Annotated in this window: 48 protein-coding genes, 1 tRNA gene and 1 pseudogene; 20 read left to right on the forward strand and 30 right to left on the reverse strand. The window is 71.6% G+C overall.

Annotation, left to right across the window (positions count from 1 at the left end; all coding sequences use genetic code 11):
• The 4 genes and pseudogenes from ABZ860_RS15580 to ABZ860_RS15595 form a co-directional block, all read right to left on the reverse strand.
• Window positions 1–992: pseudogene (locus ABZ860_RS15580) on the reverse strand (hypothetical protein); the annotation flags it as partial.
• Between the two features lie 781 nt (window positions 993–1773).
• Window positions 1774–3321, reverse strand: coding sequence for a hypothetical protein (locus tag ABZ860_RS15585; RefSeq protein ID WP_357220299.1), 1548 nt, complete (start codon window positions 3319–3321; stop codon window positions 1774–1776).
• Between the two features lie 1763 nt (window positions 3322–5084).
• Window positions 5085–6902, reverse strand: coding sequence for a hypothetical protein (locus ABZ860_RS15590; protein WP_357220301.1), 1818 nt, complete (start codon window positions 6900–6902; stop codon window positions 5085–5087).
• 503 nt (window positions 6903–7405) lie between these two features.
• Complete coding sequence (locus ABZ860_RS15595; protein ID WP_357220303.1) at window positions 7406–7930, reverse strand: MarR family transcriptional regulator; 525 nt, start codon at window positions 7928–7930, stop codon at window positions 7406–7408.
• Window positions 7931–8011: 81 nt separating this feature from the next.
• Here ABZ860_RS15595 and ABZ860_RS15600 point away from each other — a divergent pair, with 81 nt between their 5' ends.
• Both ABZ860_RS15600 and ABZ860_RS15605 read left to right on the forward strand, forming a co-directional pair.
• The gene (locus tag ABZ860_RS15600; RefSeq protein WP_357220305.1) at window positions 8012–8770 is read left to right on the forward strand and encodes a trans-aconitate 2-methyltransferase; all 759 of its coding nucleotides are present in this window, start codon (window positions 8012–8014) and stop codon (window positions 8768–8770) included.
• Between the two features lie 38 nt (window positions 8771–8808).
• Window positions 8809–10338: a CYTH and CHAD domain-containing protein gene (locus ABZ860_RS15605; protein ID WP_357220307.1), complete on the forward strand. Its 1530-nt coding sequence runs from the start codon at window positions 8809–8811 to the stop codon at window positions 10336–10338.
• 66 nt (window positions 10339–10404) lie between these two features.
• Here the strand turns inward: ABZ860_RS15605 and ABZ860_RS15610 are convergent, their stop codons facing one another.
• From ABZ860_RS15610 to ABZ860_RS15625, 4 genes are all read right to left on the reverse strand, one after another.
• Window positions 10405–11286, reverse strand: coding sequence for an NUDIX hydrolase (locus ABZ860_RS15610; protein ID WP_357220308.1), 882 nt, complete (start codon window positions 11284–11286; stop codon window positions 10405–10407).
• 23 nt (window positions 11287–11309) lie between these two features.
• Entirely contained in the window at window positions 11310–13406 is a 2097-nt protein-coding gene (locus tag ABZ860_RS15615; protein ID WP_357220310.1) for an RNA degradosome polyphosphate kinase, read from the reverse strand.
• 263 nt (window positions 13407–13669) lie between these two features.
• Window positions 13670–14686, reverse strand: a complete 1017-nt coding sequence (locus ABZ860_RS15620; RefSeq protein ID WP_357220778.1) for a TetR family transcriptional regulator — start codon at window positions 14684–14686, stop codon at window positions 13670–13672.
• 367 nt (window positions 14687–15053) lie between these two features.
• Window positions 15054–15992, reverse strand: coding sequence for an acyl-CoA desaturase (locus tag ABZ860_RS15625; protein ID WP_357220312.1), 939 nt, complete (start codon window positions 15990–15992; stop codon window positions 15054–15056).
• A gap of 446 nt (window positions 15993–16438) precedes the next feature.
• Here ABZ860_RS15625 and ABZ860_RS15630 point away from each other — a divergent pair.
• From ABZ860_RS15630 to ABZ860_RS15640, 3 genes are all read left to right on the forward strand, one after another.
• Window positions 16439–16509, forward strand: a tRNA-Gln gene (locus ABZ860_RS15630).
• A 182-nt stretch (window positions 16510–16691) separates the two neighbouring features.
• Window positions 16692–18161, forward strand: coding sequence for a bifunctional UDP-N-acetylglucosamine diphosphorylase/glucosamine-1-phosphate N-acetyltransferase GlmU (gene glmU / locus ABZ860_RS15635; protein ID WP_357220314.1), 1470 nt, complete (start codon window positions 16692–16694; stop codon window positions 18159–18161).
• Between the two features lie 243 nt (window positions 18162–18404).
• Entirely contained in the window at window positions 18405–19382 is a 978-nt protein-coding gene (locus ABZ860_RS15640) for a ribose-phosphate diphosphokinase (RefSeq protein WP_357220316.1), read from the forward strand.
• A 54-nt stretch (window positions 19383–19436) separates the two neighbouring features.
• Here ABZ860_RS15640 and trpS read toward each other — a convergent pair whose 3' ends face one another.
• Complete coding sequence (trpS, locus tag ABZ860_RS15645; protein ID WP_357220318.1) at window positions 19437–20513, reverse strand: tryptophan--tRNA ligase; 1077 nt, start codon at window positions 20511–20513, stop codon at window positions 19437–19439.
• 341 nt (window positions 20514–20854) lie between these two features.
• Here trpS and ABZ860_RS15650 point away from each other — a divergent pair, with 341 nt between their 5' ends.
• Entirely contained in the window at window positions 20855–21451 is a 597-nt protein-coding gene (locus tag ABZ860_RS15650) for a 50S ribosomal protein L25/general stress protein Ctc (RefSeq protein ID WP_357220321.1), read from the forward strand.
• Window positions 21452–21543: 92 nt separating this feature from the next.
• Window positions 21544–22155, forward strand: coding sequence for an aminoacyl-tRNA hydrolase (gene pth, locus ABZ860_RS15655; protein WP_357220323.1), 612 nt, complete (start codon window positions 21544–21546; stop codon window positions 22153–22155).
• On the opposite strand, the gene ABZ860_RS15660 is transcribed toward pth, so the two are convergent.
• Window positions 22130–22825 carry an exonuclease gene (locus tag ABZ860_RS15660; RefSeq protein WP_357220325.1) on the reverse strand — a complete coding sequence of 232 codons (696 nt, stop codon included), beginning with the start codon at window positions 22823–22825 and terminating at the stop codon, window positions 22130–22132. The two genes, pth and ABZ860_RS15660, sit on opposite strands and share 26 nt — an antisense overlap.
• A 141-nt stretch (window positions 22826–22966) precedes the next feature.
• Here ABZ860_RS15660 and ABZ860_RS15665 point away from each other — a divergent pair, with 141 nt between their 5' ends.
• The 4 genes from ABZ860_RS15665 to cysN are packed head-to-tail and all read left to right on the forward strand — an operon-like array spanning window position 22967 to window position 27329.
• A complete protein-coding gene (locus ABZ860_RS15665; RefSeq protein ID WP_357220780.1) occupies window positions 22967–24364 on the forward strand; it encodes a sugar transferase in 1398 nt (465 codons plus the stop codon).
• Between the two features lie 3 nt (window positions 24365–24367).
• Complete coding sequence (locus tag ABZ860_RS15670) at window positions 24368–25141, forward strand: inositol monophosphatase family protein (RefSeq protein WP_357220327.1); 774 nt, start codon at window positions 24368–24370, stop codon at window positions 25139–25141.
• Between the two features lie 11 nt (window positions 25142–25152).
• On the forward strand, window positions 25153–26067 hold the full coding sequence (gene cysD, locus ABZ860_RS15675; protein ID WP_357220329.1) for a sulfate adenylyltransferase subunit CysD: 915 nt from the start codon (window positions 25153–25155) through the stop codon (window positions 26065–26067).
• Complete coding sequence (cysN, locus tag ABZ860_RS15680) at window positions 26067–27329, forward strand: sulfate adenylyltransferase subunit CysN (protein ID WP_357220331.1); 1263 nt, start codon at window positions 26067–26069, stop codon at window positions 27327–27329. Before cysD ends, cysN begins: the two co-directional genes overlap by 1 nt.
• Window positions 27330–27461: 132 nt before the next feature.
• Here cysN and ABZ860_RS15685 read toward each other — a convergent pair whose 3' ends face one another.
• Genes ABZ860_RS15685 through ABZ860_RS15700 form a run of 4 tightly spaced genes read right to left on the reverse strand, consistent with a single transcriptional unit; the run spans window position 27462 to window position 30294 of the window.
• Window positions 27462–28679, reverse strand: coding sequence for an FAD-dependent oxidoreductase (locus tag ABZ860_RS15685; RefSeq protein WP_357220333.1), 1218 nt, complete (start codon window positions 28677–28679; stop codon window positions 27462–27464).
• 17 nt (window positions 28680–28696) lie between these two features.
• Window positions 28697–29296, reverse strand: a complete 600-nt coding sequence (folE, locus tag ABZ860_RS15690; RefSeq protein WP_357220335.1) for a GTP cyclohydrolase I FolE — start codon at window positions 29294–29296, stop codon at window positions 28697–28699.
• 1 nt (window position 29297) lies between these two features.
• Complete coding sequence (locus ABZ860_RS15695) at window positions 29298–29726, reverse strand: hypothetical protein (protein ID WP_357220337.1); 429 nt, start codon at window positions 29724–29726, stop codon at window positions 29298–29300.
• A 34-nt stretch (window positions 29727–29760) separates the two neighbouring features.
• Window positions 29761–30294, reverse strand: a complete 534-nt coding sequence (locus ABZ860_RS15700; RefSeq protein WP_357220339.1) for a DUF2231 domain-containing protein — start codon at window positions 30292–30294, stop codon at window positions 29761–29763.
• Between the two features lie 127 nt (window positions 30295–30421).
• Between ABZ860_RS15700 and ABZ860_RS15705 the strand changes: the two genes are divergently transcribed.
• The 4 genes from ABZ860_RS15705 to ABZ860_RS15720 all read left to right on the forward strand — a co-directional run bounded on the left by ABZ860_RS15705 (window position 30422) and on the right by ABZ860_RS15720 (window position 34062).
• Window positions 30422–31111, forward strand: a complete 690-nt coding sequence (locus tag ABZ860_RS15705; RefSeq protein ID WP_357220341.1) for a transcriptional regulator — start codon at window positions 30422–30424, stop codon at window positions 31109–31111.
• Window positions 31112–31268: 157 nt separating this feature from the next.
• Window positions 31269–32192 carry a sulfotransferase gene (locus ABZ860_RS15710; protein ID WP_357220343.1) on the forward strand — a complete coding sequence of 308 codons (924 nt, stop codon included), beginning with the start codon at window positions 31269–31271 and terminating at the stop codon, window positions 32190–32192.
• Window positions 32189–33133 carry a glycosyltransferase family 2 protein gene (locus ABZ860_RS15715; RefSeq protein WP_357220345.1) on the forward strand — a complete coding sequence of 315 codons (945 nt, stop codon included), beginning with the start codon at window positions 32189–32191 and terminating at the stop codon, window positions 33131–33133. The genes ABZ860_RS15710 and ABZ860_RS15715 overlap by 4 nt, the downstream gene beginning before the upstream one ends.
• 155 nt (window positions 33134–33288) lie before the next feature.
• Window positions 33289–34062, forward strand: a complete 774-nt coding sequence (locus tag ABZ860_RS15720; protein WP_357220347.1) for a WecB/TagA/CpsF family glycosyltransferase — start codon at window positions 33289–33291, stop codon at window positions 34060–34062.
• Here ABZ860_RS15720 and ABZ860_RS15725 read toward each other — a convergent pair.
• The 5 genes from ABZ860_RS15725 to ABZ860_RS15745 form a co-directional block, all read right to left on the reverse strand.
• A complete protein-coding gene (locus ABZ860_RS15725; protein ID WP_357220349.1) occupies window positions 34059–34433 on the reverse strand; it encodes a DoxX family protein in 375 nt (124 codons plus the stop codon). The two genes, ABZ860_RS15720 and ABZ860_RS15725, sit on opposite strands and share 4 nt — an antisense overlap.
• Window positions 34434–34616: 183 nt before the next feature.
• Entirely contained in the window at window positions 34617–38012 is a 3396-nt protein-coding gene (locus ABZ860_RS15730) for a phosphodiester glycosidase family protein (protein WP_357220351.1), read from the reverse strand.
• Between the two features lie 440 nt (window positions 38013–38452).
• The gene (locus ABZ860_RS15735) at window positions 38453–38794 is read right to left on the reverse strand and encodes a hypothetical protein (protein ID WP_357220353.1); all 342 of its coding nucleotides are present in this window, start codon (window positions 38792–38794) and stop codon (window positions 38453–38455) included.
• A gap of 160 nt (window positions 38795–38954) precedes the next feature.
• Window positions 38955–40199 carry an RNA polymerase sigma factor gene (locus ABZ860_RS15740; RefSeq protein WP_357220355.1) on the reverse strand — a complete coding sequence of 415 codons (1245 nt, stop codon included), beginning with the start codon at window positions 40197–40199 and terminating at the stop codon, window positions 38955–38957.
• Window positions 40196–40510: a YciI family protein gene (locus tag ABZ860_RS15745; protein ID WP_357220357.1), complete on the reverse strand. Its 315-nt coding sequence runs from the start codon at window positions 40508–40510 to the stop codon at window positions 40196–40198. Before ABZ860_RS15745 ends, ABZ860_RS15740 begins: the two co-directional genes overlap by 4 nt.
• A 236-nt stretch (window positions 40511–40746) precedes the next feature.
• On the opposite strand from ABZ860_RS15745, the gene ABZ860_RS15750 reads away from it, so the two are divergent.
• A complete protein-coding gene (locus tag ABZ860_RS15750) occupies window positions 40747–41979 on the forward strand; it encodes an MFS transporter (RefSeq protein WP_357220359.1) in 1233 nt (410 codons plus the stop codon).
• Between the two features lie 19 nt (window positions 41980–41998).
• Here the strand turns inward: ABZ860_RS15750 and ABZ860_RS15755 are convergent, their stop codons facing one another.
• The 3 genes from ABZ860_RS15755 to ABZ860_RS15765 form a co-directional block, all read right to left on the reverse strand.
• Window positions 41999–42856 (reverse strand): bifunctional 5,10-methylenetetrahydrofolate dehydrogenase/5,10-methenyltetrahydrofolate cyclohydrolase, encoded by an 858-nt coding sequence (locus ABZ860_RS15755; RefSeq protein ID WP_357220361.1) that lies wholly within the window; start codon window positions 42854–42856, stop codon window positions 41999–42001.
• Window positions 42853–43521 carry a cyclodeaminase/cyclohydrolase family protein gene (locus ABZ860_RS15760; protein ID WP_357220363.1) on the reverse strand — a complete coding sequence of 223 codons (669 nt, stop codon included), beginning with the start codon at window positions 43519–43521 and terminating at the stop codon, window positions 42853–42855. Before ABZ860_RS15760 ends, ABZ860_RS15755 begins: the two co-directional genes overlap by 4 nt.
• A gap of 116 nt (window positions 43522–43637) precedes the next feature.
• Window positions 43638–44591, reverse strand: a complete 954-nt coding sequence (locus ABZ860_RS15765; RefSeq protein WP_357220365.1) for an EamA family transporter — start codon at window positions 44589–44591, stop codon at window positions 43638–43640.
• 104 nt (window positions 44592–44695) lie between these two features.
• On the opposite strand from ABZ860_RS15765, the gene ABZ860_RS15770 reads away from it, so the two are divergent.
• Entirely contained in the window at window positions 44696–45196 is a 501-nt protein-coding gene (locus ABZ860_RS15770; protein ID WP_357220367.1) for a MarR family transcriptional regulator, read from the forward strand.
• A gap of 254 nt (window positions 45197–45450) precedes the next feature.
• On the opposite strand, the gene ABZ860_RS15775 is transcribed toward ABZ860_RS15770, so the two are convergent.
• Genes ABZ860_RS15775 through ABZ860_RS15800 form a run of 6 tightly spaced genes read right to left on the reverse strand, consistent with a single transcriptional unit; the run spans window position 45451 to window position 52198 of the window.
• Entirely contained in the window at window positions 45451–46368 is a 918-nt protein-coding gene (locus ABZ860_RS15775; protein WP_357220369.1) for a sulfotransferase domain-containing protein, read from the reverse strand.
• A complete protein-coding gene (locus ABZ860_RS15780) occupies window positions 46365–47693 on the reverse strand; it encodes a polysaccharide biosynthesis C-terminal domain-containing protein (RefSeq protein WP_357220371.1) in 1329 nt (442 codons plus the stop codon). Before ABZ860_RS15780 ends, ABZ860_RS15775 begins: the two co-directional genes overlap by 4 nt.
• Window positions 47681–48538, reverse strand: a complete 858-nt coding sequence (locus ABZ860_RS15785; protein WP_357220782.1) for a sulfotransferase domain-containing protein — start codon at window positions 48536–48538, stop codon at window positions 47681–47683. The genes ABZ860_RS15780 and ABZ860_RS15785 overlap by 13 nt, the downstream gene beginning before the upstream one ends.
• A 53-nt stretch (window positions 48539–48591) precedes the next feature.
• The gene (locus ABZ860_RS15790) at window positions 48592–49614 is read right to left on the reverse strand and encodes a hypothetical protein (protein ID WP_357220373.1); all 1023 of its coding nucleotides are present in this window, start codon (window positions 49612–49614) and stop codon (window positions 48592–48594) included.
• A complete protein-coding gene (locus ABZ860_RS15795; RefSeq protein WP_357220375.1) occupies window positions 49611–50981 on the reverse strand; it encodes a hypothetical protein in 1371 nt (456 codons plus the stop codon). The genes ABZ860_RS15790 and ABZ860_RS15795 overlap by 4 nt, the downstream gene beginning before the upstream one ends.
• On the reverse strand, window positions 50978–52198 hold the full coding sequence (locus ABZ860_RS15800; protein WP_357220377.1) for a Wzz/FepE/Etk N-terminal domain-containing protein: 1221 nt from the start codon (window positions 52196–52198) through the stop codon (window positions 50978–50980). The genes ABZ860_RS15795 and ABZ860_RS15800 overlap by 4 nt, the downstream gene beginning before the upstream one ends.
• Window positions 52199–52518: 320 nt before the next feature.
• On the opposite strand from ABZ860_RS15800, the gene ABZ860_RS15805 reads away from it, so the two are divergent.
• Complete coding sequence (locus ABZ860_RS15805; RefSeq protein ID WP_357220379.1) at window positions 52519–53547, forward strand: glycosyl hydrolase; 1029 nt, start codon at window positions 52519–52521, stop codon at window positions 53545–53547.
• A gap of 16 nt (window positions 53548–53563) precedes the next feature.
• Here the strand turns inward: ABZ860_RS15805 and cysC are convergent, their stop codons facing one another.
• Window positions 53564–54859: an adenylyl-sulfate kinase gene (cysC, locus tag ABZ860_RS15810; RefSeq protein ID WP_357220783.1), complete on the reverse strand. Its 1296-nt coding sequence runs from the start codon at window positions 54857–54859 to the stop codon at window positions 53564–53566.
• A gap of 64 nt (window positions 54860–54923) precedes the next feature.
• On the opposite strand from cysC, the gene ABZ860_RS15815 reads away from it, so the two are divergent.
• A complete protein-coding gene (locus ABZ860_RS15815; RefSeq protein ID WP_357220381.1) occupies window positions 54924–55442 on the forward strand; it encodes a SigE family RNA polymerase sigma factor in 519 nt (172 codons plus the stop codon).
• Entirely contained in the window at window positions 55439–56701 is a 1263-nt protein-coding gene (locus ABZ860_RS15820; protein WP_357220383.1) for a hypothetical protein, read from the forward strand. The genes ABZ860_RS15815 and ABZ860_RS15820 overlap by 4 nt, the downstream gene beginning before the upstream one ends.
• Window positions 56702–56719: 18 nt before the next feature.
• On the opposite strand, the gene ABZ860_RS15825 is transcribed toward ABZ860_RS15820, so the two are convergent.
• Window positions 56720–57451 (reverse strand): methyltransferase domain-containing protein, encoded by a 732-nt coding sequence (locus ABZ860_RS15825; RefSeq protein WP_357220386.1) that lies wholly within the window; start codon window positions 57449–57451, stop codon window positions 56720–56722.
• Between the last annotated feature and the right edge of the window lie 220 nt (window positions 57452–57671).

The raw sequence follows: 57671 nt of genomic DNA on the forward strand, positions 1-57671 counted from the left end.
AAGATGCCCGTGCCGATCTTCTGGTTGTAGGCCAGACCCTGACCACCGACGTTGGACCCGAGGGTGCCGACGTCCTTGAGGCCGATCGACAGCTTGAAGCCGACGACCCGCCAGCCCAGGAACCGCTTGCCCTCGGGAACCGTGATCCCCTCGGGGGCCTTCGGCGCCTCGGTGGGGGCAGCGCTCGGGGCGCCCTGCTTCCAGTCACCGTGGTGGTGGTTGTTGCCGCCGGGGTTCCAGTCGCCGAAGACCGGCTCGACCGCGAGCTTGGACCAGCCCGTGGTCTTGTCGTTCTCCAGCTGGGCCTTGTACTTGTAGGCGTCCCACTTGTTCGTGAAGATCTTCGACACGAAGCGGCCGTGGGTGCCACCCTCGGTGGGGACGACGCCGTTGTAGACCGTGACGAACGCGTAGTCGCGGTCGCCGTCCTCGTACACGCTGTAGTCGTAGTGCGTGTAAGCGGTCTTACCGACGTAGATGCCCCAGGGGGTCTTGCCCTCGTAGTAGCCGGGGATGAAGACCCACTTGTCCAGGGTGGTCGCGTTCGACTTGGTGTCGTAGACGCAGTGACCCGCGGTCGCCACCAGGTTCTTGTACTGGCCCTGGACCGAGGTGGCCGAGCACCAGTGCGGCTTGTGGTCGGCGCCGATGAAGAACACCTTGCCGGTGGTCTTCGGCAGGTTCACGTTCTTCAGCGTGCCGGTGGCGGCCTTCTGGTCGCCGCTGGAGCCCACGACGCCGGCCTTGTCGTCAGCGGAAACCCCGCCGGTCGACACGTGCTTGGTGGGGACCTGGGTCTCCACCGTGTACGGGGTGGCGTTGATCAGGTTGGCCTTGGCCTGGCCGTACCAGAACGCCGCGACCTGCTGGGCCGCGAGGTTGGTGTTGGCCAGGTTGACGGCCGGGACCTCGTCGGCGTGAGCCGGAGCAGCGATCGCCGCGGAGGCCAGCAGGCCGGCCGCGATCCCGCCCAGAGCGAGAGTGCGCTTCATAACTTTTCTCCTGGTCTGTCGTGAGGCGTCACCTGCGCCCCATCCGTCAGTGAGGAACGGGGAGAAAGCTATAGGAGCAAATGGGGTGGCGTAAGTAGGTTCGTGACCGTGCTCCGGGAGGGGAGTGCCGCACTCGGAAGGTGTGGATCAGGGGGTGGCGGACCGTTTTGGCTGATCGCCAAAGGTGCCGAACGGGCGTCCGCTGCGTTCCGTCTTGGACCGGTTCAGGGGCGACTGTGATGCAAATCACAGTTTCCGAGGAAACCGAAGCGGTGTGCTGTCCCGTCAAAGAGGTCGCAATCGGCATGGAGCGAAGACTGCCGACCATCTGGACAACTGTCCGCAAAATGGGACGTACGTCCGTGTTCGTAACCGTCGACCGATCGGCTGGGGGAGAGTCCGAACCCCGCCGAGCCACTGGGAAAGCTCCCGCGCCTCGATGGCCGGCACTGTAGTGCGTCCGTTGATCGTCACTGGTCGACCTTGATTCGTCGGATGACGGCTGACAGGTGATCGCGACAGAAAGCGTTGACCCGACCGTCATGGTTAATCGGTGCCAATGGCCCGGACTGGGATATTCGGGGCGACCGCGAATCTGCCCGGCGTCGTGCCCAGGAGCGCGGCGGCGCTGTCGACGACATGGGACGAAGCGGCCTGCCGAACCGCCGCTCGACCAGGAATCTCCGCTAGGGCGCACTGCGCCGGGTTGTGCGCGAAAACGGGAAAAGGGCCCGGCTGGAGGCCGGGCCCTTTCCTTGACTCTGCTTTACCGGGGGGAAGATCAGACGATCTTGCCGGACCAGTTGGCGGCAGCGGTCTTGTAGACGGCCAGCGTCTCACCGTCGAAGTACGGCGAAACGTTGGTGTCGATGCGCTTGTTGCCGTCGGTGTCGGAGACCGCGATGGTCACACCGTTGAGGTAGCCGAGCCGCTTGGTGTTGCTGTAGCGGTACAGCCACGCCGAACCGATGGAGCCCTCGCCGGTGAAGGAGGACTTGATGCCCACCAGCTCCTCGGCCTTCACGGACGGCGCAGCCGCCTTGAAGGTCTTGCCGTAGGCCCACTTCTGGGTCTTGCCGGAGAAGGCGTAGTTGCCGTCCGGGTGCGACCCGCTCGGGTAACCGAACTCGAAGATACCCGTGCCGATCTTCTGGTTGTAGGCCAGACCCTGACCACCGACGTTGGACCCGAGGGTACCGACGTCCTTGAGGCCGATCGACAGACCGAACCCGACGACCTTGTAGCCCTTGAAGACCTTCGCGGTGAAGGTCCGCTTGAAGTACCGGTACTCGGGCTGCGCGGGGGCGGCGCTCGCGGACGCGCTGGCGGCCGGGCTGGCAGCCGGGCTCGCGGCGGCGGCCGGGGCCGCAGCCTTCACGCGCCAGAAGAGGGTCGACCCGTCCCGGCTGACGTAGGAGTCCCTCCAGGAACGGTAGTCTTCCTTCTTGATCTCCACGGGAGCGGACGCGCTCGTGCCCTCGGCCCAGGGGCCGTTGCCCTTCAGGTCCTTGCCCGCGTTCCAAGCGGCGAAGTCGGCGACGCTGACGGCCGTCTCCTTGCCGTACTTCGGCGAGAGCTTGTTGATCTCGACGACCTGGAGCTTGGAGTAGCCCGTGGTCTTGTCGTTCTCGAGCTTCTTCTTCGCCCACTCGGCCGCCCACTTGGTGGGGTAGACCCGGGACTCGTACTTGCCGCCGCTGGTGCCACCCTCGGTGGGGATGACGCCGTTGTAGACCGTGACGAACGCGTAGTCGCGGTCGCCGTCCTCGTACACGCTGTAGTCGTAGTGCGTGTAAGCGGTCTTGCCGACGTAGATGCCCCAGGGGGTCTTGCCCTCGTAGTAGCCGGGGATGAAGACCCACTTGTCCAGGGTGGTCGCGTTCGACTTGGTGTCGTACACGCAGTGACCCGCGGTCGCCACCAGGTTCTTGTACTGGCCCTGCACGGCGGTCGCCGAGCACCAGTGCGGCTTGTCGTCGGCGCCGATGAAGAACACCTTGCCGGTGGTCTTCGGCAGGTTCACGTTCTTCAGGTTGCCGGTGGCAGCCTTCTGGTCACCGCTGGAGCCCACGACGCCGGCCTTGTCGCTGGCCGACACACCACCGGTCGACACGTGCTTGGTGGGGACCGTGGTCTCCACCGCGTACGGGGTGGCGCTGATCAGGTTGGCCTTGTGCTGGCCGTACCAGAACGCCGCGACCTGCTGGGCCGCGTAGTTCGTGTTGGCCAGGTTGACGGCCGGGACCTCGTCGGCGTGAGCCGGAGCAGCGATCGCCGCGGAGGCCAGCAGGCCGGCCGCGACCCCGCCCAGAGCGAGAGTGCGCTTCATAACTTTCTCCTGGTCTGTCGTGAGGCGTCACCTGCGCCCCATCCGTCAGTGAGGAACGGGAAGAAAGCTATACGACCAATTGGAGTGACGTAAGTGGAATTGGTTGGTTCGCGCATTGCCTCCAACTCCGGCGCCTTCAGCCGTTCCTGAAGGGAAGCTGAAAATCGGCTGATCATGGACTGTGCGGAGCGACGCCTGTCACGCTGCGCATCGGATCGATCACTACAAAATGTGACCCAAATCACAGGTTTGGACGAAACCAGATGCCTGGGGGATTGCGTCGGAGTGTGCCCTTTCGCCTGGACCGTGGTCCGTGTGACCGCCCCGGGGACGCGGAAAAATGATCAAGGGGGAGCGTGAATGTGCACGTCGATCCCACAGTGACCGAGGCGCGACCGCCCCCGGACCGCCGGGCGTCGCCTCGGCCTGCTCCGGTTCCGCCGTGCCGGACGCGTCGCGACGCGACGGCCGCCGTACGGCGAGAACCCTTCCTGAAGGGTTCCTGAGTCCTCCCGCGGAGGGGGGTTACCAAGCGGTAAGCGGCCTGATCGGATCTCCGGTGTTCATCGCGTCATTCGGAGCGGCCGAAAAGGGATGCGCGGGGTGCCGGTAGTGCCGCTTATGGAATGGCAATGCCGTTCGCGACGCGCATTCTCCGGGTGGCTGGACGGGTTTTCGAGGGCGGTTCCGGTCGCGATCGCCGTGGATTGTCCGCGGATGGCCGGTGGCGATTGTGCGTCCGTCTCGGAGAACGTGTGGCGACGAGCGTCGTTCGTGCTCCTGGCAGGTGCTGCCGACCGAGGTCGGAAGACTTTCCGCAGGTGGATAGGTACGTCGTCCATGCTCTGCTTCCCCGGGCGGATGTCCTCGCCGACGTCGGGCACCCACGGGTTGCCGTCCCTGAAGAAGAATCCCGGGAGCCGCCCGCATGCCTTACAGTCGATGAAGCAGTGCCATTCGAAAGATCCGCGAGAAAGCTTTCGGAAAAGCCGTGCTACTGACCCGTGACGCGTTTGCCCGGTGGCTTCTCTCCTTGTTTCTTCGAATGGGTCATGCAGTCGACTTTAACGCGTGGTCAGTGGTAATTGTTCTGATCAGTTGCATTGTTCGTGGCCTCGCCGGTCTTTATGCGAGGTGATTTCTCGCCGGGCCGTATCGGCGGCGTCACGAAGGCGGCCCTGACCCCGAGGAGGCGCGTTCCGTAATGCGGTTGTGGGGAGCTCGAGGCCGCATGCCGTACCCGCGAACTCGGCTGGAGTGATGAGGCGGTTGCCTCACAGCGGTCGCACGCCCGGAGGCCGGCCCTCTACGCGGCTCTGGCCCGCCGAGGGCGCTCCACGTGGCGATTACGGGCGGAACAGCGGCGCCACGGCGGCATCGTCGCGGTCGCGGGCAGACGGCCGGCGGCGTCGAACCGGTGCTCGGCCCGGGCAGGCTCGGTGGCCGGTAGCGGTCGCGCGCCCCTGGTCCCAGCTCACCTGGTCCCAGCTCGCCTGGTCCCAGCTCACCCGGTCCCAGCTCACCCGGTCCCAGCTCACCGGGGGCTCGTCGAGGGAACGGATCGGCGGCGGCTGCCGCCTGGCTCGACGGAGCCGATGACGCCGCCGCTGCGGCCCCGGCCCCTGGCGTCGAATCTCGCCGTTCCGGCGTCCTCGCGGGTGCCCTGCCGGAGGCGTAGCCGATCCGCACGGTGCTGCCTTTGGGCAAAAGGAAAGGGCCCGGCTGCGGACAGCCGGGCCCTCCTGACGTCAGGAGCCGGAGACTCAGACGATCTTGCCGGACCAGTTGGCCGCGGCGGTCTTGTAGACGGCCAGCGTCTCACCGTCGAAGTACGGCGAGATGCTGGTGTCGATGCGGCCGTTGCCGTCGGTGTCGGCGACACCGATGGTCACACCGTTCAGGTAACCGAGCCGCTTCGCGTTGCTGTAGCGGTACAGCCAGGACGAGCCGATGGCGCCCTCACCCGTGAAGGAGGACTTGACGCCCACGAGCTCCTCGCCCTTGACGGCCGCGGCGCTCGCCTTGAAGGTCTTGCCGTAGGCCCACTTGAGGGTCTTGCCGGTGAAGGCGTAGTTGCCGTCCGGGTGCGACCCGCTCGGGTAGCCGAACATGAAGATCGAGGTGCCGATCTTCTGGTTGTAGGCCAGGCCCTGACCACCCACGTTGGACCCGAGAGAGCCGACGTCCTTCAGGGTGATCTTCAGCGTGCCGTGCGGCCAGTGGTCGCCGCGCGTCTTCGCCCAGAACGTCCGCGCGTAGTACTTGTACTTCGCGCCGTGGTCGTCGTCGCAGTGGTCCTTGCCGCCGCCCCAGCGGTCGTCGCCCTTCGAGAAACCGCGGGGACCGTGGTCGTCGTCGCACCAGTCCGGCTTGCCCGTCGGCTTGCCGGTGGGAGTCGCGGTGACCGTGGCGGTCGCCGTGACGGTGGCGGTCGCGGTCGCCGTGACCGTGGCGGTCGCGGTGACGGTGGCGGTCGCCGTCGCGGTCGTCGTGACCGTGGTGGTCGGGTGCGGCTGCGGCTGCGTCGGGGGACGGAGGCTGTTCTGCTCGCCGCTCGGCGCGACCTTCGGCGTGAGCTTGTCGTCGTCCTTCGGACCCTTGCGGTCGTCGTCGCGGTCCCAGACCTTCTTGCGGAAGTACAGGGTCTTGCCGTCGCGGCTGACGTACCAGTCCGAGCGGCTGTGGTAGGCGCGCTCGCTGATCTCGTGGGTCTCGACGCCCGTGCCCCTGGCCCAGGGGCCGTTGCCGGTGAGGTCCCTGCCCCTGTTCAGGGCCTGGAACTGGCGAACGGAGACGGGCCCCACGTGCCAGCCGCGCTCGTCGTGGTCACGTCCGCCGCGGTACTTGCCGTCGCGGTCGTCCCACCTGCCGTGGCCGTCGTGGTCGTCCCACCTGCCGTGGCCGTCGTGGTCGTCCCACCTGCCGTGGTGGTCGTCGCGACCGTACCTGTCGTAGCTCACGTCCGTGACCTGGACACCGTTGTAGACCGTGACGAACGCGTAATCGCGGTCGCCGTCCTCGTACACGCTGTAGTCGTAGTGCGTGTAAGCGGTCTTGCCGACGTAGATGCCCCACGGGGTCTTGCCCTCGTAGTAGCCGGGGATGAAGACCCACTTGTCCAGGGTGGTCGCGTTCGACTTGGTGTCGTACACGCAGTGACCCGCGGTCGCCACCAGGTTCTTGTACTGCGACTGCACGGCGGTCGCCGAGCACCAGTGCGGCCTGTGGTCGGCGCCGATGAAGAACACCTTGCCGGTGGTCTTCGGCAGGTTCACGTTCTTCAGGCTGCCGGTGGCGGCCTTCTGGTCACCGCTGGAGCCCACGACGCCGGCCTTGTCGCTGGCCGACACACCACCGGTCGACACGTGCTTGGCGGCGATCTTGGTCTCCACGCCGTACGGCGTGGCGTTGATCAGGTTGGCCCGCGCCTCACCGAACCAGAACGCGGCGATTTCCTTCGCGGCGAAGTTCGTCTTGGCGAGGTTGATGGACGGGATCTGGTCGGCGTGAGCCGGGGCGGCGATCGCCGCGGAGGCCAGCAGGCCGGCCGCGACCCCGCCGAGAGCGAGAGTGCGCTTCAAGTGGATCTCCCTGGTCTGTCGTGAGGCGTCACTTGCGCCCCATGCGTCAGTGAAGGAACGGTGGGAAGTTATAACGAGAAAGCCTCTGAAAACAGAAATTTCAGAGTTTCCTCTCCGCGCCCGCAGGGTCTTCGCCTCGCGGCGGTGGTGGCGCCGCCGTGGTGGCGCGGGTCTCGTCTTCGCTGATCACAGACCATGCGCCCCTCGGGGGGCGGGACCCGGGCTGGACCGATCCAAGAGACCACTGTGACGAAAATCACACCTATATCGGCATATCCATGCCGATGGCGAATGAGTCAATATCTGGTTGACCATTCGTCTGATGCGCCGTCGAAAGCGCCAAAAGCGACAAATGGCAGATACGGGCAGGTCTTGCTCCTATGAGGGCGTTTGTCGGCCTCAAATCCCGGCGAAGGTCCGAGCGGTTTCCGTCTCCGTGGCGACGGCGATCGAGTCCCGGCTTTCGAGCCGGCCGGACCGGGGGTGCCAGGGGCTCCGCCGGATCAGTGGGCGGCCGCGTCGGAGGCGTCGAAGGGGACCAGAAGCGTGCGCAGCAGGGCGGCGAGGGCCTGCTGTTCGTGCTGTTCGAGACCCGCGAGCAGTTCGCGTTCGCGCCGCAGCAGGTCGGCGAAGGCGGCGTCGACGCGGTGCATCCCGGCGGGGGTCAGCCGCACCAGCACGCCGCGCCGGTCCTCCGGGTCGGGACGCCGGACGACCAGCCCGGCGGCGGCCAGCCTGTCGATGCGGTTCGTCATCGTGCCGGAGGTCACCAGGGTGGCGCGCAGCAGCGCCCCCGGGCTCAGCTCGTACGGCTCGCCCGCGCGGCGCAGGGCCGTCAGCACGTCGAACTCCCACGACTCCATGTCGTGCGACGCGAAGGCCGCGCGGCGCTCGCGCTCCAGGTGCCGGCTCAGCCGGGAGACCCGGCTCAGCACCTCGAGAGGCGTCACGTCCAGGTCCGGGCGCTCCTGCTTCCAGGCTGCGACCAGCCGGTCCACCTCGTCTTCGGCGGGCCTCGAGAAGGTCATGGGCCGAGTCTAGCTTCTCTTGACATCGAGATATCTCCCGCGATATCGATTTATCTCGACGTCAAGATAACGGAGGGTCGCATGGGTGCGGATATCTGGGATCCGGAGGTCTACGAGCGGTACGCGGCCGAGCGCGGCCGCCCCTTCCACGAGCTCGTGGCCCGGGTGAGCGCGAGGTCGCCCGAGTATGTCGTCGACCTCGGCTGCGGCACCGGCGAGCTCACGGCGACCCTGTGCGATCGCTGGCCCGGCGCTCAGGTGCACGGCGTCGACTCCTCGCCCGCGATGATCGCCAAGGCGCCGCCGGGGCCGACGTTCGAGGTGGCCGACGTCCGCGACTGGCGCCCGCCGCGCCCGGTCGACGTGATCGTCTCGAACGCGCTCCTGCAGTGGATCCCCGAGCACCCCGACCTGCTGCGCCGGTGGAGGAACCATCTGACCGAGGGCGGCTGGCTCGCCTTCCAGGTGCCCGGCAACTTCCACGCGCCAAGTCACGCCGTCGTGCGCGAGCTGTGCCGTACGACCTGGCGGGAGGAGCTGGGCGACGTGCCGCGGGGCGTGCCGGTCGGGGATCCCGCCGACTACGTGGACCTGCTCGCCGGTCTCGGATTCGCCGTGGACGCGTGGGAGACCACCTACATGCATGTCCTGCCGGGCGAGGACGCCGTCCTGCACTGGATCAAGGGCACGGCCCTGCGGCCCATGCTCGACCGGCTGCCGCCCGAGCGCCACGCCGACTTCCTCGCCGACTGCGCCCGGGCCCTGCGCGCCGCCTACCCGCCCAGGCCGTACGGCACGCCGTTCCCGTTCCGGCGGATCTTCGTGGCCGCGCATCTGTAGGGCGCCTCCGGTACGACCCGAAGGGTGTCAGCGCCCCGATGGTGAGCAGGAAATCGCTGTTCACCTTCGAGTGGCAGTATGACCGCCAACCGGGATATTCAGGGGGAACGGTGGCGCTGGAGATCGAGGACAAGTTCGACGTTCCTGAGGGCTTCACCCTGCCCGACCTCAGCGGTGTGCCGGGCTGCGAGGGGGTGTCCGAACCGCTCTCCCACCGGCTGACCGCGGTCTACTTCGACACCGCGGACCTGCGGCTGGCGGCCCGGGGCGTCACCCTGCGCCGCCGGCGCGGCGGGGACGACGAGGGCTGGCACCTCAAGCTGCCCAAGGCCAAGGGCGCCCGTCAGGAGATCACCCGGCCGCTCACCCGCAGCGCCAAGGTGGTGCCCGCCGAGCTGGCGAGCCTCGTCCTCGCGTACACACGGGGCGCCCCGCTCGTGCCGGTGGCCCAGCTGGAGACCCGCCGGGGAATCACCCGGCTGCTCGGTCCGGGCGGCGCCGTGCTCGTGGAGGTCGCCGACGACCGGGTGAAGGGCACGGTGCTCGGAGACGAGCCGGTGGTGCGGCGCTGGCGCGAGGTCGAGGCCGAGCTCAAGGAGGGCGAGCGCGACCTTCTCAAGAAGGTGGCCAAGCGCCTGCGCAAGGCGGGCGCCGCTCCCGCGGACAGCGCGAGCAAACTCGCGCGCGTCCTGGGAGACCGCATACCCGCGCCGCCGCCGAGGACCCGGCCCGAGCCCGGTTCGGCCGGAGAGGTCGTCGTCGCCTACCTCCGCACTCACGCCGACGCGCTGATCGCGCAGGACCCGCACGTGCGGCTGGCCGGGGAGGACGCCGTCCACAAGGCCAGGGTCGCCTGCCGCCGCCTGCGCAGCGCGCTCAAGGCGTTCAAGCGGATCGTCGCCGGCACCGAGGACCTCCAGGAGGAGCTCAAGTGGCTCGGCGAGGTGCTGGGCGAGGCCCGTGACCTGGAGGTCATCCGGGCCCGCTTCGCCGGCCGCCTCGACGGCCTCGACCCCCGCTTCGTCACCGCCGACGCGCGCCGGAGACTGGGCGACGACCTGCTGGCCAGGGAGCACGACGCGTACGAGCGCATCCGGCGCGCGCTCAGCGAGGACCGCTACTTCGCGCTGCTCGACGCCCTCGACGCGCTGGTCGCCGATCCGCCGCTGACGGCCACGGCGGCCAAGGACGCGGACAAGGCGCTGGCGAAGATCGTGGACAGGAACTGGCGGCGGGTGACCGACGCCTACGAAACGGCGCGGCGCATGGAGGAGGGCGAGGAGCGGGAGACGGCCATGCATGACGTGCGCAAGGCCGCCAAGCGCGCCCGATACACGGCGGAGGCCGCCGGCATGTCCGGCCCGGCCGAGCGCGCCACGCAGGTGCAGGAGGTGCTCGGACGGCACCAGGACGGCGTCGTCGCCCAGGGCGTGCTGCTGGAGGAGGCGGAAAGGGCCCGGCAGGCCGGGGAGGACACCTTCACCTACGGCGTGCTGGCGGGCGTCGAGAGTGCCGAGGCGGCCCGGGCCCAGGAGGAGTTCCCTGCCGTCTGGTCCCGCCTCGCCTGAGCGCGCCTCGATCAGGAGACGTGACCGACGCACTCCAGCCTCAGGCCGTATGCCCCGCTGCCGGTCTCAGGTCGCATAGCGCTCCAGGCTCACGGCACGCTCTCTGCCGCCGACCCGGTGGAGTACGGCGAAGCCGCCCTTGGCGAGGGTGTGGTCGGCGGTGCGCACACCGCGCAGCGCCTCGCCGGCCATCCCCAGCAGCTCGGGCAGGATCTTGCCGTGGCTGCACAGCACGGCCGGCTCGGGCACGGTCAGCAGGTCGCGCACGATCAGTTCCGCCTCGCACGGGTCGTAGCCGCTCTCCGACAGCGCCGTCCGCTCGCGCACCTCCAGCCCGTGCCGATCGGCGTACGGCGTGAGCGTCTGCGTGCAGCGCCTGCTGTGCGAGCTGACCAGCACGGCCGGGCGGTAGGCACTCAGCACCGTGGCCAGGACCTCGGCCTGGGCGCGGCCGCGCTCGTCCAGCGGACGCCGGTCGTCGTCGCCTTTCCACTCCTGCCGGGAGCCCGCCAGCGCGTGCCGCAGCAGGATCAGCGGCGTGGTCACGAGGGGAGCGGCGCCGAGCGCACGCAGCAGGCCGCGGTCCCACACGTAGGTGAGGCGCCGCCGTGCCTCCTCGATCGGCAGCCACACCACCTCGTCGACCTCGTCGCCATCGGCCGCGACCCGGTCGTCGAGAGCGTGGGCGAGCCAGTAGTCCACCCGCTTGAGCCGGCCGTCGCGCATGTAGTGCACGGGCGGGAGCGCCCGGCCGAGCACGACCCGCAGGCCGGTCTCCTCACGCACCTCGCGCAGGGCCCCGGCGATCACGTGCTCGCCGTGCTTGAGCTTCCCCTTGGGCAGGCTCCAGTCGTCGTACGCCGGGCGGTGGACGAGGGCGACCTCCGGGTCGTCCTCGTTCCCCCGCCAGACGACCGCCCCGGCCGCCCTGATCATGCCCTTGGCCATACCCCTGACCCTGCCCTCGGCCGTCATTCCGTCACGTCGTCCACGGTCCGCCAGCGCCTCGCGGCGATCAGGTGGTGCTGGAGATCGACCTCGCCCCGATGGCGCAGCCACTTGCCGTCGGAGTGCAGCGTCCAGGCGGTGGTGGTGTCCCGGAAGGCCAGGTCGAGCAAGTCGGACAGATATCTGCGCTGCTGCGGGCTGGTGACCTTGACCAGCGCCTCGACCCGCCGGTCCAGGTTGCGGCGCATCAGGTCGGCGCTGCCGATCCAGATCTCCGGCCGCCGCCCTCCGCCGAACTCGTACACCCGGGAGTGTTCGAGGAAACGGCCGAGCACACTGCGTACGCGGATGTTCTCCGACAGACCGGGCACGCCGGGGCGCAGGGTGCAGATGCCGCGAACCCACAGGTCCACCGGCACCCCCGCCTGGGAGGCGCGATACAGCGCGTCGATGATCGGCTCGTCCACCATCGAGTTGGTCTTGATCCGGATCCGGGCCTGGCGGCCCGCCCCGCGGTGGGCGATCTCCTGCTCGATCCGGGCGAGCAGGCCCCGGCGTAGCGAGTCGGGCGCGACCAGCAGCCGGCGATACTCGGACTGGTGGGAGTAGCCGGTCAGGTGGATGAACAGGTCGGTGACGTCCTCGCCCACCTGCGGGTCGGCGGTGAGCAGGCCGAAGTCCTCGTACTGCCGGGCCGTCTTCGGGTTGTAGTTGCCGGTGCCGATGTGGCAGTAGCGCCGCAGCTCGCCGCCCGCCTCCTGGCGGACCACCATCGCCAGCTTGCAGTGCGTCTTGAGGCCGAGCACGCCGTAGACCACGTGGCACCCGGCCGTCTCCAGCTTGCGCGCCCAGGAGATGTTCGCGTGCTCGTCGAACCTCGCCTTGATCTCCACCACGACCACGACCTGCTTGCCCGCCTCGGCCGCGTCGATCAGCGCGTCCACGATCGGCGAGTCGCCGCTGGTGCGATAGAGGGTCTGCTTGATCGCCAGCACGTCCGGGTCGGCCGCCGCCTCCTCCACGAACCGCTGCACGCTCGTCGCGAACGAGTCGTACGGGTGGTGGATGAGGATGTCGCGCTCTCGGAGGGTGGCGAACAGGTCGTCCTCGGCGCTGATCGCCTCCGCCGGGACGAACGGCCGGTAGTGGAGCTCCGGGCGGTCGAGGTCGGCGATGGCGTGCAGCCCGGTTAAGTCGAGCGGCCCGGGCAGGCGGTAGATCTCGTTGTCCGACACGCCGAGCTCGTCCACCAGCAGTTCCAGCACCTGGGGGGTGATGGTGTCCTCGACCTCCAGCCGCACCGGCGGCCCGAACCTGCGGCGCAGCAGCTCGCGTTCCAGCGCCTTCATCAGGTTCTCCGTGACGTCCTCGTCGACCTCCAGGTCCTCGTTCCTGGTCACCCGGAAGACGTGGTGCTGCACGATCTGCATGCCCTTGAACAGCTCGCCCAGGTGGGCCGCGATCACGTCCTCCAGGGGGACGAACCGGTTCGGCGAGGCGTTCACGAACCGGGGGAGCTGCGAGGGGACCTTCACCCGTGCGAACACCGTGTGGCCGTTCTCCGGGTTCCGCACGGTCACGGCCAGGTTCAGCGAAAGACCCGAGATGTACGGGAACGGGTGGGCGGGATCGACGGCCAGCGGCGTCAGGACCGGCCGGATCCGCTCACGGAAGAGCTTGCGCAGAGCCGTCCGCTCGTCCCTGGCGAGGTCGTCCCAGCGGACGATCGCGATGCCCTCCTCGGCGAGCTCCGGGCAGATGCGGTCGTGGAAGACCGCCGCGTGCCTGCGCGCGAGCTCGTCGGCGACCGTCGCGATCCGCGACAGCGCCTCGCTCGGCTTCAGCCCGCCCGCCGTCCGCAGCAGCAGGCCGGTCGCCATCCGCCGTTTGAGCCCGGCCACCCGTACGCGGAAGAACTCGTCCAGGTTGCTCGCGAAGATGGCGAGGAACCTGACGCGTTCGAGCAGCGGCACCGAGGAGTCCTCCGCCAGCTCCAGGACGCGCTCGTTGAACTGGAGCCAGCTCTCCTCCCGGTTGAGGAATCGATCGTTGGGCAGCGGGGCGTGCGCGGGGAGGTCGGCCTCCTCCGGCTCAGGGGCGGGGGAGCTTTGGGCGGACATATAACGAAATATGCCCCAACTCGTTGAACGGAACGTTAACTTCGCCGCAACGAAAGCGTCAGGCTGGTTCCGGAGAGCCGCGTTCTCCCTGATCGCGCGCCTGCCGCGCCTTCCATGCATTGGCGACCACCGCCGCCCCGAGCCCCGCCTCTCACGGGCGTCGCCGGACCATCGCGAGCCGCTTCTGACGGCGTCGCCGGACCGCCCCTAACGGCTTTCCACGGTGTCCCGGGCCGCGGGTCCGCGACCCGTCGGCGGGGCCGTCAGATCTCCCCGTGCTGCTGCCGGTCGAATCCCTTGGCCCGCTCGCGCTGCATGCGTTCCAGTTCCTTGGCGCGCTCGCGCTGGCGGCGTTCGAGCTCCTTGGCGCGTTCGCGCTGCTCGCGCTCCTGCGCTTTCTCCTGCTCGCGGCGGAGCTTCTCCTGCTCCTTCATCTGCCGCTCGAGCTCCTTGGCGCGTTCGCGCTGCTCGCGTTCTTTGACCTTCTCCAGCTCGCGCTGCTGGCGTTCGAGCTGCTTGGCGCGTTCGCGCTGTTCGCGCTCGCGTGCCTTCTCCTGCTCGCGGCGGAGCTTCTCCTGCTCCTTCGACTCGCGTTCGGCGGGTCTCGCCGTACGGGCCTCCGCGGCGGGGGACAGGATCAGGCCGCGCGTCGCGGCGGTGAGCGCGGGATTGGGATCGAGGCCGGTCAGGCCGTTCCAGGACAGGTTCACCAGGTGGGCGGCGACCTCCTCGCGGCGCGGCTGGCGCACCTCGAGCCACCACTGCCCGGTGAGGGCGGTCATCCCCACGAGCATCTGGGCGTACATCGGCGCGAGCTTGGGGTCGTAGCCGCGCTCCTTGAACTCGTCCGCCAGCACGTCCTCCACCTGGCTGGCGATGTCGCTGATCAGGCTGGCGAAGGTGCCCGTGCCCGAGGCGGCGTGGGAGTCGCGGACCAGGATGCGGAAGCCCTCGCTGCTCTCCTCGATGTACTGAAGGAGGGCGAGCGCGGCCCGCTCCAGCTTGATGCGGGCGTGGGAGGCTGACAGGGCCTGGGTGACCAGGCTGAGCAGGCGCTGCATCTCCCGGTCGATGACGACGGCGTAGATGCCCTCCTTGCCGCCGAAGTGCTCGTACACCACGGGCTTGGACACCTTGGCGCTGGCCGCGATCTCCTCGACCGAGGTGCCGTCGAAGCCCTTGTCCGCGAACAGGGCACGACCGACCTGGATCAGTTGCTCGCGTCGTTCCGCGCCGGTCATGCGTCTTCGGGATCGAGAGGACTCGCTCACGGGTTCCATCATGGCGGGTGCGGCGGGTCGGACCCGGCTTGGGCCGGTTCGCGTCGTCTTGGTGGACGTCGCCTTGGTCGACGTCGACATGGTGGACGTCGACATGGCGGAAGTGGACGTGGCCGAAGTCGCCGGACGCGCCGGTACGGCCACCGCCGAGGCGGGGGCCGTACGAGTGCCCGGGCCGGCGGGTGCCGGGAGGGCGGATGGTGCGGGCGCCGCCGGAGAAGAGGGCGCCGTCATGGGGGACGCCGTTACGGGGGACGCCGGTGTGAGGGACGTCGGTGTGAGGGACGTCGGTGTGAGGGACGTCGGTGTGAGGGACAGGGCCGCCGCGTTTCCCGGAGCGGCCCTGCCGTCAGCGCTGACCGAGTCGTCAGGCAAGTCGCTTCGCCGCCAGCCGCTCCGGGGTCGGCCACCGCACGTCGTAGGCCCATCCGGCCTTCTCGAACCAGCGGATCATGCCCGCGCTGAGGTCGATCTGGCCCTTGAGGGCGCCGTGGCGGGCGCAGGTGGGGTCGGAGTGGTGCAGGTTGTGCCACGACTCGCCGAACGACGGGATGGCCAGCCACCACACGTTGCGGGACTTGTCGCGCGACTCGAACACCTCCTCGCCGAACACGTGGCAGATGGAGTTGATCGACCAGGTCACGTGGTGCAGCAGCCCGATCCGGATCAGCGTGCCCCAGAAGAAGGCGGTCAGCGCGCCCTGCCACGACCAGGTGATGAGGCCGCCCAGGACGGGCGGGAGCAGCAGGGAGGTGATCGCCAGCGGCGGGAACCACCGGTGCAGCTTCATGATGTCCGGGTCCTTCAGCAGGTCCGGGGCGTACTTGGCGCGGTTGACGCGCTCGACCTCGAAGAGCCAGCCCACGTGCGCGTACAGCAGGCCCTTGCACATCGACTTGAAGCCCGGCCCGAACCGCCACGGCGAGTGCGGGTCGCCCTCCTTGTCGGAGAACTTGTGGTGCTTGCGGTGGGCGGCCACCCAGTCCAGCACCGACATCTCCAGCGAGAGGCTGCCGGCGATCCCGAGGGCGATCTTCAGAGGCCGGTTGGCCTTGAACGAGCCGTGGGTGAAATAGCGGTGGAACCCGACCGTGACCCCCAAGCCGGACACGACGTAGAACACGGCGGCGATCGCGATGTCCGTCCAGCCCAGGCCCCATCCCCAGGCGAACGGCACCGCGGCGATGACCGCGAGGATCGGAAGGCCGACGACGAGCGCGAAGACGACCAGATCGGCTTTGCTCTTGCCTTCAGGCTCGAACTCCGGCTTCGGCTGTGGTGAGGGACGTTCGGTCAGGACGGTCATGGGCTACCTCACGAGATGGGGAAGAATGTCTGGCTACGCCACCGTAACCTACGCCATCGTAAGTTAGGAATCCCTAAGAGCGAATGTGTGGAAGGTGACGCTCCGGGCCACATCTGGTGGCGAATCCACGCCTTGCACCAACGGTCGGCCATCTGGTAGTGCCTCGTGCTCACTTCCGGCCGCGTCGCCGATGGCGCGGCGTCCACGCCGACCTGCCCGCGATGACCTCCCGATAACATCCGGATTCGCCGTACTTCCCGCCATGTGCGGGCTTTGAGGCGGGCGGGTGAGCCCGGCCGCGTCGAGGAGGCGGGCGCCGAGCGCGCGGATGTGCGCTTGAGTCCCCCGCGCTGAATTTTGGGGGCGCGCGCCAGGGGGGCGGCTCTGTATCCTGAGTGCGGATTCCGGTGGCTGCCGGAATCCGGCAAAACGGCACTTCACGCCCTTCCCGGGTCGTCTAGGGGCAAGACTACAGATTTTGGTTCTGTCAACGGAGGTTCGAATCCTCCCCCGGGAGCCCCTTCATCCAGCCGTTCGAGCCCCAGGGGGGCTGGTTCCCTCCCGGGGTACGGCAGGTAAGCTCACCTTGTCGAGCGGGTGACCGTGCGGTTCCTGGGTAGTGGACGCGTGGGAAGCCGCACCCGATTCGTACAGTCACGATCCGTGTAGTAAGCCGCGACGCCGAGGGAGCCTCAGTCCGTGAGTGTGCCGCGCCCGGCAGCCGTGATCGTCCTCGCCGCCGGCGAGGGCACCCGGATGAAATCGAAAACCCCCAAAGTCCTCCACGAGGTCTGCGGCCGAGCGCTCGTCGACCACATGCTGGCCGCCGCGCGCGGCCTGTCGCCCGAGCGGCTGATCGTGGTCATCGGGCACGCGCGCGAGCAGGTCGGCGCCCATCTCGCGACGACCGCCGCGGACGCCCGCACGGTCGTCCAGGACAAGCAGAACGGCACCGGCCACGCCGTGCGCACCGCGCTCGAAGCCGAGGGCCCGATCGACGGCACCGTCCTGGTGACGTACGGCGACACGCCGCTGCTGCGCACCGAGACCCTGGCGGCCCTGCTCGAACGGCACGCCGCCGACGGCAACGCCGTCACGGTGCTGACCGCCGTCGTCCCCGACCCGACCGGCTACGGCCGGATCGTGCGTGCCGAGGACGGCGCGGTGCTGGAGATCGTCGAGGAGAAGGACGCGACCCGTGAGCAGCGCGCGATCGCCGAGATGAACTCGGGGGTGTACGCCTTCGACGGCGCGCTCCTGGCCGACGGCCTCAAGCGGATCGGCGCCGCCAACGCCCAGGGTGAGGAGTACCTGACCGACGTGCTGGCCATCCTCCGCGAGGACGGCCACCGGGTGGGCGCGCACGTGGCCGCCGACCACGCCGAGGTCGAGGGCGTCAACGACCGTGTCCAGCTCGCCTTCGTCCGGCGCGTGCTCAACGACCGCATCCTGCAGGCGCACATGCGCGCCGGGGTGACCGTCGTCGACCCGGCCGGCACGTGGGTCGACGCCGGGGTCGAGATGGAGCCCGACGTCGTGATCCACCCCGGCACCCAGCTCAAGGGCGCCACCAGGATCGGGGCGGGAGCCGAGGTCGGGCCGGGCAGCACGCTGACCGACACGGTCGTCGGTGAGGATGCCGTCGTGCGCAACACCGTCGCCGAGGGCGCGGAGATCGGTCCCGGCGCCACCGTGGGCCCCTTCGCCTACCTGCGCCCCGGCACCGTGCTCGGCGCCAAGGGCAAGATCGGCGCGTACGTCGAGACCAAGAACGCGCGGATCGGCGAGGGCTCCAAGGTTCCGCACCTGACGTACGTCGGCGACGCGACCATCGGGGTCGGCTCGAACATCGGCGCCGCCTCGGTCTTCGTCAACTACGACGGCGTCTCCAAGCACCACACGGTCGTGGGCGACCACGTGCGCGTGGGCAGCGACAACATGCTCGTCGCTCCGGTCACGATCGGGGACGGCGCCTACACGGCCGCCGGATCCGTGATCACGTCCGACGTGCCGCCCGGGGCGATGGCGGTCGCCCGCGGAAAGCAGCGCAACATCGAGGGCTGGGTGGCGCGCCGCCGCTCCGGCACCCAGTCCGCGGAGGCGGCCCGGCGGGCGATCGAGGCCCGCGACGAGGCCGCGGCGAACGGCGGAGACCCTGCCGGTGACTAGGGCCGGCGACTAGGACCACCTGCGGCCCGCCTCCCCGCGGGCCGTACGGGGACAGGAAAGAGTACGAGGCGCGGTCTGACCGCGTAGCGCCGAAGGGCCAGGCCAGGAGGACACCGTGACCGACCACATCGACCGGGAGAAGGGGTTTGCGGGCCCCGGGCGAGACGGGGGAACGGCGCCACGGCCGGCCCGGTCTCACCACGCCCGGTACGGCGAACAGGCTCGACACGCGAGGAGCGCGGCATGAGCGGCAAGAAGACGACCGGCGAGCGGAACCTGATGTTCTTCTCCGGCCGGTCCCACCCCGAGCTGGCCGACGAGGTCGCGAACGCCCTCGGCGTCGAGATCACGCCGACGGCGCTGCGAGACTTCGCCAACGGCGAGATCTACGTGCGCTACCTGGAGTCCGTGCGCGGCTGCGACGCCTTCGTGATGCAGAGCCACACCGCGCCGATCAACCAGTGGATCATGGAGCAGTTGATCATGGTGGACGCCCTCAAGCGGGCCTCCGCCAAGCGGGTCACCGTGATCATGCCGTTCTACGGCTACAGCCGGCAGGACAAGAAGGGCCGCGGCCGCGAGCCGATCACCGCCAGGCTGATGGCCGACCTGTTCAAGCAGGCGGGCGCCGACCGGATGATGTCCATCGACCTGCACACCTCGCAGATCCAGGGCTTCTTCGACGGTCCGGTGGACCACCTGTTCGCGCTGCCCGTCCTGATCAACTACCTGCGCGGCAAGCTCGACCCGGCCACCACCACGATCGTCTCTCCCGACACCGGCCGCGTACGGCTGGCCGAGCGCTGGTCCGACACCCTGGGCACGCCGGTGGCGTTCATCCACAAGCGGCGCGACCTCGACGTGGCCAACCAGGTGAAGGTGCACGAGGTGGTCGGCAAGGTGCGCGGCAGGACCTGCGTGCTGATCGACGACATGATCGACACGGGCGGCTCGATCTGCAAGGCGGCCGACGCGCTGTACGAGCACGGCGCGACCGACGTCGTCGTGGCCGCCACGCACGCCATCTTCTCCGACCCCGCCGTGGACCGGCTCAAGAACTCCCGCATCTCCGAGGTGGTCGTGACCAACACGCTGCCCATCCCGGAGGAGAAGAGGTTCGACAGCCTCACGGTCCTGTCGATCGCCCCGCTGATCGCCCGGGCCATCACCGAGGTCTTCACCGACGGCTCCGTCACCAGCCTCTTCGAAGGCGACAGCTGAGCGGTGCGGGCCCCCGGACTGGCCGGACGGCCGTCCGGGGGCCCGTTTCCGTAGTCAGTAGAGGGCCTTCATCGCCTCCCGCACCTCCGTGAGCGTGTCCTCGGCGATGGAATTGGCCCGCTCGTTGCCGTCGCGGAGCACCCGGCGGACGTGGGCGCGGTCCAGGGCCAGCTCGGCGCGCCGCGCCCGGATGGGCGCGAAGTGATCGTTGACCGCGTCGGTGACGACCGCCTTCAGCGCGGACGCTCCCCGGCCGCCGATCTCCTCGGCCACCTCGTGCGGGTCGCGGTCCAGGCACAGCGCGGCCAGGAGGACCAGGCTGGAGACCTCGGGCCGGGCCACCGGGTCGTACGTGATGCGGCGGTCCGCGTCGGTCCTGGCGCCGCGGATCATCCGGGCGGTCTCGTCGGCGGTCGCGGCCAGGGCGATGGCGTTGCCCCGGCTCTTGCTCATCTTGCCTCCGTCGGTGCCGAGCAGCAGCGGGGCCGCCGACAGCAGAGCCTCAGGCTCGGGGAACACCGGACCGTAGCGGCTGTTGAAGCGGCGTGCGACGATGCGGGCGACCTCCAGATGGGGCAGCTGGTCCTGGCCGACCGGCACGAGGCCGGCCTTGCAGAACAGGATGTCGGCGGCCTGGTGGACCGGATAGGTGAACATCAGCCCGCTGACCGCCGACTGGCTCGAGTGGGCGATCTCGTCCTTGACCGTGGGGTTGCGGCCCAGCTCAGCCACCGAGACCAGGCTGAGGAACGGCAGCAGCAGCTGGTTGAGCGCGGGGACCGCGCTGTGCGTGAAGATCGTGGCCCGGTCCGGGTCGACGCCCACCGCCAGGTAGTCGAGCACCAGGTCCTCCACGTGCTCCGCGAGCCGGTCGGCGACGTCGCGGTCGGTCAGGACCTGGTAGTCCGCGACGAGCACCATCATGTCCACGCCCAGGTTCTGGAGGCGGACGCGGTTGTGCAGGGTGCCGAAGTAGTGCCCCAGGTGCAGCCGCCCGGTCGGGCGGTCCCCGGTCAGCGCGCGGAACCGTCCGGGCCGCTCACGGATCTGTCTCTCCAGCTCGGCGCTGCGCCGTCGCGCGGCCGGCACCCCGAGGTCGTCGGACGTCGTGGTGTCGAGGGTCGTGCTCATGTGGTCTCTCCTTGGCAGCTGGTCCGCCGTCCCGACGGCGACCCTCGTCCAGGGAGCACGAAAAAGGGCCGTCCATCCGAACGGCCCGGTCGTACGCGTGTGTAATGGCCGCTCCTACGTGGAGCGCCACCAGCCCTGACACGACGTACGAATCACGCGGTCAGTGTAACGGCCGGACGAGCGACGGGGGAAGCGCTCACGGCGCGCCTCCGGCGCGACGCACGGGCGCGCCTCCGGCGCGACACACGGTAGGGTGGTGGGGTTGCGCTCGTAACGCCTTCCGCTAGGGCGGGTGAGGGGGAGCGCGCCAATCCGATCGAGTCATCCCTAGGAGATGTGCCGTGTCCGAAGTACGCATCGCCGCCGAGCTTCGCAACGAGTTCGGCAAGGGCGCCGCCCGCAAGATCCGCCGGGCGAACAAGGTCCCCGCCGTCCTCTACGGCCACGGCACCGACCCCAAGCACCTGACCCTCCCCGGCCACGAGCTGCTGCTCGCGCTGCGCACGCCGAACGTGCTCATCCGCCTGCAGGGCGAGGGCGTGGACGAGATCGCGCTGCCCAAGGGCGTCCAGCGTGACCCGATCAAGGGCTTCCTCGAGCACGTCGACCTGCTGCTGGTCAAGCGCGGCGAGAAGGTCACCGTCGAGATCCCGGTCACCGTCACCGGCGACCCGATCGGCAGCGCCATCGTCGAGCAGCAGCTCGTCACGATCTCGGTCGAGACCGAGGCGACCCACATCCCGACCGGCGTCGAGGTGGACGTGGACGGCCAGGACGCCGGCTTCGCGGTGCACGCGAGCGACCTGAAGCTGCCGAACGGCACGACGCTCGCCGGCGACCCCGAGGCCCTGGTGCTGCAGGTGATCGCCGCCCCGTCGGCCGGGCTGCCCGAGGAGGGCGAGGCCGCCGAGGGCGAGAGCGCCGAGGCCGCCGAGTAGGACCCCGCTCGTGAGAGAGTCCTCCACAGAATGTCCTGTGGAGGACTCTTCCATGTGAGTCGGCGGCGGAGCAGACAGCGGAGGAGACAGCGATGTCCGACACGTCCGCGCAGCGGTGGCTGGTGGCGGGCCTGGGCAACCCCGGGCCGGAGTACGCCGGGAACCGGCACAACGCGGGCTTCATGGTGCTCGACGAGCTGGCGGCCCGGGTGGGCGGGCGGTTCAAGGCGCACAGGTCGCGGGCCGAGGTGGTCGAGGGCCGCCTGGCCGCGCTCCCCGTCGTGCTGGCCAAGCCGCTGTCGTTCATGAACCTGTCGGGCGGCCCGGTGAAGGCGCTGGCCGACTTCTACAAGGTCACCCCCGACCGGGTGATCGTGGTCCACGACGAGCTGGACATCCCCTACGGCGCGTTGCGCGCGAAGATCGGCGGCGGGGACAACGGCCACAACGGCCTGAAGTCGATCACGAAGTCGCTCGGCACCCGCGACTACCCGCGCATCAGGTTCGGCATCGGCCGTCCGCCGGGCCGCATGGACCCGGCGACGTTCGTGCTGCGCGACTTCGCCACGGCCGAGCGCAAGGACCTGCCGTTCCTCGTGGACCGGGCGGCCGACATGGTGGAGTCGCTGATGACCGCCGGTCTGGAGGCGACGCAGAACCGCTTCCACGCCGCCGACCTCAATCCGGCGAAGCCGCCCCGCTGACCTCCCGCGAAGCCGCCCCGCTGGGATCCGGCGAAGCCGCCCCGCTGACCTCCCGCGAAGCCGCCCCGTCAGCGCCGCCCGCGTCGCGCTCACGGGCGGCGCCCGGCCACTCCATGAGGTTCTGCAGCAGCTCCGCCTGCTCGATGGCGTCGTCGAGCGCGTTGTGGGTGTGCGGGCGCAGCGAGCGCACCTCGCGCGGCATCTGACGCTTGGTCGCCCAGGCCACCGGCACCACGGCCTTGGCGGCGTACAGCGTCTTGATGTCGATGCACCGGGAGTGGCCGAAGGGCGACTGCCCGGTGAAGCGGAGGAAGTACCAGTACATCCACATCCAGTCGTACGACAGCGGGAAGGCCGCGAGCACCGGCAGGTCGTCGCCGCACACCTCGCGCACCCAGGCCGCAGCCGCCGTCATCGCCTCGGCCGGGTCGCGTCCCTCGCGCAGCAGCGTCTCCCGGTCGAGGCCGCTCACCGCCAGCGCCTCCCCCACATAGTCGTCGCTGATCGGCCGTAACTCCGCGTAGAACGTCAGGGACTCCGGGTCGGTCCGCTCGAACCGCCGCCCGGTCATCCGGCCGGCCACGGTCATGCCGAAGCTGACCATCGAGTACGGCCCCGGAATCGGGCCGTCCGCCTCGACATCCACCGATATGTACGTTTCGGCTTTCAACGAATCTCCCTGAGACGCCGGGGTGAGGCCGCTAGCATTCCATCACCGTCGGTATTGGCAGGATTACGGGGGGCGACAGTGCTGGACGGCGACACGTCCTCGGTCGCCGTCGGCACGTCCCGGGACTCGCCCGCACATCCGATGCCCCGGCCGCCCGCGTGGGCCGTCCGGTATCGGCTCACCGCGGCCGTCTGTGACATCCTGGGCGCCCTTCTCGCGGGGGTCACCGCCGTGGTGATCCGGTTCGGCGAGGTTACTCCGTACGTGATGCCTTATGTGATGGCGAGCGCCGCGTTGCCCGCCGTCTGGGCGGTGATCCTGGTCCTGAGCCGGGCGTACGAGCCTCGCCTGATCGGCGTGGGGGCCGAGGAGTTCCGCCGGGTCGCACGGGGCGGCTTCACGCTGGTCGCGGGTGTCGCGATCGCGGCGTACGCGTCGAAGACCGAGATCGCCCGCGGCTACGTGCTGATCGCGCTGCCGCTCGCCACCGTGCTCACTCTCGGGGCGAGGTACGGCCTGCGGCAGCGGCTGCACTGCAGGCGGGCCAGGGGCGAGGGCTGCATGCGCAGGGTCGTCGCGGTGGGCCACCGGGCGGCGATCGACGAGCTGGTCGGCACCTTCCGCAGGGAGCGCTACCACGGGATGGAGGTGGTGGCCGCCTGCGTGCCCACCCGCGCGACCGGACAGGTCGCGGACGTGCCGGTGCTGGGCGACTTCACCGACGTGCCGCTGGTGGTCGAGCAGGTCAGGGCGGACACGGTGGCGGTGCTCGCCTGCCCCGAGCTGGACGGCACCGCGCTGCGCAGGCTGGCCTGGCGGCTGGAGCGCACGCGCACCGACCTCGTGGTGGCGCCCGCGCTGATGGAGGTGGCCGGCCCGCGGATCGCGATCAGGCCCGTCGCCGGGCTCCCGCTGCTGCACGTGGAGCATCCCGAGCTGGCGGGAGGGCGCCGGCTGGTCAAGGGCGTGTTCGACCGGCTGGTCGCCGCCGCGGCGCTGGTCGTGCTCGCCCCGCTGCTGGCCGCCGTCGCCGTGGCCGTGCGGGCGACCAGCCCGGGGCCCGCCCTGTTCCGTCAGCGGCGGGTCGGCAGGGACGGCGTGGAGTTCACGATCCTGAAGTTCCGCACGATGCGGCGGGATGCGGAGGCCCGCAAGGTCGAGCTGGTCAGCGACGCCGACGGCGTGCTGTTCAAGGTGCGCAGGGACCCGCGGGTGACCCCGCTCGGCGCCGCGCTGCGGCGTTACTCCCTCGACGAGCTGCCGCAGCTCATCAACGTGCTGCGGGGCGACATGTCGCTCGTCGGACCGCGCCCGCCGCTGCCCGAGGAGGTCGCGCGGTATGGCGACGACGTGCGCCGCAGGCTCGTGGTCCGGCCCGGGATGACCGGGCTCTGGCAGGTCAACGGCCGATCCGACCTCTCATGGGAGGAATCGGTACGGTTGGACCTACGTTATGTCGAGAACTGGTCTCTCATGCTGGATCTACAGATCTTATGGAAGACATGGTCTGTGGTCGCACGCGGGGCGGGAGCGTACTGAGAAATGACGATGCGGGACGACCATTCCCTCGCCGGTGAGCTGGCGACGGAGGCGGGGGAGCGGCTCCTGGAGCTGCGCGCCCGTCTCGGGTTCGAGGACGGCCGGGCGCTGAAGGACGCCGGGGACCGCGCGTCCCACGACTTCCTCATGGACGCGCTGAGGCGGCTGCGGCCGGACGACGCCGTGCTGTCGGAGGAGGCGACCCGCGAGGAGCGGATGGACCCCCGGCGGCTGTCGGCCGAGCGCGTCTGGATCGTCGACCCGCTCGACGGCACCCGTGAGTTCTCCGAGCAGGGCCGCGCCGACTGGGCCGTCCATGTGGCGCTGTGGGAGCGCGGCGCCCTCGCGGCCGGGGCGGTCGCCCTGCCTGCCCAGAGTCGTACGCTCACGACGGCGGTGCCACCCGAGCTGCCGGAGAAGGTGCGCGAGCCGTTCCGCATCGCGGTCAGCCGCACCCGGCCGCCCGAGTTCGTCCGCGACCTGGCCGCCCGCCTCGGCGGGGAACTCGTCCCCATCGGCTCGGCCGGTGCCAAGATCGCCGCGGTCCTCACCGGAGAGGTCGAGGCGTACGTGCACGCCGGGGGGCAGTACGAGTGGGACTCTGCCGCGCCGGTCGCGGTGGCGGTCGCGGCGGGGGCCCACGCGAGCAGGATCGACGGCTCACCCCTGACCTACAACCAGGGGGACCCCTGGCTGCCGGATATCCTGGTCTCCCTACCGGATCTGGCGCCAACGTTGCTCGCCGGAATCCGTGACCTGCATCGCCAGACTCCGTGAAGGAAGTCCCCATGCTTCAGCGTGACTACACCACGTCGCAGCTCGACGTGCTCGAGGCCGAGGCGATCCACATCATGCGTGAGGTCGCGGCCGAGTTCGAGCGCCCGTGTCTGCTCTTCTCCGGCGGCAAGGATTCGATCGTCATGCTGCGGGTCGCCGAGAAGGCCTTCTGGCCGGCGCCGATCCCCTTCCCCCTGATGCACGTCGACACCGGGCACAACTTCCCCGAGGTCATCGAGTTCCGCGACCGGCGGGTCGCCGAGCTGGGCGCGCGGCTGGTGGTCGCGTCGGTCCAGGCGTCCATCGACGCCGGGCGGGTGGTCGAGCAGACCGGGCGGCGGGCCTCCCGCAACCGGCTGCAGACCACGACGCTGCTGGACGCCATCGAGGAGCACGAGTTCGACGCGGTCTTCGGCGGGGCCCGGCGCGACGAGGAGAAGGCCCGGGCCAAGGAGCGCGTGTTCTCCTTCCGCGACGAGTTCGGCCAGTGGGACCCGAAGAACCAGCGCCCCGAGCTGTGGAACCTCTACAACACCAAGATCAGCAGGGGTGAGCACATCCGCGTGTTCCCCCTGTCGAACTGGACCGAGCTGGACGTGTGGCACTACATCCGGCGTGAGGGCATCGAGATCCCGTCGATCTACTTCTCCCACACCCGCACGGTCTTCGAGCGCGACGGCATGCTGCTGGCCGACTCCGAGGTGGTCCAGCGGGGCGACGACGAGCCCGCGTTCGAGGCCGTCGTCCGCTACCGCACGGTCGGCGACATGACCTGCACCGGCGCCGTCGCCTCGACCGCCACCACGATCGACCAGATCATCGACGAGATCGCCGCCACCCGGATCACCGAGCGCGGCGCCACCCGTGCCGACGACCGGGCCTCCGAGGCCGCCATGGAAGATCGCAAGAAGGAAGGCTACTTCTGATGGACATCCTTCGTTTCGCGACGGCGGGCAGCGTCGACGACGGCAAGTCGACGCTGATCGGGCGGCTGCTGTTCGACTCCAAGGCGATCTTCGAGGACCAGCTCGAAGCGGTCGAGCGCACCTCACGCGATCGGGGCACGGAGTACACCGACCTGTCGCTGCTCACCGACGGCCTGCGGGCCGAGCGCGAGCAGGGCATCACCATCGACGTGGCCTACCGCTACTTCGCCACGCCGAAGCGGAAGTTCATCATCGCCGACACCCCCGGGCACATCCAGTACACCCGGAACATGGTCACCGGCGCCTCCACCGCCGACCTGGCGATCATCCTGATCGACGCGCGCAAGGGCGTGCTGGAGCAGTCGCGGCGGCACGCCTTCCTGACCACGCTGCTGCGGGTGCCGCACCTGGTGCTCGCGGTCAACAAGATGGACCTCGTCGACTACTCCGAGGCCCGGTTCGAGGAGATCCGCGAGGAGTTCACCGCGTTCGCCAGCAAGCTGAACGCGACCGACCTCACGTTCATCCCGATCTCGGCGCTGCACGGCGACAACGTGGTCTCCCGCTCGGAGAACATGCCGTGGTACGAGGGCTCCTCGCTGCTGCACCACCTGGAGAACGTGCACATCGCCTCCGACCGCAACCTGGTCGACGTGCGCTTCCCCGTGCAGTACGTCATCCGCCCGCACAGCGCGACCAGCCAGGAGCTGCACGACTACCGGGGATACGCCGGGCAGGTCGCGGGCGGCGTGCTCAAGCCGGGCGACGAGGTGCTGCACCTGCCCTCCGGCCTGACCACGACGATCACCGGGATCGACACCTTCGACGGCCCGGTGGAGGAGGCGTTCGCGCCGATGTCGGTCACGCTGCGCCTGGGCGACGACATCGACATCTCCCGTGGCGACATGATCTGCCGGCCGAACAACCAGCCGCAGGCCGCCCAGGAGATCGACGCGATGATCTGCTGGATGGCCGACGGCCTGAAGCTCCAGCCGCGCTCCAAGCTGATCATCAAGCACACCACCCGTACGGCCCGGGCCCTCGTGCGGGACCTGCACTACCGGCTCGACGTCAACACTCTGCACCGGGACGAGACGGCCGGCGCCCTCGGCCTGAACGAGATCGGCCGGGTGTCGCTGCGGACGACCCAGCCGTTGTTCGTGGACGACTACGCCCGCAACCGCCTCACCGGCGGCTTCATCCTCATCGACGAGGCCACCAACGGCACCGTCGGCGCCGGGATGATCGTCGACGCGCGCTGACCGGCGCTTCCCCGAGGATCTGGCAGGTCCCGCTCGGACGGTCTGCGAGGGCGAGGCACAAGGCAGCGCTCCAGTTCACTGGAGCGGCGCTGCCCGTGCCCGCCCTCAGGCCCCTTCGCAGGCCGTGCCGCTCTACGGGGCGGCGAGGATCTCCAGCGGCCGGCCGGGGTCGGCCAGCGCTTGGGCCGTGACGGGTGTTCGGGTGCGTATCAACGTCTTGATCGGCTCGACGACGTCCCAGACGTTGACGTTCATGCCGGCCAGGACGCGATCGCCGCTGAGCCAGAAGGCGATGAACTCCCGCGCCGCGACGTCGCCCCGGAAGACGACCTGGTCGTAGCCGCCGGGCTCGACGTGGCCGACGTACTCCATGCCGAGGTCGTACTGGTCCGTGTAGAAGTAGGGCAGCTCCTCGTAGACCGCCTCCCGGCCCAGCATGGTGGCGGCGGCGACCGCGGGCTGTTTGAGGGCGTTGGCCCAGTGTTCGACCCGTACGTGCGTGCCCAGCAGGGGGTGGTGGGCATTGGCGACGTCCCCGGCGGCGACGATGTCCGGGTCGCCGGTGCGCAGGGCCGCGTCCACCACGATGCCGTCGTCCACGTGCAGCCCGGCGCGCGCGGCGAGCCTCACCTCGGGTTCGGCGCCGACACCGACGAGGACGGCGTCGGCGCCGATCTCGCCACCGTCGGCCAGGCGTACGCCTGAGGGCGTGATCTCGCTGACGGCGACCCCGAGCCGGAGGTCGACACCGTGGTCACGGTGCAGGCCGGCGAAGACCCGGGCGACCTCGGGCCCGAGCGCGCGCAGCAAAGGCAGTTGCGCCGTCTCCAGCACCGTGACCGCGACGCCGGCCTGCCGGGCCGCCGCGGTGACCTCCAGCCCGATCCAGCCGGCCCCGATCACCGCCAGCCGGGACACGCTCCCGAGGACGTCCCTGAGCGCCTCGCAGTCCTCGATCCGGCGCAGGTAGCGCACGTGGGGCGCGTGCGCGCCGGGGATCGGCGGCGTTCGCGGGCGGGCCCCGGTGGCCAGCAGCAGTTTGTCGTATCCGATCGCGCTGCCGTCGCTCAGCTCGACGCGATGAGCGCCGCGGTCGAGCCCGGCCGCAGCCACGCCGAGCCGCAGCTCGACGTCGTGGTCGGCGTACCAGCTTTCCGGGTGGACGAAGACGCCGGCCCGGTCGGTCGTGCCCGCCAGGTAGCCCTTGGACAGCGGGGGCCGCTCATAGGGGCGGTGCGGCTCGGCGCCGATCAGCGTGATCCGCCCGTCGAATCCCTGCTCGCGCAGGGCCTCGGCGGCTTTGGCGCCGGCCAGACCGGCTCCCACGATCACGAACCTCTGCTGTGTCACGGCGATGGTCTCCTTGTTCAGGGGCGGGTGCCGGTGAGGGCGAAGAACTCCTGACGGGATCGGGCGTCCTCCCGCAGGGTGCCCAGCAGCGTCGAGGTGACGGTGGTCGAGCCGACGGCCCGTACTCCCCGCAGGGTCATGCAGGTGTGCTCGGCCTCGATCACGACGCCGACCCCCGCGGGGCGCAGCCGGTCGGCGAGCCAGTCGGCCACCTGCTTGGTGAGCCGTTCCTGCACCTGCGGCCGGCGGGCGAAGTGCTCGACGACCCGGGCCAGCTTGGACAGCCCGAGGATGCGGTCGCCGGGAAGGTAGCCGACATGGGCGACTCCGGCGAAGGGCAGCAGGTGATGCTCGCAGACCGAGCGGACCGGGATCGACCGGGCCAGCACGAGTTCGTCGTAGCCCTCCTCGTTGGGAAAGGTGGTCAGGTCGAACGGGCGTGGCGTGAACAGCTCGGCATACGCCCTCGCCATCCGCGCCGGAGTCTCCCGCAGGCTCTCGGCATCGGTCGAGATGCCCAGCGCCTGAAGGAACTCGCCCGCCGCCCGCTCGGCCGCGGCCAGGTCCACGCCGTCGCGCGGCTCGTCGATCACCCGCAGGGCGGTACCGGAACGCATCTCAGCCGCCGCTGACGCCGAGCGCGGTCAGCAGCACCAGCACCACCGTGGCCACCGCCAGCAGGCCGTGTCCGGCCACGACCGGGACCGGGAAGTGCCGCTCGGGCGGTCCCGCCGTGCCGGTGGCGCCGGGCCCGCCGGCCACCGCCGTACGGGCACGGTGGGCGGGGATCCACCGGGCGAACATCGCGAAGCCCAGCAGCGCGACCGGGACCAGCAGGACCAGCGCGACCCACGCCAGAGCGGCGGCGCCGGCGAACAGGTACACGATCCACACGACCAGCCCGGCGGCGGCCAGCGCGAAGTGACCGAAGATCAGCCCTGGTGAGAACCGGCTGGTGCTCCGGCCGCCTCTGGCGATCCAGATGCCCAGCATCACGAAGCCGCCCACCGCGGTGAGCAACCAGGTGACCAGTGCCGCGATACCCATGATGCGTTCTCCTTCTGCGTTGGTGGGACGAGGGTCAGCGCCGGAAACCGTCGGCTTGGGTGGCCTCGTCGGCCACCCGTACGCCGTAGCGGAAGGCGAGCTTGCCGCCCAGGTAACCGGAGACCACGAGCAGCGCCAGGCTGCCCGCTGAGAGCAGCAGCGGCCCGAGCGCGACGGCGCCGGCCGCTGTGCCCGCCGCCATGCCCGCCGCCGTGCCGGCCTGGCGCCACAGGAAACCCGCGGCGTACGCGGCGGTGATCGCGAGGTTCAGCCCCATGTGGAGCAGACCCGTGCGGAACGCCGGGGTGCCCGCCGGGATGGCGAACAGGTCGAGGAACCCGGCCATCGCCGCGGCCAGCGCGCCGAGCACGCCGATGGCGATCAGCCACATGGAGCCCTCGGCCAGAAAACCCGGGTCGGGAGCGAACCGGGACGCCAGGTCGAAGACCATGCTCGCCACCCACGCTCCGATCGGCACCGCGACCAGCATCGGGTGGAAGGGATGGCCGTACGGCCCGGCCAGCACCGCGCTCACCGGTCGTTTCGCCTCGTGCAGTTCACCGGTCATCCGGACCTCCGCGTGCACTCTATTACGCCAATAAATGTTGGTCTTATTCGGTCTGGCGGTCAAGGTGTTCGCGTACATCGAAGGGGCTATGGTTTTCGACCGCAGAGGCGGGCGTTATCGTGGCAGGGTGACGACGGATCCCGCGATCAGTGCGGTCGCCGCGCTCGATGACGTGCTGCGGCAGGGGATGTACGCCTACATCCGCAGGGCGCGTCGCCCGGTGACCCGCGACGAGGCCGCCGCCTCCGTCGGGATCTCCCGCAAGCTGGCCGCCTTCCATCTGGACAAACTGGTCGACGCCGGCCTGCTGCGCGCCCGCTACGAGGCGGTCGGCGGCATCCGCAAGGTCGGGCGCACCCCGAAGGTCTACGAACCGGCCGAGACCGACATCCGTGTCACGATCCCCGAACGCCGGCACGAGGTGCTTGCCGACATCCTCATGGACGCCGTGCTCGCGGAGGGCGAAGGGGAGAGCGCCCGCCAGGCGGCGGTGCGGGTGGCCTGCCGGCGCGGCGAAGAGATCGGCGCCGCGGAGCGGGCGCGGGCCAAGCCCGGACGGCTCGGCGCCGAACGCGCCCTCACCCTGCTCGAAGGCCTGCTCGCGCGGCACGGCTTCGAGCCCGGCCGCGAGTCTCCCACCTGCGTACGGCTGCGCAACTGCCCGTTTCATCCGTTGGCGGCGCGCGCCCCCGAGCTGGTCTGCGGGGTCAACCACGCCTTCCTCGAGGGCATGCTCACCGGGCTGGAAGCCACCAGGGTGCGGGCCGTCCTGGTGCCGCGGCCGGGAGAGTGCTGTGTCGAACTGCGCTCCTCCTGAGGCGGTCTTCCGGCTCGGGTGATTTCGTGATTTTCCCCGCCCCGGCCCTCCCGTCCTGCCACGGGCGGCGGGCTCGTAGATCCTTTGGCGATTGGGGGCCGTTCGATTACCCTGCGCGCTAGGGTCGTCACGTTTCGCATCCATCCGTGGAGGACACGTGGCCGACGCTCAGCCGGTGATCTTCGTGGGCGGCCTGGGACGCAGCGGTAGCACTCTGCTCGAACGCCTCCTCGGCGAGGTGCCCGGCGTGGCGCCGCTCGGCGAGGTCGTCCACCTGTGGGACCGCGGCGTACGCGCCGACGAGCCGTGCGGCTGCGGGCAGCGGTTCTCCCAGTGCCCGTTCTGGACCAAGGTGGGTGCCCGCGCGTTCGGACAGTGGCGGCAGAGCCAGGCGGGGTGGCTGCCCGGTCTGCGTGCCCGCGTCGACCGGACCCGCCACGTGCCCGTCCTCGCCCTCGGGCTCGCGACCCGTGAGGCCGAACTGGCCGAATACGTCCGGTCGTACGCGCGCATCTACGCGGCGGCGGCGGAGGTGGCCGACGCGCGGGTCGTCGTCGACTCCAGCAAGCACGCCTCCCTGGCGTACTGCCTGGCGGCGATCTTGGACATGCGGGTCGTGCAGGTGGTGCGCGATCCGCGGGCGGTGGCCGCGTCGTGGCGGCGCAGGGTGCGCAGGCCCGAGGACGGGCGGCCGATGACCCGCTGGACGCCCGCGCGCACCGCCGTCCACTGGCTGGCCCAGAACCTCGCCTTCGAGGTGCTGCGCCGCAAGGGCGTGGAGGTCGTCCGGGTGCGCCACGAGGATCTGGTGCGCGACCCGCGCGCCACCCTGGGACGCCTGGCCGCGCGGCTCGGACTTCCCGCCGGTGGGCTCGCCTTCCTGGACGACCGCGAAGCGTTGCTCGGCGTCGCGCACACCGTCTCGGGCAACCCGATGCGTTTCTCGGTGGGTCCGATCGAGATACGCCACCGTCCGGCGCCCCTGCCCCGGTCCCAGCGGTGGCTGGTCACCGCGATCACCCTCCCCCTTCTGCTCTTCTACGGCTATCGCCTCGCCTACCGCCCGGGAGCCCGGCGATGAGGCCGTCCGTCGGCGTCGTCATCCCCACGCGGGGCGACCGGCCCGGCCTCCTCCGGGCGGCGCTGGCCGGCGTGCTCGCCCAGGAGTACGGCGGCCGGGTCGAGGTGGTGGTCGTGGCCGACGGTGTGTCCGCCTCCCTCGTGGCCCAGCAGGTGTCCGCTGTCGGTTCCTCTGCCGGTTGCGCGGCCGGCTTGGCGGCGGGCGGCGCCGTCCGGAGCGTCCGCGTGCTGGGCAACCGGCGGGCCGCCGGCCTGCCGGGCGCGCGCAACACCGGGATCTCGGTGCTCGGCACGGACTTCGTCGCCTTCTGCGACGACGACGACCTCTGGCTGCCCGGCAAGCTGGCCGCCCAGGTCGCCGCGCTGGCGGAGGAGCCCGACGCGGGTTTCGCGAGTTGCGCTGTCGAGGTCGAGTACGGCGACCGGCGGGTGCCGCGGCTGGCCGGCACCGGCCGGGTGACCCATCGGCATCTCACCCGCTCGCGCATGATGATGGTGCACTCCTCGACGTTCCTGTTCCGGCGGGGCCGGACATGGGTGGACGAGAGCGCGCCCGCCGGCCAGAACGAGGACTGGGACCTCGCTCTGCGGGCCGCCTGGCGGCATCCGATCGTTCACGTCGACCGGCCGCTCGTGCGGGTGCGCTGGGGCTCTTCGCACTACGTGGGGCGCTGGGCCGACCGGATCGCGGGGCTGGAGTGGATGCTCGCCCGGCATCCCGGGCTGACCGCGGAACCGCGGGGCGCGGCCCGCGTCTACGGGCAGCTCGCCTTCTGCCACGCGGCCCTCGGCCGGCGGCGCGAGGCCGCCCGCTGGTCGCTGCGCGCCTTCTCCGCCCGGCCGGGTGAGCCGAGGGCGGCGGTGGCGCTGGCGGTCGCCGGAGGGCTGGTCAGCCCGCGCGCCGTGCTGCACGCCCTCCACCGTCGCGGCCACGGCATCTGATGGCCGAGCCCGCGCAGGCGCGCACGGCGGCCGTCGACCCGGCGCCGGCCAGGCAGTGGTCGGAGGTGGTCCGAACCCAGGGGGCCGCGGCACGGGTGGCCGGGGTTCATGTGGACAGGGTTCACGTGGACAGGGTTCACGTGGACAGGGTTCACGTGGACAGGGTTCATGTGGGCGGAGTGCTGCTCGACCCGCTCACCGAGGCACAGGTGGTCGCGCGGGTGATGGCCGGGCTGGAGCACGGCACGGGCGGCCACGTCGTCACGCCGAACGTGGACATCTGCCGTGCCGCCGCCCGTGACCCCTCCCTGCGCGCACTGATCGACGCCGCCGAGCTCGCCGTGGCCGACGGCATGCCGCTGGTCTGGGCGTCGCGCCTGCTCGGGCACCCGTTGCCGGAACGGGTGACGGGAGCCGACCTGATCTGGTCGCTGACCGGGGCCGCCGCGGCCCGCGGCCTGCCCGTCTACCTGATCGGGGGACCGCCCGGCGTCGCCGAGGCGGCGCGGGACGCGCTGTGCGGGCGGCATCCGGGTCTGGTCGTGGCGGGCGTCCACGCTCCGCCGTACGGGTTCGAGACCAGCGCCGCTGCGCTGGCGGAGATGCGGGGGCGGCTCGTCGCCGCGCGGCCGTCCCTGGTCTTCGTGGGTCTCGGGTTCCCCCGGCAGGACCGGCTCATCGCGGAGTTGCGGGCCGACCTGCCGGGCGCCTGGTTCGTGGGATGCGGCGCGGCCATCGCGTTCGCCGCAGGATCGGTGCGCCGGGCCCCGGGCTGGATGGGCGACCACGGGCTCGAATGGCTGTTCCGCCTGATCAGCGAGCCCCAGCGGCTCGCCCGCCGCTACCTGGTCGACGACCTCCCCTTCGCCTTCCGCCTCCTGTCGGGCGCCCTGCTGCGCAGGGCCTTCGGGTCGCGAAGCAGGAGTTAGAAGGCGTACGGGCCGAAGCGGCCCCAGGCGACCATGGCGGCCAGCGCCAGGAGCACCAGGTTGACGACGATCACCTGGGATTCCGCGCGGCGGGCGTGGACGACGACCGCTCCGGCCATGAGCAGGGCGATGCCGAGCGCGGCGATCGGCGTCAGCACCGGGGCGATGCCCGTGACGGCGGGCAGGACGAGACCGAAGGCGATCAGCACCTCGAGAGCGCCGATGCCCTTGACCACGCCCGCCGAGAAGTCCTCGGTCCAGGCCATGCCGGACACGGCCAGCCTGTCCTTCGGCTGGGCGAGTTTCATCACCCCGGCGACGAGGAAGGCGAGGGTGAGCAGGCCGGCGATGACCCAGAGGACGACGTTCATGGGGAGTCCGTTCTTGCGGCAGCAGAGCGAAATGTAGCGGATGAGCGAGCCCCGCTTATCGCCGTGGATCGCCGTCACGCCTGTCGCGGCCGCGAATGTGGATCCGGACGCGGGAACGGCGGGCCGGCCGCCCCGGGTAAGGGAGACCGGCCCGCCGCTCTCATCGGGCCTGCCGGGCCGCTTTCATCGGGCCTGCTCGGCCACGGTGATCGTGGCCGAGGCGGTCTGCCCACCCGACGTGACCGTGAGGGTGGCCTGGCCGGGCCGTACGCCGGTCAGCGTGTGCGTGGACAGGTCGAGGACCGCGACGACGCCGTGGCGGCGTGCCGCCTTCTTCGCGTCCGCGGCCGACTCGGCCACGGCGAGGGCGCGGTCGCCGCTCCACGTCACGCTGGCCGGGTACGCCAGCGGGAACGTCAGGTTCGCGCCGCCGGTGCTGCCCGTCGCCGAGACCTCCGCCGAGGCGTCCGGGGCGAGCGTGCCGGGCGCCGACAGGCTGATCTTGTCGATCAGCGGGTTCGTCCGCGCCACGACCCAGTCGCGGGTCTGCGGGCTGGGACGGCCCGCCTCGACCTCGCCGGGCCGGGGATCGACGCCGACGAGGTCCCACCCGAAGAACCCGCCCTTGTCCGGAGAGCTGTAGGGCGTCTTGCCCACCGGCGGCGTGGTGACCTCAAGCACGCCGTCCGACCTGGTGGCGGCGGCGGTGTGGGCGTGGCCGGTGAACAACGCGACCGGCTTGCCCGACGACTCCCGCCAGCCGGCGAGCCACTTCTCGACCAGGTCCGCCTCGCGCTGGTCGGAGAACTGGGACGCGCCCGCCCCCGAGGGGTCGCGCAGGGGGTGGTGGAAGACGACCGCGACGGACGTCACGGACCTGTCCTTCGCCGCGGCGTCCAGGTCCTGCCGCAGCTCGGGCACCTGCGACCAGTCCGACGCCCGCAGCCCGCCCAGCGTGGTGTTGAGCAGGATGAAGCGGGTGCCCTTGTGGTCGAACACCTGGTGGGCCTGCCGCCCGGTGGCGAGGAAGTTGTCGAGGGTCCCCGTCGCCGTGGCACCGGACTCGTGGTTGCCCGGCGTCCAGTAGACCGGCAGGCCGGTGGGCACGTTGGCCTTGAGGATCTCCTCCGCGAGCGCGAAGTCGGCCGGCGTGTTGTTGTCCACGAAGTCGCCGTTGATCACGATGAAGTCGGGCTTCGCGGCGACGGCCTGCTTCAGCGCGGAGGCCGCCTGCTGCGCCGCGAACGACGTCGTGCCCCCGGCCGCGCCCACGTGCAGATCGGACATGATCGCGAACCGCCAGCGCGAACGGTCGATGTCGGCCTGCTCCAGGACGAACGGATCGGGGGTCCGGACGTCGCCGGTGGCGAGGTCCTGACCGACCAGCGCGGTCAGCCCGTCGAACCTGAGCTGTCCGGCGTCCTTGGCGAGGTTGGACGTTTCGACCACGTACACGTTGAGCAGCGTGATCGGCTCGGTGAAGCCGGTGGGCAGGGCGCCTTCGACCCACTTCCACCCGGTCCAGTCGACGACGGTGGCGAAGGTGAAGGGGACGTTCGTCGTGCCCTGCGACCGCAGCGTGGCCCGCAGCCAGTGCCCCCGGCCGTCGCCGTACACCCACATGCCGAGCCGTCTGGTGCCGGTCGGCAGGGTGAGCGGCCCGGGCTTGGCCACCGCGTACGCCGCCGAGGTGCCGGAGGTGCCGGTGAAGTCGTAGGTGAGCGCGAGGGCCTGGTTGCCGGCCGCCGCGCCGGGACGGTCCGCGGCGTCGACGCCCGCCACCGACGCGGTGGCCCTGGCCGTCGAGACGCCCCAGGGCTCGCCGCCGTCGAACTCGGCCAGCGACCCGCGCTTCAGCCCGACGGCGACGGGCAGGTGCGCGACCTCGCCCTGGACGGTCGCGGTGATCACGGCGCCGCGGCCGTCGGCCGCCTCCAGCCCGGTGACCGTGAACGACCCGTCGTCGCGCGGCTCCACCTTCATCACAGAGGTGTCGTAGTCCAGGTCGACGTCGCGGGCGGCGATCGGCGCGTCGAAGCCGTCGGCGTCGGTGCCGGTGACCCCCACGACGGCCGAGCCGCCGGCGTCCAGGGTCAGGCTCGTGGCGGTGAAGGCGACGGCGGACAGGGCACCGAGCACGCGGACGTCCGCCGCGCCGTGCGCCCGCCCCGAGCGGGCCTCGATCTCGCCCTCCCCGGAGCGCTCGGCGTGCAGCAGGCCGTCGCGCACGGTGCCGAGCTTCCCGGCATCCCAGTGGATCGCGCTGTCTTTGCCGCCCTTGTCGTTCTTGCCGCTGTCGAGGGGGACCGGGGCGTACGACTCGTCGTACCCGGCGGCGGAGACGCCGAGGGTCAGCCCGGGGAAGACGCGCGGCGCGCTCGTCCGCACCGCGAGGCCCTTGAGCGCCCCCGATCCCTTCGCGGCGAACAGCCCGACCCCGCTGGGGATGAGCCGTTCACCGCCGTCCGACGGAGTGTTGACCACGCTCACCCCGGCGTCGCCGGGCGTGCGGGCGACGAGGTCGGACGAGCCGCCGCCGTCGAGCATGAACGCCTCGTCGGCGCCGAGCCGTACGAGGAGCTTGGCCGTCTCGTCGAAGCTCAGACCGGCGGAGAAGTTGGCCGAGCCGTCGATCGTCACGAGCAGGAGCCGCCTGCCGCCGTCGCGCCAGCCGATCGCCGTACGCGGCTTCGGCGCGTCGTTGCCCGTCGAGGGCGGGAAGTCGATCGCCTGGCCGTCCCGCACGAGGACCGCTCCGCTGCCCAGCGCGGTGCGCAGCTTCGCGGGGGAGTCGGTGCGCAGGCCGGTGGTGAGCGTCACAGGGTCACCGGCCTTGGCGCCGGCGAGCGGGGCCGCCGCGCTCCCCACGCCCACGACCACCAGGCCCCCGGCGGGCACGGGTGCCGTCGTGACCGCGTCGTTCACCGCCGTGACGACGCCGCCGGAGACGACCAGTTCGGTGACGGGCGTGCCGTGGCCGATCAGCGTGCGCAGGCCGGGTCCCCACTGGTCGGTGAAGACGGAGACGGCGTTCGCGGGCAGGGACGCCGAGTTGAGCGAGGCGACCGGATGGCCCGTGCCGCCCACCGTCACCGTGCTCTCCAGCAGCGCGCTCGCGAGCCGGGCGATCTTGTCCTCGCCCACCGAGGCGACCGTGGCGGGCTGGGTGGTGGCCTTGCGCACCTGGCCGTCCCTGACCTCGGGACCGATGACCGCGTTGGTCTGGTTGATGTCGTAGTAGTCCCCGTTGACCGCCGCCACGGCTCCTGCGGCGTCCGCCGACTTCGACAGCGCCCGGGTCTCGGTCAGCGTGCCGCCGACCATGCCCACGTCCACCCGGTCGTCCGCCAGGTCGGCGTTGAGCACGTGCGTGCGGGTCCAGCCCGTACGGCCGAAGACGTCGAACGACGTCAGCACGATGCCGGGGGCGATCAGGCGGTCGGTGCGGGCCGCCTCGACCGACTCGCCGGGGACGGTGGTCTGGTAACCGGGCGGTTCGGCCGGCCTGTCACCGGGCGGCGCCTCGGCCCATGCCGTCCCGCCGACGGCCACGGAGCCCGCGGCGACGACCGCTGCCACGGCGACAATGTGCGCAAATCTGCGCATTTTGTACCTCCAAGCAATAACGGGCCTGAAGGTAGACAATCTCTAAACCGATCTTCCGTCCACGGCATGACGCCACAATGACCACCCCATGAACGACAGATCTTCCCTGCCCCGGCGGACGCATCCGTCGCGTGGGAACGACAGACGGCCGTGCGGGGCTCAGTGGAGAGCGATCGCGACCACCAGGGACAGCAGGAGTACGACCGTCGACCCCTCCCGCCCGGGATTTCGCCGTCGCCGACATCTCGCGGAGAAGGGCCGACGCCATCGGCCGAGGTAGCTTTTCGAGCATCTCCCCGTACTTGTCCGCGTAGTCGACCGACACCGTGTGCAGTATCCGGCGGGCGAACGTCATCGAATGTGCCTGAGGCATGCCGCGATCATGGTGGCGTCGAGCGGGATCAGTATCGCGGTCACTCGTTCCGCGTCCAGTGCCACCGACTACTCGAGCAACCGGGGGCCTCTTGCGTCGGGCTCGCGACGAGCTGTCTTTTGGCGTGACGCGCGTCGATCCGACCGTGCGTGGCATTCGCCGCGGATGACGTCGAGCCTCGTCCGCCACCGCCGGAGGAGAGGGGGAACAGGTGTGGCACGACCAGAGCGGCAAGCGCCACAAGGAAACCGAGGACGCTGGCGAGTTTGTCGGCCTTGTCGAGCCCGGCCGCGGAGATGTACGCCACGAGCCCGATGACGATGAGGCCGAAAATCAGCCGTCCCACCCAGATCCACATGCGGTTTCGGTGCGGCATCGACATGAATCGCCTTCCGGCGGACCGATTGGTGATCGTCCCTGTCTCTGGAGCAACTCGACGAGGCACCTTCACTTGACGATGACGGGACCGTCCGGCGCCTGCCTTGCGATCGCCGCCTGCCGACCACTCCTGGCCGGCAGGGGTCGCACGACCGCTCGACCTGTCAGGTCCCGTCGGTCTCGGCAAGCCTGCGGGCGAGGTATCGGCGCTCCGCGTCGGTGGGGGCGAGCGCCAGGGCCTCCTCGTAGGCCCGCGCCGCGTCCGCCGTACGGCCCAGCCTGCGCAGCAGGTCGGCACGGGTCGCGGGGAGCAGGTGGTGCCCGGCCAGTGCGCCGCCGGCCCGCAGAGCGTCGACCAGCCGCAGACCCGCGAGGGGGCCGTCGGCCATCGCCACGGCGACCGCCCGGTTCAGCTCGACCACCGGAGACGGCGCCAGGCGCGCGAGCTGTGCGTACAGACCGGCGATCTGCGGCCAGTCGGTGTCGTCCGGGTCGAGGGCGGTGGCGTGACAGGCGGCGACGGCCGCCTGCACCTGGTAGGGCCCGGGGCGGCGGGATGCCAGCGCGTCGTCCAGCAGCCGCAATCCCTCCTCGATCTCGTCGTGGTCCCACTTCGCGCGGTCCTGGAACTCCAGGGTGACGATGTCGCCCGCCTCGTCGAACCGGGCCGCGCGCCGCGAGTCCTGCAGCAGCATCAGCGCGAGCAGCCCCTGCGCCTCGGGCTCGCCCGGCATGAGCCCGGTGAGCACCCGGGCCAGCCGGATGGCCTCGGCGGTCAGCTCCGGCCGGGCGGGGCTCGGCCCGCCGCTGGCCGAGTATCCCTCGGTGAACAGGACGTACAGCACGCCGAGCACCCCCGCCGTCCGCTCCGCCAGCAGGTGCGCGGGCGGCACCCGGTAGGGGATGCCGGCGTTGCGGATCTTCCGCTTGGCCCGCACCAGCCGCTGCGCCATGGTCGTCTCCGGCACCATGAACGCCGCGGCGATCTCGGCCGTGGTCAGCCCCGCGAGCGTACGGAGGGTGAGGGCGACCTGCGCCTCCAGCGGCAGGGCCGGGTGACAGCAGGTGAACATCAGGCGCAACCGGTCGTCGGGCACGTGATCCTCCTCCACCGGCTCCGGATCGGGGCCGGCCGGCGTGGCCGCGACCGCGCGGAGCCGCGCCGCCTCGGTCGTGGCCCGGCGCAGCCGGTCGAGCGCCCGGTTGCGGGCCGCCGTGGTGAGCCACGCCCCGGGACGGCGCGGCACGCCGTCCCGGGGCCAGCGGGCGAGTGCCTGGGCGAAGGCGTCCTGGGCGCACTCCTCGGCCAGGTCCCAGTCGCCGGTCAGCCGGATGAGCGTGGCGACGACGCGGCCCCACTCCTCGCGGAACGCCTCCTCGACGACCCGGGTGACGTCGGCGCCGCTCACTCCGGCCAGAACGGCCTCACCTCGATCGCGCCGAACGACGCCACCGGATGCTTCGAGGCGATCTCGATGGCCTCGTCCAGGTCGGCGCACTCGATGATGTCGAATCCGGCGATCTGCTCCTTGGTCTCGGCGAACGGCCCCTGGGTCACCAGTCCGCCGCGCACCGTCGTGGCGTCGCCGGCGGGGCACAGGCGATGCCCGTCGAGGCGCACGCCACGGCGCTCCGTCTCCTCGATCCACGGCTCGGGGTCGGCCTGCTCGGGGCTGACCTCGACCGACTCCTCGGCACAGATCAACAACAGGTATTTCATCGGTTCTCTCCTCCGGGACACGGCGGCCGCCCTGTCGCGGCCGTTCTCCTCTACGACGCGGCGGGTCTCCGAAATCGACATCCGATCGCGCCCGGATGTCGAAAATCCGCCGGGGCGCCGTCGTCCTTCCGGGAGGCGCCCGTCGGGAGGCGCCGTACGGGAAGGCGGGACGCATGTCCGAGGTGGCCCGGGAAGCCAGTCGAGGCAGCCGGCGAGAGGGCCTGGAGGGGAGAGCCGTGCGGCGGGCACGCGCGGCGGTGACGGCGGTGTTCGCCGTGAACGGCGCCCTGATCGCCGCGTTCGCGGTCCGCACGCCCTCCCTGAAGGCGGACCACGACCTGACGGAGGGACTGCTCGGGCTCCTGACCGCCCTGGTCGGCGTGGCGGGGCTCGGTGCCACGCAGGTCGCCGGGCGCCTCGCGGCGCGGATCGGCAGCGCGTGGGTCGTGCGGATCGCCGCGGTCGCGCTTCCCCTCGCTCTGCTCGGGGTGGGCCTCGCCGGCGGGCCCATCCATCTGGCCGCGGCGATGCTCCTCGTCGGCGCGGCGAACGGCCTGCTCGACACGGCGATGAACGCGCAGGCGGTCATGGTCGAACGGGCGGCACACCGTCCCATCATGAACGGCTGCCACGCGGCATGGAGCATCGGCTCCGTGGCGGGGTCGCTCACCGGCGGGGCCGCCGCCCAGGCGGGCATGTCCCTCACCACGCATTACCTGATCGCGGGGGTGGTCGTGACGGCCGTCGTCCTGGTGGTGGGCAGAGGGCTGCCGGCCGAGGAAGCCTCCGCGCAGCACCCGCCCGCGCGTACGGACGACGTGGCCGGACGCCGCGGATGGCGCGGATGGCGAGCGGGCTGGACGCGGCGCGTCCTGCTCCTCGGCGCGATGGGCGCGGCGGTGCTGGCCTGCGAGGGGGCCGTCATCACCTGGAGCGGGGTGTTCCTGCACGAGGACCGCGGCGCCTCGCTGGGCGCGGCCTCGCTGGGGCTCGTCGCCTTCACCGCCTGCCAGACGGCCGGACGGCTCGTGGGCGACCGGCTGTCCGCGCAGCACCCGGCACGCGTCCTGGTGCGGGGCGGCACCGCGCTGGCGGCCGCGGGCCTGACGGCGGTGGTCGTGGCTCCCACGCCGATCCTCGCGATCGCCGGGTTCGCCCTCGCCGGTCTCGGGCTGGCGACACCGCTGCCGCTGATCTTCAGCGCGGCCGGGCACGCGGGCACGGCGGAGGGCGGCGCGGGAGCGACCGCCTCGGTCGCCCGGCTCACCACCATGACGTACTCCGCCATGCTGCTCGCTCCGGCGCTCGTCGGCCGCGTCGCACAGGCGCTCGGGCTGACCTGGACGCTGGCGCTGCTGGTGCCGCTGCTGGTGACCGTGGCCTGGAAGGCTCACGTGGTTGCAGGCACCCCGGCGAGCTCGGCCGCCCCACCCGTCGTCCCGGCCGGTGTGCCGAACGAGGCGCTCTGACCTGACGGTCCCGGGTGCCTCAGCCGCGTTCGGCGGCCTGCACGGCGGCATCCACGGTGTGCCGCAGCAGCAGCGCGGTGGTGACCGGGCCGACCCCGCCGGGCACGGGCGTGAGCGCGCCGGCCTTGTCCGCGACGGCGACCGCGTCGACGTCGCCGACGAGGCCGCCGTCCTCGGTGGGGTTGGTGCCGACGTCCACGACCACCGCCCCGGCCCGCACGTGCTCGGCCGTGATCAGACCGGCGCGGCCGACCGCGGCCACGACCACGTCGGCCGCGGAGGTGACGGCGGGCAGCTCCCGCGTGCGGGAGTGGCAGACCGTCACGGTGGCGTTCCGGTCCAGCAGGAGATGGGCGGCGGGCTTGCCGACCACGGTGGAGCGGCCGACCACGGCGACGTGGCTGCCGGTCAGGTCGATCTCGTGATGGTCGAGGATCGCCACGACGGCCTCGGCGGTCGCCGGAGCGAACGCGGGCAGACCCGCGGCCAGGCGGCCCAGCGACAGCGGGTTGGCGCCGTCGACGTCCTTCTCGAACGCGATCGCACCGGCCAGGTCCTCCGGCTTCGCCCCCTGCGGCAGCGGGGTCTGGAGGATGATCCCGTGCACGGTGTCGTCGGCGCTCAGCGCCGCCAGCCTGTCGCGAATCAGGCCGGGGGCGGCCTCCGCGCCGAGGTCGACGATGTCGCAGGTGATGCCGGCCTTCTCGGCGGCGCGGGCGATCGAGCGGACGTACCAGGCGCTGGACTCGTCGGCCGTGGCGACGACGACCGCGAGCTTCGGCGGCGTGCCGGCCGCGGCGAGCGCGGCGGCCCGCTCGGCGGCCTCGGCCCGGATGGACACCGCGAGCTCCTTGCCGGACAGAACGCGGGCGCTCACTTGGCGATCTCCTCACGGACGGCGGCGGTGACCCGTTCGGCCCGCGCGGCGACCTCGTCCACCCCGGCCGCCTCGGCGGCCAGCTCGGCGCGGGCCCGCTCGTCCTTGATCCCCCCGAGGTTGATCTCGATGTTCACCCGGGCGGTGGTCGCCGCGGCCCGCGCCGCCTCGGTGGCGGCGGCGATGTCGGAGACGACGTTGCGGTTGCCGATGGGCAGCAGTTCCTCGGCGATGCCGACGACCCTCCTCGCGACGGCGACCACCTCGGCCGGGACCGTGCCCGCCCCCACCAGCGCCTCGGCGATGGCGGCCGATCGGGCCGCCTTCGCCTCGTCGGTGTCCTTGGGCAGCTTGTACGCCTCGGTGACCGCCGTGAACGCCGCCGCGTCGTCCTCGGCGAGGCGCAGGGCGCCCGCCCGCAGTTCGTCGGTCTCGCCGACGATCCGCTCGATCACGGCCGCGTGTTCGGCGTACTTCTCGCCGGTGGTGTAGCGCGCGACCATGCCCAGCAGGGCCGCGGCCTGCGCGGCCTGCAGGGCCGCGGCGGCGCCTCCACCCGGCGCGGGCACCCGATCGGCGAGGCGGGACAGGAAATCGCTGATCTTCTCGTCGCGCATCGCGCTCGTCCTCCGGTCGTCCCTGGTCCCGCACACGACGCAGCTCACGTGCGGCACGGTTCGCGCACAGCTCACGGTTCGCGCACGGCACGGCTCGTGCATGGCACGGCCGGGAAAATCCTCCCACGTCCCGCTGGTCGCTCCGCGTATGGGGCTCCTTCGTGTCAGCGGGACGTGCAGGCCGTCCGGGGCGCGGGCCGTACGGGCTCGGGCGGGGACGCGGCGCGCCGGGAGGGCCCGGCCGGGGCCTGACCGAGGAGGGTGCCGCCGAGGGCGAGGACCATGCCGAGCAGCTGAACGAGGCTGAGGGCCTGACCGAGCGCCGCCCAGCCGATGACGGCCGCCGAAACCGGACTCAGCAGCGCGAGGAAGGCGACGGACGTCGCGGGGAGCCGGGAGATCCCGCGGAACCAGATCCAGTAGCCGAGGGCGGTGCCGACGATGCCCAGATAGGCGTAGCCGAGCAGGTTCTCGCCGCTGAGCGCCGGTGGGGCGCCCTCGACGAGCAGGGCGACCGGGACGAGCAGCAGCCCGCCGGCGGTGAGCTGCCATCCGGTGAGGGCGAGGGCTCCGACGCCCTCGGGGCGGCCCCAGCGCTTGGTCAGCACGGTCCCGGCCGACATGGAGGCGGCCCCGGCCAGCCCGGCGAGCACGCCGACCATGTCGAGCCGCGCCTCGGCGCGCAGGACGACCAACCCGACCCCGAGCAGTCCGAGGAGACCGGCGAGCACCTTGCGTGCGGTCGGACGCTCGGCGAGCAGCAGGGCGGCGAAGACGAGCGCGAACAGCGGGCCCACCGCGCCCAGCACGGCCGCGACGCCGCCGGGCAGCCGGTACGCCGCCAGGAACAGCAGCGGGAAGAACGCCCCGATGTTCAGCACGCCGAGCACCGCGGCCCGCCAGATCCACGCGCCGCGCGGCAGCACGCGGCCGATGACCAGCAATGCCAGCCCGGCGGGCAGCGCTCTCATCACCGCGGTGAACATCGGGCGGTCGGGCGGCAGGAACTCCGTGGTCACGGCGTACGTCGAGCCCCAGGCGAGCGGCGTGAGCGCGGTGAGGGCCAGCGTTCCGGCGTGTGAGGCGGAACCGGACCGGGATGCGGCGAACTTGCCCATGAAGATTGCTCCTCATTGATAATCTCAACGTTGAAATAACAGCATGGGACTCTCGTCGACGTCAAACTGATTAACGTTGAGATACTTAGCGCTTAGGGGTCGTCATGGATGACGCCGTCGATCTGCTGATGGCACAGTGGGCGCGGGAACGGCCTGACCTGGACGTGTGGCCGATGGGGATCATGGGCAGGATCTCCCGGCTGTCGCGGCTGCTCGACCGTGAGCTGAAGGAGTTCTTCGCCGCGCACGGCCTGGAGCGCTGGGAGTTCGACGTCCTGGCCACGTTGCGCCGGTCCGGCCCGCCGTACGAGCTGACGGCGGGAGCGCTGAACAGGGCGGCGATGGTGACCTCCGGCGCGATCACCAACCGCATCGACCGCATGGCGGCCAGGGGACTGGTCGAACGGATCCCCGACTCCGGCGACAGGCGGTCCATCCGGGTCCGGCTCACCGAGCGCGGCCTCGCGCTCGTGGACGAGGTGATCGAGCCGCACGTCGCGAACGAGGCGCGCCTGCTGGCGTCGCTGGACCCCCGGGAGCGGGACCACCTCGCCGCCGCCCTGCGCACCCTCCTCGCCTCCCTCGGCGACACCACGTTGGGCTAGCTCGGCAGGCCGGCTCCTCGGGGAGACACGGCAGTGTGCCTCAGCCGGGCTGCAGGGCCTGCACGAGATCGGCGGCTAGGAGGGACGCCACCAACGCAACAGTTTCAGGGTCGCCGATGCCCTCTTCTGCGCGTCCCGCCATCCTCGCGCCGAGTGCGTCGGGCCCCGGCGCCGCCCTGCGCACCCTCCCCGCCTCCCTCGGCTAACCGGCATCCAGGGACGTGTTCCTTTCCTGCTCGCCCTGGTCGTGACACTCACGTCACCAGGGCCAGTACGCGGGCGGCGTCCTCGGGCGGGAGGGAGGCCGCGGTGAGCGCCTGCCGGGAGTCCATCGGGCGGTAGGCCGTGCGGGACAGTCCGGTCCAGGCGAAGGCGGGGCGGGCACCGACGGGAGAAGACCCGCGGGAGGACGTGCAGGCGGCGGCTATCCGGCGGGCGGCGCGGCCGGTCCAGGGCAGGCCGCACCAGTCGTACAGGTCGCGGAAGCCGTCGAGGGGCGCGGCGCACAGATCCTCATAGCGCACGACCCTGAGGCCGGTCGCGCGCCGGGCCACGGTGTCGGTGAGCCGCCGCGCGACCTTCCACAGCATGGCCGCCCCGGTGACCACGTCCCGGTTCCCGGCGAGCGGTCCGAGCTCGGCGACGTACGGGTGGTCGCGCAGCAGGAGGGGCTGGTCGAGCAGTTCGCGCACGTCCACCCTCCAGCCGAGCCGCCGCCAGCTCCCGGCGAACGACACGGGGTCGCGGACCACGACGACCACCCGGCACCCGAGGCGGCCGGCGAACCACTCGGCGGACAGGAGCGCGAAGGGGTCGTCGAGCAGCGCCCGCCTGTCCAGCAGGCGGCCGAGGGCGAAGGCCGTGCCGTACTTGGCCATCCGCGCGAGGTCGCCGGGCCCGTGGTTGCGGCGGATCTCGGCCGGCCAGTTGTAGCGCAGCGCGACCGTGCGGGAGAACGCCGCCAGCCAGGGCGTCTCGTTGCCGGGGCAGATGTACTGGAAGCGGTGGGTCACCGACGCGTCGAGCACGCCGGGGGAGCGGCCAGGCGGGCGCTGCGGGTTCAGCGGCTCGTTGACGTAGACGAGCCGCCCGCTCGCCGTGAGCATCCGGCCCACCCAGCTCGTGCCGCTGCGCGGCAGCCCGGTGACCAGCACCGGCGGTTCCGCGGTCACGAGGCCGCTCTCACAGCCCCGGCCGCCTTCGCAGCCGCAGCCGACCGGCCTCCGCCGAAGGGGCGCAGGCCGTAGCGGCGGTGGACCTGTACGGCGGGCAGCAGGTTCTTCACGAGCACGCCGCCCGACCAGCCCAGCACCGCCCCCAGCGCGCCGTACGCGGGCACGAGCAGCACGTCGAGGGCGATCGTCACGGCGACGGCCGTGCTCGCGTTGACCAGGCTGGCGGCCGTGCGCCCGCCGGCGACGAGCACGACGTCGACCATGCCGCAGGCGGTCGCGACCATCATCGTGGCGGAAAGGACGAGCGCGATCGCGCCGCCGCCGGAATATGCGGGCCCGAACAGCGGCAGCAGCCACGGCGCGAGCGCCGCGTACCCCAGCCAGAGCGGCCAGGTGAGCACGACCAGCCACCTGGTGGTCGTCCGGTACAGCGCGCGGGCGGCGTCGATGTCGCCCTCGGCCAGGGCCCTGACCAGCCGGGCCTGCGCGGCCTGGGCGAGCCCCTGACCGGCGAGCTGCCCCAGCACCTTGAACCGGGTCGCCGCCGTGTAGACGGCCGCCGCGGCGGGCCCCGCGAGCAGCGCGACGATCACCACGTCGAGCCGCTGGAACACCGACTGCACGGCCGCCGCGGCCGACCGCGGGGCGGTGTGCCGCCAGAAGGCGCCCACGTCGCCCACGTCGTACGGCCCGAGCCCGCGCAGCCGTACGGCGGCCAGCACCGCGCCGGCCACGGAGGGAAGCGCCCAGGCAGCGGCCAGCACCGGCGGCGGGGCCCCGGCGAGCACGGCCGCGGTGACGAGGGCGAACTGCCCGAGCGGCTGGACGGCCCCGGAGAGCAGCAGGGTCGGCCGCATGGTGCCGAGGCCGCGGGTGGCGCAGACCAGCACGTCCGACAGGGCGACGAACGGCAGGGCGGCGGCCAGCACGACCCAGACGCCGCCGGGCACGCCGGTGAGCCCCGCCAGCGGTCCGGCCGCCACGGCGACCCCGGCGCCGGTCACGGACGCGAGCGCGGCCACCGGCGCGAGGACCCCGCGGACCAGCCGCCGCCCCCCGTCCCGGCCGCAGCCGCCGGCGGACCGGTTGCGGGCCAGGGCGTGGACGAGGCCGTTGCCGGTGTCGAGGCGGACGACGCCCGCGAGCATCAGGCACAGCGCGGTGGCCGTGAAGAACGCCCCGGCGGCCGCCGGGGCGAGCGACCGCGTCACCACCAGCACGAGCGCGAACTGCCCGCCCGCCGTGGCGCCCGCCGTGACCAGGCCGGCGACTCCGTGCCGGAGAAGGCCGCCCGGCCGCGACAGATCGGTCAGCGCCGCCACGAGGGCACCGCTCCGAGCCACGGGACGAGCAGTGCGTCCCATGGCTCGAAGTGCTCGCGAAGCCGCCGGTGGACCGCCGCGGGCATGGCCTCCCGAGGCCGGGCGTTGTGCCGTTCGAACTCCACGCGGCCGAGGCGGGGCAGTCCCAGGAACCCCAGCACCCGGTCGTAGGCGGCGCCGGGATCGCGGAACAGCAGCCCGCTGTCGAGGACCAGGATCCGGTCGCGCCCCACGAGCGGCTCGAGCCGGGCCAGCTGCTCGGCGTACCGTCCCCGCGCCAGGTAGGCGTGGTGCCGGTGCGCGTGGCTCGCGTATCCGGGGACGGTCCGCAGCCGTTCGGCCTCTCCGGTGAGGCGCTCCGGCTCCAGCGCGAGGGCGCGCTCGAAGCTCGGCTCGGTCTCGAACCCCCGCGCCAGCTCGTGGGCGTGGGCGGAGCAGGCCCGCTCGACCGGGTCCCGGACCAAGACGATCAGCTTGACGCCGGGGAGGTCTCCGGCGATGCGGGCCCCCGCAAGGGGGTGGAACAGGTAGTAAGGGGCCGATTCGAACGCCTGAGGGGCGTGGCCCCACCGGAATCGGAGCGCCTGCGCCCTGGACGTCAGCGGGAAGTGGGCGCGATACCAGGGCAGGCCCCGCTCGTAGGCCATGTCGAAGTAGTGGACACCCTTGCGCAGCACCGGCTTCATGACCAGCGGATGCCGGGACAGGGCGCGATACAGCGAGGTCGTGCCGCACCGCTGCGCCCCGATGATCAGGAACGACGGCAGCACCCTGCCCGCGCTGGTCGCCCTCCCGGCGGCGAGCGAGACGGCGTGCGCCGAGTTTTTCAGCGCAGCGTGTTTCAGCACCGAGTGTTTCAGCACCGAGTGTTTCAGTGCGGGGTGTTTCAGCGTGGACCTCACAGCAGGCACTCCAGGTGATCGACCAGGGGGTTCAGCCAGGCGGCGGGCGGCCCGAGCGGCTCGTGGCCGTCGCGGCGGTGCCGCTCGGCCAGGGCGACCAGGTAGTGGACCGCCGTACGGCGTGCCCGGGCCACGTCGACGCCGAACGGCTCCAGAAGCCCGCCCGCCTGGGCGAGACAGGATCGGGCGGCGACCGGAGGCGGCATCCGGCGCAGGGTTCGGTGGAAGAAGTGGTGCAGGGCGTCGAAGCCGGGCGGCACGCCCACCGCGAATCGCTCCCAGTCCCACACGAGCAGTCGTCCGTCCGCCCCCGCCGCGACGTTCCAGGGGGTGAAGTCGCCGTGCCAGGCCGCCGTCTCCCCGGGCCGCTCACCGCAGCCCGCCTCGTCGTCGTACGGGCGGATGGCGGCGATCTCCCGCGCGGCCGAGGTGAGCAGGCCAGCGGGCACGCGGCGGGAGGTCACGGGCAGCGGCGACAGCATCAGCACCTCGAGCCCCCGCCACATGCCGTGATACAGCACGTCGGGCGGCACGACGACCTTCAACGGCCGCCCGGCGAGCATGCGCAGCACCTCGCTCTCGTATCGCACCAGCCGCCTGGCCCGCGGCGTGTCGCCGATCTTGACGAACCCGGCGAGCCCCGACTCGTCGTACGCCTCCAGGATGGGTTTGCGGTTGGCGCGGCGGGCGGGCCTGACGTGGACGACGACCCGCATCCGGCGGCCGAGGACGTCGCTCAGGTGCGTCTCGATCGTGTCGGTCCCGCCGCCGACGGGAAGGCCGCGGCCCAGCGCGGCGTGCCACCACGCGCGCGGGACGACCCGCCGGGGGAGGAGACGGTGCGGCAGCACGCTGCGGACACCGGGCCGGACGCCGAGCCGGACACCGAGCCGGACACCGTGCCGGCCATTGGGCCGGGCCTCGGGCCGGGCCTCGGGCCGGGCCTCGGGCCGGGAAGGGGGGAACAGCAGGTCCATCACCTCGTCCAGGTAGTGGAGACGATCGGCCGCGTCCCTCATCGCGCCTCCCCGAGGTCACAGGCCCCGGTGGCGTTGCGCCAGAGCAGGGCGAAGGAGATCAGATACAGGGTCAGGGCGCTGATCAGTCCGTCGTAGACGACCATGTAGAGCAGCACGAGGATCATGACGAGCGTCCCCGCCTTGCCGATCGGCGTCCGGTCCGCCCAGTAGCGCCGCACCGCTCCGGCGAAGAAGGCGACGTACAGCAGGGCCCCCGCGAAGCCCTGGCTGATCAGCAGCAGCCACAGTTGCCCGTCGCTGCCGAGCGGGGGATGGCCGCACTCCACGCACCACGCGCTGCGGCCCGTCGTGACCGTGCGGTGGCTGCCGTACGCGTAGCGCGTGTTGCCGTACCCGATGACCGGTGAAGAGGCCGCGACCCGGACGGTGGACGCCACCGTGAACGCGCGGATGCCGTTGCTGTGCGGGTTGTCCAGCCGTTGCGCGACGATCGTGCTCAGCGGCGACAGCACGAACGCCGCCGCGGCGACGGCCGCGACCGCACCGGCCAGCAGGGGGCGTGTACCGCGGATCATCAGGTACGCCGCCGAGATCCCGAGCCCGATCCACAGGCCCCGGTTGAGCGAGTAGACGACCGGGACGGCGGCTGCGGCGAGCACGAGTACGGCCGCCGCGCGGCGGTACGGCCCGCCGTAGGTCCACCACCCCACCACGAACCAGATCACCAGCACCGAGACGTCGCTGCCCCAGGCGTTGGCCCACTCGAACGGCGCCTCCGGGCGCGGCGCGGCGTGCCCGAGCACGTGCTGCATCTGGGCCGCCGTCGGGTGGATCAGGTTGGCGACGAACGGGTTGCCGGCGATCGACGACGGCAGCGCCGTCTCCAGCGGCGAGGTGAACGCGAAGCCCGGCGCGAGCACACCGAGCAGCCCACCCGCGACGGCCGTCAGGAACAGCACGCCGAGCCACCTGACCAGGGTGCGCTGCGGCAGCTCGTCATGGGTGAGGTTGCCCAGGTAGAGCACCATGATCAGGAGTGAGACGTAGACGGCCAGCCGCATCAGGTAGCCGGCGATCCGGCCGGCGGCGAGCTCGCCGTACGTGCCGTCCGGCGTCTCGGCGAGCGCGAGCGCGCTGACCAGATAGCCCGCCAGCAGCAACGCCCACAGGCCGAAGCCCTTCGGCGCGCGGATCGGCCGCCTGCGGCACAGCACCACCGCCATCGGCACGGCCAGGACCACCACCGACAGCCCGCCCAGGCCGAGCGCCCACCAGACCGGGTAGCCGAGCAGGAACGCCGCGATCGGCCACGCCGCCCGCCCGGCCCTGCGCCGGTGCCGGGGACGGAGACGGGGACGGGGGCGGGCCGCCGGCGACGGGGCGGCGCGGGGGGCGGGGACGCTCACGCGCCCCACTCCGCCGTCTCGGGGACGGGCGCGACGAACCCCGGCGGCACCGCGACGGCGCCGAGCACGCGGGCGCCCTGCCGGGCGAGCTGCCGTACGGCCCGGGTGACCTCCGGGGAGGTCGTCCGCCGCAGGCCGACCAGCAGCAGGGCGGCGTCGGGATGGGCGGACCGGCCGGTCACGACCGTCACCGGCACCAGATGCGCCAGCGCGGAGCCGAGGCCCTTGGCGAGCGGCCTGGCCGCGCTCCCCGCCCCCACGCCTTCGAGGAGCAGCCGGTGAGGTCCGCCGCCCAGCGACGTGGCGACGGCGGCGGCCACCTCGTCGAGGAAGGCCGCATCCGGCCGGGCCGGAAGCTCGGCGAGCAGCGGCAGGCCGCACAGCCGTTCGACGTCCGCGCAGGTGCGGACGCGGGTGTCCAGCCGGTCGCGGCCGAACGCGGCCCCCGCTCCGGCGAGCACGCCGAGGAACAGGCCGCTGCCGAGGAAGAGCGGCGGGCTCGGATGGGCCGGCCGCGCGGGCGGCGTGGCGGGGCTGATCACCGTGCCCGGCGTCACCGCGACGGTCTTGAGCGCGTCGTAGCGGAGCGTGAGGTCCGACACCTGCCGGGCGAGCACGGCCTGCCGCCGGGCCGTGCCCGGTACCGCCGCGGTCTGTCCGGTTTGAGTGGTTTGTGTGGTCGCCGTATGAGCGGCCTTGTCGAGGTCGTCCTCGACCTCGCGCAGTCGCGCGGCGATCAGCTTCAACTGGCCGCCGATCGCGTCCTCGGCGGCGCGGGCACGGTTGCGCAGGTAGGCCTCCGCGTACGCCTGCGCCCCCGCGGCCGCGGCCCGGGGATCCGACGCCGAGTAAGAAATGGAGAGAATGGCGGAATTGGGAGGAACGTCCACTGTCACGTGCTCCCGCAATTCCTCCGGATCCGGATATTTCGCAATCGCGGCGGCCAGGGCGGAGACGACCGCGGATCGGGCGATCTGTGATTCGGTGTCGAGGTTGAGCGTTTCCCGTTGCCGGGAGTTCGGCACGTTGAACTGTTCCTGCGCGCCGGTCGGCAGCACCTGCACCTGGGCGACCGCGGTGTAGCGCTCGGGGGTCACCGCGAGCGCCGCGGCCCCGCCGCCCACTCCCGCGAGCAGGCAGACGGCGGCGACCAGGCGCCTGCGCCAGAGCACAGAACCGTATTCAGAAAGGTCGCGGCTGTGCGTCGGCAGGCTCATCGAACTCCCCGTGCCCTCGTTCGTCACGCGGCCGCGGCCGGCGGTGGGGCCACCGGTGCCCCACGGCGAGGGAGGGGCGGCCGGGCGCGTTCGCGGTCCCGGCGGCGGTCCGGCGGGATCCGGTCTCGAACTATAAGCCGCCGCGGAGTTTCGTCCCCGGCTATTGCCGAATTCGCGTCGGGTAATGGCCGCTCAATTAGCCGATGAAACGGAAATATCCGTATACGTGAGATGAGGAAACGGCCCCCGAAGCCACGGGGATTGATGGGATGGTGTTTGCCCATCCGTTCATTGCGTGGTCTGCCGAGGAAGGGGGCGCGATGAGACTCATCGCCGGCGTGGCCGTACTGGTGGCGGGGGCGTGCGCGACGGCATGCGCGGGCACCGCCACGAGCGGGCGGGTGCCGGGCGGCGCGGCGACGACGCCGGTCGCCTGCGCGGTCACCGACAAGCTCATCCCGACGTGCGGGGCGTGGTGGGGGATCGCGCCCGACGTCTTCTCCGGACGCGGCCCGGTCCGCGCGGTGGACCTGGCCGAACGCCGCATGGGCCGCCGGGCCGACATCGTGCACGTCTACCACCGGGGCGGAGAGCTCTTCCCGACCGCCGAGGAGCGGGAGATCGCCAAGGGGCCCCGCCTGCTGCTGGTGAACTGGAAGCCGGCGCTCGACCACACCTGGGCCGAGGTCGCGCGCGGCGAGGTGGACGGGCGCGTCGACCGGCTCGCCGAGCACATCCGGCGCACCTTCCCCGGCCGGTTCTTCCTCACGATCCACCACGAGCCGGAAAACGACGTGCGCGAGGGCGGGGGCTACTCGCCCGCCGACTACGTCGCGATGTACCGCCATGTGGTGACCCGCCTGCGGCAACAGGGGGTGCGCAACGCGGTGACCGTGATGACCTACATGGGCGCGCCCAACTGGGCGGCCAAGCCGTGGTTCGGCAGGCTCTACCCCGGCGACGACGTGGTCGACTGGGTGGCCTTCGACCCGTACGCCGACGACCGGGTGAGCGACTTCGCCGGGCTGGTCGACAAGACCCGGTCCGACGCGCCGGGCTGGCCCGGGTTCTACCGGTGGATGCAGGCCAGGTTCCCGGCCAAGCCGATCATGGTCGCCGAGTGGGGCGCCTTCGAACGGCGCGGGGCGCCCGGGTTCAAGCGCGACTTCTTCGAGTCGGTCCGGCGTCAGATCGGGGACTACCCCCAGATCAAGGCGCTGGTCTACTTCGACTCGCCGCTCGCGCCCAGGGGCGACACCAGGTTCGACACCACGCCGGGCGCCACCCGGGCGTTCGCCCAGCTCGGGCGGCTGCCCCGCTTCACGTCGACGCCGGTGCCGCCCTCCTGAGCCTTCGGCGGACGCCTCAGCGGACCCAGCCGCCCGAGGTGACGAGGTTCAGCACGGCTCCGACCGCGCGGTCGATCGTCATGTCCGTGGTGTCGAGGACGAGGTCGGCGTCCTCCGGCTCCTCGTACGGGTCGGAGATCCCGGTGAACTCCGGGATCAGCCCGGCCCGCGCCTTGGCGTACAGGCCCTTGCGGTCGCGGCGCTCGCACTCCTCCAGCGGCGTGGCCACGTGGACGAGCAGGAAGTCGCCGCCGACCTCCTCGACCATCGCCCGCACCTCGTCCCGGGTCGCGGCGTACGGCGCGATGGGCGCGCAGATCGCCAGTCCGCCGTGGCGGGCCACCTCGGCGGCCACGAAGCCGATCCTGCGGATGTTGCGGTCGCGGTCCTCGCGCGAGAACGTGAGCCCCGCCGACAGCAGCCGCCGCACGACGTCGCCGTCCAGATAGGTGACCGTGCGGCCACCGCGTTCGAGCAGCGCGTCGCGCAGGCCCCTGGCGATCGTCGACTTGCCCGAGCCGGACAGCCCGGTGAAGAACACCACGAGCCCCCGCTTGTGCGGCGGCCCCGGGATGGTGACCGGCGCGGGACCGGCGTAGTGCTCGGTGGCGCCGTAGTTGCGGGCCACGTGCTCGCGGAGTTCGAGGTCGATCTCGGTGTCCTCGCGCGGCGCGAGCGGCACCGCGACCACCATCGCCCCGGGGAGCCGCTCGGCCGCCTTGAGCGCGGCGCGCACCACGGCAGGGCCGCCCTCGCCGAAGACGAGGGGCATGAGGAGCACGGCCGCGCCCAGTTCCTCGGCGGTCGCCGCCACGTCGTCGATCGCGGCGCCGTCGAGCGGCCCGCGCATCGTCACCGCGAGGACCTCGCCGTCCGGCAGGTCCTTGCGGACCTCCTCCGGCGTGCGTCGCAGCCGGGAGAACGGGCCGTACACGGGGGCGTCGAGCGCCTCGACCGGTCCGGCGGCGTGGTGGCCGTCCCGCTCCACGACGGTAAGCACCGCGAGCGCCGCGCCCTCGGGGTCCCTGAGCGTCACCCGGTCGCCGGGCCCGAACTCGTCCGGGAGCGCGATCGTGATCGGGTCGGGCCACGACGCCCCTCCGGGCAGCCGCCCGCGCTCGGCCACGCTCTCCACCTCGGCAGAGGTGAGAAAGCCGGTCAGCGGCGCGTACGCCCCGGACAGCAGCAGCTCCAGGTCGGCCAGCTCACGTGCGTCGGGCGTCCACTCGGTCATGGCTTCCGTTTCCGCTCGATCGGTCCCGGCTCGGTTCGGGGCGCAGCTCGGTGGGTCGGATACGCACCCTACTGGCAACCGCACGCATAGCGTGCCGGTGCCCGGGGCGTCTACAGGCAGACAATAATCCGAGGAGGTGCTCGTGGACGCCGCAGAAGAGCGACGATTCCGCGAATTCGTGTCGGCCCGCGCGCCGGCGCTCATGCGGCTGGCCTATCTGCTGACCGGAGGAGACCAGCATTCCGCTGAGGACCTGGTGCAGACCGCCCTGGCCAAGGTCGTGACGCGATGGGGGCGGCTCGACGAGCCCGAGGCGTACGTGCGGCAGGTCATGTACCGCCAGCAGATCAGCTGGTGGCGGCTGGCGTGGCGGCAGCGGGAGACCAGCGTGGCCGACGTGCCGGAGCACCCGGCCGGCCGCGTGGGCACCGACGACGCCGAGCTGCGGCTGATCCTGCGCACGGCGCTCGCCCGGCTGACGCCCCGCCAGCGCGCCGTGCTCGTGCTGCGCTATCTCGAAGACCTGCCGGAGGACGAGGTGGCCCAGGTCCTCGGCTGCTCCGTGGGGACCGTGCGCAGCACCGCGCACCGGTCCCTCGCCCGGCTGCGGACGACCGCGCCGGAACTCGCCGATCTGCGCCTGAGTGAGGTGGTCTCATGACGCCCCGGATGCTGAAGCAGACGCTGGAGGAGTGGTCGCGGGAGGCCCAGGTGCCCGGCGACCTCGCCGACCGCGCGCTGCGCCGCCGGTCGCGGCTGCGATTGACGAGATTCGCGGGGGCGGTCTCGTGCGCGGCCGTCGTGGCGGCCGTGGCCCTGCTGGTGCCGCTGGTCGTGGTCCCCCTCTTCACCGCGGAGCCGATCTCGCAGGTCGGCGGCCCGCCCGTGGTGGTGCCCGTCGAGCCCTACCGGCAGACGACCCTGGTGGACGACGTGCTCGCCGACACCGGGAACTCCCCTCCGAAGACGATGATCGCGGCGGGCAGAGTGGCCGTCTCCGCCTACTACACGTGGCGGTCGCGTACGGTCGCCGGGCGCAAGGTGCTGGACCGCACGTGGTATCTCCTCGATCCGGCGACGAAGGCCTACGAGAAGACCGAGTGGGGCTGGGCCGAGGTCGCACCCGGCCTGCGCTGGGCGGCGGTCCTGGAGAAGGACCTTCCCGCACGCAGGATCGGCATCCTCGACATGGAGACCCGGCAGGTGCGGGCGTGGGTGCCGGTGGACCACCCCGTGGGCGGCGTCGCCTGGTCCCCGGACGGCACGCGCCTGCTCGCAACCGCCTACGACGAGTCCCCCGACCTGGACATGATGTCCGTCGACGAGCGACAGTGCCCGGCGCGGGTCGCGGCGACGCCGGAGGCCTCCCGGCAGCCGCCGTTCCAAATGATCTCCACCAGCCGCACCGGCTTCTACGTCGTCGACGCGGCGACCGCGACGGCGGGCGACTTCCATGCCGTTGACCCCTGCTGGACCGAGAACAGCAACGTCAGGCGCGACTTCGAGTGGAGCGACGACGGCACCCTGATCCGCGAGCGCAGCAACGTCTGGAAGCGGCCGGACGCCTTCCTGGACCTGGAGGGCAGACCGCACGACGCACCCCCCGGCCACGTCGCCACGGAGTCGAAGGCGGGCGTGTCGCCCGACGGCACGCTGCTCGCCGGCCCCGACGGCATGCCCACCAAGGTCACCGAGCTGTCGACGGGCGAGATCGTGGGCCGCCAGCAGGTGCTTCAGCTTCTCGCCTGGGCCGACGACCGCCGCCTGGTCGCGCTGGGCTGCGCGGGCACCTGCGGAAGCGAGTTCCACAACGGCCTGGTCCTGGTGGGCGTCGACGGCGAGGACATGGTCCCGCTGTCGGCGTACCGGAAGAACAGCCAGAGGCCCGAGGCATGGCAGCCGGTCCTGACCCCCAGGTAGCGGCTCAGAGGTAGCGGCTCAGATGAGGCGGGCGAAGTGGTTCTGCGGACGGCGGATCACCATCGTGATCTCGTCCTCGGTCCCGTTGAGCCCGCCTCGCGAGAGCGCGGCCACGGCCCGGCAGACCACGGCGACCAGACCGCTGTGCGGACCCCGCCGGGCCGGGCCGCTCACCGCCGAATAGTCCTCGGCGATCATGAGCCCGCGCATCAGGCAGTACGCCTGGATGCCCTCGCGGGAGGCCAGCGGCTCGTAGACCGCGGGTAGCGGCCCCACCGACCCGGCCGGGGCGAGCGTGCGCCACAGCGCCCGCCGAAGCCAGCGGGGCGTCAGCCGGTCGCAGAAGCCGTACGCCGACTTGCGGTCGCGCATCTTCAGCAGCAGCAGCCCGCCGGGGCGCAGCCCGGCGACGAGCCGGTCGAGCACGAGCTCGGCGTGGCGGATGCGTTCGAGGAGGAACGACACGTAGACGACGTCGAAGGAGCGCGGCGGGATCGGCACGAGGCGCAGATCGCCCAGGTAGGACGCCTCCAGGTCGCCGCGGTTGGCGGTGTGGGCCCGCAGGGGCGGCAGATCCTCGTCCACCCCCGTCAACCTCGGCTCGTAGCGCCCCACGTCGAGGACGCCGCCCCGGCCGCATCCGGCGATGAGGATGTCGAGCCGCCGGCCGAGCTGGTCGGTCCACTGCTCGCGAATCCGTTGGCTGAACACGTCGTCCTGGTCGGCGGACGACAACCGAACCTCTGTCATACGACTGAGAGTAATCATTTGACGACGTGTAGTTGCGCATTTGCCGCCACCCATCATGTCCGGACCGCGGAGCGCGCGGAGCGAGGCGGATGGACAGGGCGTAGCCTTGGTAGCCGCGGCCCGGTTGGGAGCGTCTCGCGGATCTCCTCTGTAAGGGGGATCGGCCGGATGAACGGGGTCGCGTCCGCACGCCGGCTGTCTTTGTCACGGGGCTTTTGAA

It is taken from the genome of Microbispora sp. NPDC046973 (assembly GCF_040644495.1).
Classification (GTDB): Bacteria; Actinomycetota; Actinomycetes; order Streptosporangiales; family Streptosporangiaceae; genus Microbispora.

Excerpts from the sequence above, each read along its gene's own strand:
- ABZ860_RS15745 (WP_357220357.1), bottom strand. The coding sequence starts at position 40,510 with ATGAAATACCTGTTGTTGATCTGTGCCGAGGAGTCGGTCGAGGTCAGC.
- cysD (WP_357220329.1), top strand. The coding sequence starts at position 25,153 with ATGCTTCAGCGTGACTACACCACGTCGCAGCTCGACGTGCTCGAGGCC.
- folE (WP_357220335.1), bottom strand. The coding sequence starts at position 29,296 with ATGCGTTCCGGTACCGCCCTGCGGGTGATCGACGAGCCGCGCGACGGC.
- ABZ860_RS15695 (WP_357220337.1), bottom strand. The coding sequence starts at position 29,726 with ATGGGTATCGCGGCACTGGTCACCTGGTTGCTCACCGCGGTGGGCGGC.
- pth (WP_357220323.1), top strand. The coding sequence starts at position 21,544 with ATGTCCGACACGTCCGCGCAGCGGTGGCTGGTGGCGGGCCTGGGCAAC.
- ABZ860_RS15770 (WP_357220367.1), top strand. The coding sequence starts at position 44,696 with ATGGATGACGCCGTCGATCTGCTGATGGCACAGTGGGCGCGGGAACGG.
- ABZ860_RS15790 (WP_357220373.1), bottom strand. The coding sequence starts at position 49,614 with ATGAGGGACGCGGCCGATCGTCTCCACTACCTGGACGAGGTGATGGAC.
- ABZ860_RS15820 (WP_357220383.1), top strand. The coding sequence starts at position 55,439 with ATGACGCCCCGGATGCTGAAGCAGACGCTGGAGGAGTGGTCGCGGGAG.
- ABZ860_RS15615 (WP_357220310.1), bottom strand. The coding sequence starts at position 13,406 with ATGTCCGCCCAAAGCTCCCCCGCCCCTGAGCCGGAGGAGGCCGACCTC.
- ABZ860_RS15700 (WP_357220339.1), bottom strand. The coding sequence starts at position 30,294 with ATGACCGGTGAACTGCACGAGGCGAAACGACCGGTGAGCGCGGTGCTG.
- ABZ860_RS15605 (WP_357220307.1), top strand. The coding sequence starts at position 8,809 with ATGGTGAGCAGGAAATCGCTGTTCACCTTCGAGTGGCAGTATGACCGC.
- ABZ860_RS15715 (WP_357220345.1), top strand. The coding sequence starts at position 32,189 with ATGAGGCCGTCCGTCGGCGTCGTCATCCCCACGCGGGGCGACCGGCCC.
- ABZ860_RS15725 (WP_357220349.1), bottom strand. The coding sequence starts at position 34,433 with ATGAACGTCGTCCTCTGGGTCATCGCCGGCCTGCTCACCCTCGCCTTC.
- ABZ860_RS15595 (WP_357220303.1), bottom strand. The coding sequence starts at position 7,930 with ATGACCTTCTCGAGGCCCGCCGAAGACGAGGTGGACCGGCTGGTCGCA.
- ABZ860_RS15585 (WP_357220299.1), bottom strand. The coding sequence starts at position 3,321 with ATGAAGCGCACTCTCGCTCTGGGCGGGGTCGCGGCCGGCCTGCTGGCC.
- ABZ860_RS15825 (WP_357220386.1), bottom strand. The coding sequence starts at position 57,451 with ATGACAGAGGTTCGGTTGTCGTCCGCCGACCAGGACGACGTGTTCAGC.
- ABZ860_RS15640 (WP_357220316.1), top strand. The coding sequence starts at position 18,405 with ATGAGCGGCAAGAAGACGACCGGCGAGCGGAACCTGATGTTCTTCTCC.
- ABZ860_RS15625 (WP_357220312.1), bottom strand. The coding sequence starts at position 15,992 with ATGACCGTCCTGACCGAACGTCCCTCACCACAGCCGAAGCCGGAGTTC.
- ABZ860_RS15735 (WP_357220353.1), bottom strand. The coding sequence starts at position 38,794 with ATGTCGATGCCGCACCGAAACCGCATGTGGATCTGGGTGGGACGGCTG.
- ABZ860_RS15765 (WP_357220365.1), bottom strand. The coding sequence starts at position 44,591 with ATGGGCAAGTTCGCCGCATCCCGGTCCGGTTCCGCCTCACACGCCGGA.
- cysN (WP_357220331.1), top strand. The coding sequence starts at position 26,067 with ATGGACATCCTTCGTTTCGCGACGGCGGGCAGCGTCGACGACGGCAAG.
- ABZ860_RS15620 (WP_357220778.1), bottom strand. The coding sequence starts at position 14,686 with ATGGAACCCGTGAGCGAGTCCTCTCGATCCCGAAGACGCATGACCGGC.
- ABZ860_RS15610 (WP_357220308.1), bottom strand. The coding sequence starts at position 11,286 with ATGGCCAAGGGCATGATCAGGGCGGCCGGGGCGGTCGTCTGGCGGGGG.
- trpS (WP_357220318.1), bottom strand. The coding sequence starts at position 20,513 with ATGAGCACGACCCTCGACACCACGACGTCCGACGACCTCGGGGTGCCG.
- ABZ860_RS15805 (WP_357220379.1), top strand. The coding sequence starts at position 52,519 with ATGAGACTCATCGCCGGCGTGGCCGTACTGGTGGCGGGGGCGTGCGCG.
- ABZ860_RS15600 (WP_357220305.1), top strand. The coding sequence starts at position 8,012 with ATGGGTGCGGATATCTGGGATCCGGAGGTCTACGAGCGGTACGCGGCC.
- ABZ860_RS15670 (WP_357220327.1), top strand. The coding sequence starts at position 24,368 with ATGACGATGCGGGACGACCATTCCCTCGCCGGTGAGCTGGCGACGGAG.
- ABZ860_RS15800 (WP_357220377.1), bottom strand. The coding sequence starts at position 52,198 with ATGAGCCTGCCGACGCACAGCCGCGACCTTTCTGAATACGGTTCTGTG.
- ABZ860_RS15665 (WP_357220780.1), top strand. The coding sequence starts at position 22,967 with ATGCCCCGGCCGCCCGCGTGGGCCGTCCGGTATCGGCTCACCGCGGCC.